Source organism: Candidatus Uhrbacteria bacterium (assembly GCA_016187485.1).
In the GTDB taxonomy this organism is placed as follows: Bacteria; Patescibacteriota; Patescibacteriia; order UBA9934; family UBA10169; genus JACPJO01.
Genome location: JACPJO010000005.1, coordinates 225,427 through 283,097, shown reverse-complemented (window position 1 = coordinate 283,097; position 57,671 = coordinate 225,427). Strand labels below are relative to the sequence as shown.

Here is a 57,671-nt window from a genome sequence, read left to right as displayed (position 1 = left end):
GGCTCAAGCGTGCGCGGGAGATCGGCTTCAACGCGCCAACGGTTCTTGGCCCGGTCGTATACCGTGCCCTCTCCGTCGCGCGCCGCGAAGAAAGGGGAACGAGCCTCGAGAATATACACGATATTCTCGAGCGTCTCCTCGCCGATATTTTTGAAGGTCACGTGTGCGGAGAAGTCCGTTCCCGGATTCAAAAAGGTATGATCTGCCTCGAGGTTAGCAGAGAGCGGAGAGGGGATCAGACGGAAATCGTGCACGGTTTTTCCTTGCGCATACGTGGAGTTCTCAAACGTGAAGGCGGCTTCGAATCCCCATTGCTCCACGGACTCCTCTGTACGATTTGGGGCGCGACCCAGGACACGAAGAGTGCGTGTCGACGCCGCTTTGAGGGAGGGAATGATCCATGTAACGGTACCGTCTTCTTGTCGTGTGCGCACATCCCCATCGTGCGCCACAAATCCAAAATCTGTCCGGCGTGAACGAATAGCGATGGCGCCGAAATCTATCGTGCTCGTGTTTGCTACCATGATGACACCCTCCACGTCTTGTCCGGATACAAGGGTATCGGGGAGTGTGTCAGAAATAGCAAGAGCCGATGCGCCGGGAACAAAATCGTGCGTCACGGACTTTTGCACTCGCCGGTTCCATTTCCCGTAACGGCCAGAAAGTGTAGTCGTGAACGATTGCTGTCCGCCAACATCTCCAAACATCACGCCGCGGATTTTCACGGCCCCCGAACCGCCCGGCGGGATGGTTCCCACACGGATGGTTTGTTGGTCTGTCTCGATACCCCCGAAGTACAAGTTCTGTACCAGGAAGTGATCAGGATAGAGAAAGGTAATGTTGGCATCGCGTAATTCCTCTTTGGACGTGTTCTGCCATTCCATGAGGAGGGTAGAGGGAGAACCTGAGCGGATCTCTGTTGGGGCTACGCTCGCGGTAAAATCTACTTGGTCAATAATGCGCGCCGGACCAAAAAAAATAACAAAAGCGGCAGAGGCAAGAGTACCGATCACGATGCCAAACAGGGTGAGGTCTATGCCAAAGACGATCTTTGGGTACGTGTGCTTTCCGTGATAGTGGCGGTGATAGCGGCGATGCAGAGGCGCGGTGATCCATGAGCCCGGGTGACGCGCAAGTCCAAGAGTTTTTTGTTTTATGTTCTGTTCTGGCATAGGTCTAGGGGGCAAAAGGCTCGTCACTGAATCCAAGAATTTCTGCGGTGCCGTCATGATCAAGATCCGTGGCGGAGACCTCTACGCCCGCACGTGAATTTTTGTCGAAGGCAAAGAAGGCGGCCGAACGTTTTCCGTTTCGATCAAACACGCGCACCTCTGGCCCGCCACCTTTCCCCGGCCCTGTAATAATATCATCTATCCCATCTCCCGTAACATCGGCAGACGCAACGTTGACGCCGCCGCGAAAGGCGGGATCGTAGGCGAAAAATCCGGGGTTGATAACCTTGCCGTCCTTGTTAAAGACGCGCACATGCGGGCCGCCGCCGACGCCTGCCCCCGCAATCACTTCCGAAATCGCATCCCCGTTTAAATCACCGATAGCCACGTTCACTCCGCCGCGGAATGCTTTGTCGTAGGCGAAAAATCCGGGGTGGATCAAGTTCCCATCTTTATTAAAGATGCGGATCTGTGGGCCGCCGCCCCGCTCAGTGCCCGTGACAATTTCCATGCTCCCATCGTTTTCCAAATCTCCCACAGCAATATTCACGCCGAGTTTGTAGGCCTCGGTATAGGGGAAGAAGCTTTTATATTTGCTGCCGTTTTCGTCGTACAGATCTACGCGCGAATTTCCTGCGACAATCCACTCGCGGCCGGTATCGCTGTCAAGATTCACACGCATGACGCGCTCCCCGCCGCTTGCGCGATCATCGAACGGGAAGAACCCGTTGCGCTTCACACTTCCGTCTGCGCGAAAAACGCGGGCAAAGGATCCATTTTGATATACGGCGTCCATGATTTCTTCGATAGTGCGCAGCAGAATCACCCCGTCTTTCGCATTCACGTCTACGCTTGAGACGATGCGTCCGCTGTTGACCGTGGAATCCTGGGTTCCGCGCAAGTGTTCATACTCACCATTCAGCCGAACGCGTTTGCGCTCGGTCGTGGAGTTCACAATTACGGTACCGCGCTCGAACCGACGTTCCCACACGCTCGGCTTAATAGTGGTGTTGCCCGGCGTCATGCGATCGCGTCGCCCCTCGCTTGGCGCGCCCAGCCACGCGTCGTATTCGTCGTAATACCACAAATCATTGTGGCGTGTCGTGCCGAAGTCATAGCCAAAATATCCGCCGCCGAGCAAGGTGGTCGTAAGCCCGTAACGCATGTCTGCATAATCATTCTGCCGTCCCGTGTTATCTGTGCCGCCATTGACAATATTTGTAACCGGCGACTTCACACGACTCTCCTCGGCAACATATTTGCGCGTCACCGTCGCCCAATCGCCTTCCCACGGTGTCGGGAACGATTCGAACATGCGCCCATTCACATACGGAGCGAGTTCCGTTCGTGAAGAACCGTTGGTAAGGATGAGTTTGCCTGGTCCTGCCAATTCGCGCGTTCGTGCGGCAAGGCGCACATACCCCGCGCGCCACAGAGCATCGGCGCTCCCTGCCTCGTCGGCACGTCCGTCCATATTCACATCAGCTGACCCAATCGAGCTGATGCCCTCCCCCACATCGTCATACATCACACCGTCCCACAACCCTGTAGCAAGAATCTGCGTGGCGGTAAAATTTGCCAAGTAGTCCGTCCACCCACTGTGGAGATTAAGGAGCGTGAGCCCAGGCCAGTTTGATGTGCGGTTTCCGTTTCCGTCTGTGAGCCACCATGCATCTGCAATCCCTTGCCGCATGCGCGTGTGCAGTGTGTCATTCCAGTACAAGTTATTCCAGCTTGTCGAGACGACGTATGCCAAAATAATGATGTCGGGATTCATTTGCCGAGCGTGCGCAAAAAATGCCGCATTGTAGACCTGCGCTTCTACCGGTAAAATGAGAAGGTCGAACTTGGGAAGGGTAGCCTTCGCTTCGGGGGTTTCGAGCGCGCGGCCCGAGAGTAGAAAGTAATTTGCCGTGCGTACGTATTTGTCCGGGTCGGTTTGTACCGCGGCGTGGACAAAAAGGGTTGGGAGCGCGAGGAAGAGGGTGGCGAGGATGAGCCGTTTCACATGTTCGTTGTTTTCTCCTCGTTTTCTAAGGCCTTGGGGTTTGGCGAAAACAGTTTGTTCTTGATCTTCCATTGCCCGACGTATTGGCCAATACCCTTCTGTTCCAGCTTATTTTTCGCCGTTGTGGTCGTCTGGCTCCACTTCAAAAGCGACTCGAAATTAATTTTGTACCGTCCCTGAACGACTACATAGGTAATCTCGCCTGCAGCCAGAGCCCGTCGGATGGTTCGTTGGCTTACCCCAAATAGGCGAGCAGCCTCGGAAACAGACAGGCGAATGATGGCATTGATTGGCATAGGGTAATCTCACTTAGTTGTCTCTTAGTGACAACTAAGTGATCACTAAGAGACGGTGATTTGTGTACGCTAGTGTAGCCAAAAAAGGATGTAAATGTCAAGGTCCGGGTTTGAAATATTGATTTTTTAAAGCTTTTCTGCTATTTTTAGCCACCATGTAACACATGGGCCGAAAAGCGCGTCATCCTACATGCAGACTTTGCGCGAAAAATTCCTGCTCTTCCGCATATTGCGGTTCCGCGATAAGCAAGCCTATGGCGAGCTTTACATGGAGTTTGCGCCTCGTCTGCGCAGATACCTTACCTTCCGCCTGCCGGCTCCGTCCGATGCGGATGATGTCCTCTCGGACGTCTTTCTCAAGGTTTGGGACTATCTGACGGCTACGCCGGTGGATAGTATCAGCGGACTCCTGTTCTCGGTGGCGCGAAACCGCATTTCAGACTTTTATCGCTCACGCGGTCGAAAGGAGACGGTGAGTGCAGATCTTGAGGGGGAGTTATTTTCAAGCGATGCCGGTGTAGAGGCAAAACACATTGAGAACCTTGCCGATGCGGAAGTGGTCCGGCGGGCGTTGAAAGACCTGCCAGAAGATCAGCAAGCCGTTGTTCTTCTCCGCTACTTCGACGGGTTGTCCGTAAGCGAGGTTGCCGATCATCTACAGAAGACAGAAAACAACGTGCGCGTGCTCACACACCGCGCGCTCCGGACGCTGGAGGAGCGTCTGTCAAACCCATGAACTCTCAATTTTTCAAAATAAATCTCCGCTCTCTTCGCTCGCGCGAGGAGTTTGGTGCGACGACTGACGCCAAGCTTGAGGGGGGCCGCTTGGCGCTTTTGCGTTCTCTTGGTGCTGAAGATGTGGCGCGCCCTGTTTATGGCGGGCAACATGTGTGGCAGTTTGTATTGAGCTTTGTTGCTGAGTCTGTCGCACGCCCTCTGGCGGTGGGTGTTTCTTCCATTGTTCTCACACTTGGCGGCTGGGTCGTGGCGGTTAATGCCTCGTCCGAATCTGTTCCCGGCGACACGCTTTATCCTATTAAGATGGCTGCCGAAAAAGTTCACCTTACCCTCACAACGTCAGTCGAACAACGCACAAAGCTTCAGCTCGAATTTGCCGGCCGTCGTTTGGCGGAAATCAAGAATGTCCAGTCGTCCACACGCTCGGGCAAACAGGTGCGCGTGCAAAGCGCGGTAGATCAATTCCGCAAAGAAATGGCCTCCGTAAATTCCCACTTGGCATCGGTGAAAGAGAGCAATCCGTCTGAAGCGGCGGCTCTTGTTGAACTTGTGGGCGAGAAGACGAATGCGTATGCGGCGACCATCCGCAAAGATGTGGCACCGGCAAGCGACGTGCGTGCCGATGAACAAGTATTGGAAAACGTCCGTGGTGCCCAGCAAGATGTCGTTTCTGTGGGACAACGGGCAGTCGAGACGCTGGTGGAGAAACAAGAAACGGTTCCCGGGGGGGAGAGTAAAGACGACCTGCAGAATGTCTTCCGCAACAACCTGAACGATTTGCAGGCGCGCGTGGCGATAGTGAAAGCACGGTTGAGCACAATTCAAGCGGTGTTGGATCGTGGGCAAATGGATGGCGAACTGGCGGCCTCCGCGCGTGCACTCGTGTCGAAAATCCGTGCACAGCTTGTTTCCGTACAGCCGGATTTGGATAAAGCAACGAATCAATTGGTCGCGGGTGGATTCCGGTCGGCATTCGAGACTCTTTCTCGTCTGCAGACCACGATGCTCGTCGTGGACGACCTGTTGGTTCAGCTGGAAATTCAGATCAGTCTACAACCGAAAGAAGAACCCCTCCCGCTTCCCCCAGCCGAGTAATTTCGACGTCCCTTCCCGCTTGTGTGCGCCAAGCGTTCACGAGCGAGAAGGTCTGTTGAACCAACGGTTCAAACGGCCAAGGGCCTCTTGTTAACTCTGTGTCTCTGCATAAAAGGTCGACCCGTAAAAGGCGGGCGCAGGACACTCCGACCTAAAAGTCTCTAATACACAAATGTTACGTATGGATAATTCCCTTCGTTTTGGGAAGAAGGCGCTCACGATGATTGTCGTGGCGGCCACGATCCTTTGGACGGTGGGCATCGCTGCCTTTGCGGTTCCGCAAACGGCCAGCGCGGCTGCTCCCGGCTCATTGGTAAAGGGTTCTCTTTCCACGGTCTACTATTATGCAGCCGATGGACAGCGCTACACCTTCCCGAACGTGAAGACATTCAACTCTTGGTACACGAGCTTTGCTGGAGTTGTAATGCTCTCTGACAGCGAACTGGCAGCGATCCCGCTTGCCGGCAATGTTGTCTATCGCCCGGGCTCACGCTGGGTGAAAATTCAAAGCGACCCCAAGACCTACGCCGTTACGCCAAACGGAGCAATCCGCTGGATTGAAACCGAGGCCGTGGCTATGGGTCTTGCCGGTGCTGCATGGAACACGTTTATTGACGACGTTCCAGAAGTCTTCTTTGTTGATTACTCTGTCGGCTCCTCGTTGATGAGCGCCGCAGCGTATGACGGTATGTATGTGTCCTCTGGTGCCAGCAAGTATGTGGTTTGGGGTGGCCAGAAGCGCTTGGTGTCAGCGGCGGGTCAATCTGCCAATGGCATTCAGGATCGCTTCTTCCTCACGCCGAGCTCCGATGTGCTTGCCTCCGTTCCCGCAGGAGCTGAAGTGACGGGTGCAGAGAATGCTCTCTCGAATCCGGCACAAATCGCGAGTTCTTCGACACCAGCCGCTGGTGGTCTCTCGGTAAGCTTGTCGTCTGACACGCCTGCCGCCGCTACCATCGCGGACGGTGCTTCGCAGGTTCGCTTCATGAGCTTCAATCTTTCCGCAGCCAGCGGCGATGCGACGGTTACGTCTCTCACCGTGACGATGGCGGGACTTGGAGTGACATCGGACTTGAGCTCCCTCTACCTCTTTGAGGGCAACAACCGTCTGACCAACGCTCGCTCGATTAACTCGACGACGCGTACGGCCATCTTCGGTGGTATGTCGCTCAAAGTCTCTGCCGGTCAGACCCGTACCATTACGGTGGTGGGTGACATGACCAACGGTATCAATGGTGGTAATACCATCCAATTCCAGATCGCTTCGGCGGCCGCAGTTGCGTCCAATGCCACGGTGTCTGGTTCGTTCCCGGTTGCAAGCAACGTCATGACAACGTCTGCAACAGACGTCGGTCTTGTGACGGTTGATGACACAGGAACAATCTCCAACCCCAAGGTTGGTGAGATCGCCAAAATTGCGAACTTCCGCCTGACAGCCAACTCCACAGAAGGGTTCAAGCTTTACCGCTTGCGCTTGGAAGTAGACGAGGCTAAGGATCACTCGCAATACGAACTCCGCCAGAACAACTCCGTGCTTGCCACGGGTGCCCAGTCTGGGAACTACGTTCTCTTTGAACTCACGACGCCTTACGAAGTTGCGCAAGGCAATAACCGTGAATTCGAAGTGTACGCAAAGGTTGGTGGGGAAAACAGCGACGGACTTCGCGTCCGCGTTGAGGAAACAACGGACGTCTATGCCATCGGTCTTAAGTACGGGTTCGGTGTGCGCGTGACGAACAACTTCGGCACGGCGTTTACAACCTGTACAACTGATGCTGCTGGCTACGACTGTTCGCAAATCCAGGCTGGTCAACTCACTTTTGCTTTCAACGGTCCTTCGACCGGTGACATTGGGGAGAACCAGAATGGCGTCGTGATCTGGGAAGGAACGTTCACGGCACAGAACCTTGTGGAAATCCGCAACCTCCAGTTCGACCTTGATGGTGGCTCTGGAACGGCAGACTTCTGCACGGGTGCTTGCGGCACGGCTTCTACCACGCACAACTATCAGAACGCCCGCTTGGTCAGTAAGACCACAGGCGCCACGATCAGCGGTCCGTATGACATGACGGTTACGTCTGACACTGTTGCTGCGGTTAACCTGACGGATGACTTTACGATGAATGCCGGTGAGTCCCTGGTGGTCCAGCTCAAAGTGGATGTCCAGGACAACGCCACGTTCACGGATATCTCTGCCAATGACGCCATCCGCGCCACGCTCGATGTCTCTGAAACAACCGCCCGCGATACCAACAATGACTCGCTTACGGTTGGAACGGACATCATTCCTGGCTCGGACCTTACAGGCAACATGCTTACGGTTCGTCTTGCCAGCCTCACCGTAACGGTGGCCAGCACGCCTGCGTCCTCCACGTACGTGAAGGGCACAAGCAACGTTGATGTGGTCGGCTTCAGCTTCTCGGCTGGAACAGCTTCCTCTATCACCGTTAGCTCCACGACATTCAAGATGTATGGAGATGACGATGCGGAACACACAACGAACGACAACAAGGACGTCAACGTGCGCAATACCGTAAACAGCTGCTCTGTTTACGATGCAGCCACAGGCGCCTTGATTGACGGCCCAGAGTCTCCAGCGGCCTTCACGAGCGGCACAGGTTCCGACATCACCTTCAGCGGATTCAGCTGGACGGTGCCGGCGAGCCAGTCGCTTAAGATGGTGCTCCGCTGTAACTTGGCAAACGTGACGCCGACAAGTTCAACGAACGACTCGCTCACGGCCGAGGTTGATGCGGCAGGAGACATCACGGCGGTGGACAAGGATGGTAATGCGGTCAATGGCTCTACGGCCAACACGACGCAGACCATCTTCCAGACGGTTGCCAATGCTGGTTCGCTCACGATCGCTCGCGACGGCGGAAGTCCGAACTCGACGATCCTTCTTAGCAACAGCACGGGTCTCAGCGCTTCGAAGTTCCGCTTTACCTCAAGTAACGAAGCCTTCGTTGTTGATCGCTTGACGATTGACAATACGAGCGGTTCCGATACGGCAGTGGCGAGCGTGGAACTCCATTACGCCAACCAGGCTGGTGAAGCTAAGGTGGCCTCTGGGTTCCTTACGTCGAGCACGTACACGTTCAACGGCCTTGACTTCTATGTGCCGAAGGATGACAACGCCGTGCTCACAGTGAAGATCAACACAGGCGAGGTCAGTTCCTCGAACAGCGCGTCTGGCGACTTGGTCAACCTTGACATGTCCAACCAAGACACGACGGAAGGCGAATTCCGTGCCGTCGGTTCTGGATCTGGCACAACGATTGATGACAGCGATGTAGATGCCTCGTTTACAGGCTCTGGCGCTGGAATCATCGCGGCTTACGATCATGAAATCCGCAAGACCAAACCGACGATCAGCCTCGCAAGCGGCTCTCCGTCCGGCGCGGCCATTGCCGGTATCATCGAAGTGCTCCGCTTCAACATTGCGGCCGACTCTCGTGGCGACGTCAACGTGGAAGAACTCACCTTCAAGATGAGCTCCACGGCGGCAAGCAGCGGAGTGTGGAACGAGTGTACAAGCGGCGGGGCCAGCATGGAGGCGGGCGACGTCTACCTCTATGATTCCGAAGATCTGGCGACAGACCTTGCGGAAGACTCCGACGTAAGTCTCTTGGATAGCGCAGGTGCGTCTTGCGGCAACGGGGAAGACTTGACTTACATCAACATCAACTTCGACGGTTCTACAACGGTCGGAGAAGAGAACATTGCGGCGGGAACAACCGCAACGTACATCTTGAAACTTGATGTACAGGACACGAACTCTCCGAGCGCCGTAAACGACGACTCGCTGCGCATTGACATCCCAGATGAGGTTGCGCTCGATGCGGCCCTCACGACAGATTTCGATGCGATTGTGTGGAACGATTCCAATGCCACTTCTGGCGATATGGACGCTGGCTCTATCGGAGCAGGCGCCAACGACCAGGGCGGCACGAACGGTATCGATGGCGACATGGTGAAGAACCTGCCCATCACCGGTGGATCGCTCATCTTCTAAGCACTCGCTTAGTAAGAACCATAACTCCCCGGGAGACCGGGGAGTTTGGTTTTGCTATCCGTTACTTTCTTGCGTATACTATCGGCATTATGGCCACCAGGCATTATCATGGCGTTGTAGCGGCGGTTGCCGCTGTAGGGGTTGCTCTTCTCCTTATCTTCATTGTCCGGCCTGAGCTTGCGAACCGTTCTGATGAGAAGTTTAAAACCTACATTGACAAAGGACTTACGCCAGAGATGCGGGCGGAATACGATGTGCGCATCGCGACTCTTAAAGCCTCCATCGCGGCCGATGAAAAACCGGATATAGTGAAACTTTTGCGGCTTGGGAACCTCTACTACCAGACGGGGGAACTTGGATTGGCGAAGCAGGAATACAATGCCATTCTTGCGATTAATCCTAAGGACGCGGCGGCACTGGAAAACTTGGGACAGACGCTTGCGGACATGGGTGACGTTTCAGGCGCCGAGGCGCGGTGGTTGCAGGCGCTTGAGGAGAGCGCGCAGATTGTTACCGTTACCCGTCTTGTGGACTTGATCAACGAATCCATTCCAGAACACAAAGACCGCGTAGGAAAAATTCTTGAACTGGCAGTCGAGCAATTTGGGCAGGACCTCTCGCTTGTGGTTCGTCTCGGACACTGGTATCGCGAGGGGGGGGATTATGTGCGGGCGCAGTCGCATTATGAAGTAGCCAAGCAGATAAGTAGTACGACGGACTACGATGAGTTAATTGAGGAAATGCGCCAACTTTCTATTGAAAAGCGCCAAGAGGCGACGCCGTAGAGTATGTGGAGGATGAAACGTGCACTGGTCGTAGGTCTTGCCGTCTTTTTTGTTCCGTTCTCTGTTTTGGCGCGCACGCCCAACGATTTCTTTTTTGGCAACCAATGGTTTCTCCCGAAAGTGCAAGCGCTAGCGGCGTGGGACACGACAACGGGCAGCCGTGAAGTGGTGGTGGCGGTGATTGATACAGGCGTAGATCTAAACCATCCTGATTTTGCAGAGAATCTTTGGAAGAACACGCGCGAGATCCCCGGAGACCGTATAGACAACGATCTGAACGGCTACGTAGACGATGTGGACGGATGGGATTTTGTGGAAAACGACAACAACCCGTCGCCAACAGATCAGATACCGTTCGATCCGGCAGCGATCAATCACGGAACGCTTGTGGCCGGCATTATCGGAGCAGTGGGCGACAATTCCGAGGGGGTGACGGGGATAAGCTGGCAGGTGAAGATTATGCCGCTTCGTATCTTGAATGCGCTCGGTTCCGGAACTGAAGACGCGGCGATTGCCGCAGTAAATTATGCGGTGGCCAACGGTGCCGAGGTAATCAATTTAAGTTTCACTGGTGACCGGATTGACAATACGTTTTCACAGACGATCAAGCGCGCGTACGATCATGGCGTGGTGGTGGTGGCAGCAGTGGGGAACGATGGGCGCAACGGCAAAGCCGATCTCGATGTCCATCCTATTTACCCTGCGTGTCTTTTTGGCTCCACCGGCGAGGATTGGGTCATCGGGGTGGCGGCGTCCACGCGCACTGACGAGAAAGCGGATTTCTCGAATTACGGCAAACGCTGTACGGACATTGCCGCCCCGGGGCTTGAGATGTTCGGCCCTATTTATCAAAACGATCTTAACCAATTTTTCCGTGACTATTATCGAGGCAACTGGCAAGGCACGTCTACAGCGGCGCCGGTTGTAACGGGAGCCGTTGCGCTTCTCCTCTCCCGTTTTCCTTCGCTCACGCCGGAAGAAGTGAAAATTGTACTGCAACTTTCTGTGGATCCCCTGCGCACGGCCGGAACTCCTCACGCGGCAAAAGTGGGGGCAGGACGTCTGAACATTGCTCGCGCATTTGAGATCGCTCCGCACTTTGCGCCGCCTGTCGTGCGAGGTCTCACGCGTTCGCCAGTAGTTTTTGCCGCAGGCCCCGGCGCGCGACCCGAAGTGAATGTTTTCAATGCGGAACGCGAGCATCTTGGGAGCTACCTTGTGTATGATGAGTCATTTACGGGCGGCGTGACGGTGACTGTTGCTGATATTGACCAAGATGGAGAAGCGGAAATCGTGGTCGTTCCGGCAAGCGAGGGAACGGCGCATGTACGATGGTTTGAGATGAATGGAGCGCTCCGCGGGCAGTTTCAAGCGTTTGCCGGTTTCCGCTCCGGGTTTGACGTTGCGGTTGGCGATATCGGCGGTGACGGGCAGATGGAATTCGTCGTGAGCGCTTTTGAGCCTACGGCAAGCCAAGTGGAAATTTATTCGCTTACGGGTGAGCTGGTGAAACGCCTGCCGATGGACCCCGCGCTTCGCGGTGCGCATGTGGCGGTAGGGGATGTGGACGGGAAACTCGGTGACGAAATCGTGCTTACGTCGGCCAATGGGCTTAACCAGGCGATTATCTTGCGTGGAGACGGCACGGAACTCAATCGCATCGAAGTCTTTAATGCTACGGATGCAAAAGGCGTCACGCTGGCGCTTGGCGACGTGGACGGGAACGGGCGGAAAGATATTGTTGTCGGAAGCCGTGACGGCGTGATGGAGGCACGGGCCTTTACCTATCAAGGCACGCTTTTGTGGACGCGCAAACCGCGCTTTGTGGATGTGGCTAAACTTGTACAAGTTGGGGTGGGAGATATTGACGGGAACGGCACGGACGACCTTTTAATGACGGACGATCAGGCGCGTGAGCTTGTGATGTATAAGGGGGACAGCGAAGAAAGATGGAAGACCAACGAGGTGAGCGGGACGGGGGTTACCGTAGGTGCGTGGACATTCTGATATACTAGGGCCTATATGAGTCAAATGCATACAGCGGTAGTGACGGGCGGGGCGGGATTTATCGGCTCCTTTTTGTGCGAGGAGCTTTTGCGGCAGGGGATGCGAGTGGTATGCGTGGATAATTTTGCCACGAGCCATGTGCGCAACATTGAGCCTCTCCTTCAGCATCCGAACTTTCAGTTCTTGCGGTTGGACGTAAACGAACCGTTTGATCTGGAGCGTTTCCGCGAACTTTCCGCGTTTCGGATCCCCTACGACGGCATTCAGGAAATTTACCACTTGGCGTGCCCCACTTCCATTAAACAGTTTGACCAATTTAAGATCCAAACACTTCTCTCAAGCTCGCTTGGAAATTACTATGCGCTGGAAATGGCCGTGAAGTATCGCGCAAAAATCTTACTTGCCTCAAGTTCCGTCGTCTACGGCAAAAGGGAAGACAACACGGCAGAGTTTTTGCCTGAAGAGGCGAAAGGCATTGTGGACCACCTTTCCCCCCGCGCGTGCTACGACGAAGGACGGCGATTTTCCGAAACGATGTTTGAAACGTATCGGCAGGTGCACGGCATTGATGCGCGCATTGCACGTATCTTCCGCACGTATGGTCCGCGCATGCCGCTCTTTGACGGGCATTTGATTCCCGACTTCATTCTGAACGCCATCGAGAGCAAGCCGCTGGAGATTTTCGGCGGCCGACAGTTCCGTACGTCGCTTGTGTATGTGGAGGATGTGGTGGACGGTCTTATCCGACTTATGCGGGCGGCAAAAGTGGAAGGCCCCATTAACATTGGGTCCGACCAAGATCTTCTTCTGTCGGATGTTGCTCAAAAAATTAAGGACATGTTAGGATCGGCTTCGGAGATTGTCGAGCAGCCACCCCTACCGTTTTTGAGCGAGCTTGTGCTGCCGGACATCCACAAAGCGAAAGAGCTCGGCTGGATCCCGCTCATGCGGCTTGAAGATGGTTTGCGTAAAACGGTTGAGTACATCCAAGCCAACAAAATTGTTCTTGCTGCCATGTGAAAATTATTGCGGTTATTCCCGCGTACAATGAGGCGTCGATGGTAGGATCGGTGGTGAGAGCCGCTCTTCCTTTTGTTTCCGAAGTTGTGGTGATTGACGATGGATCGAAAGATGAAACGGCCAAACGGGCAAAAGAAGCAGGGGCTTGCGTGTACGCGCACATAATGAACCGCGGACTTGGGGCGACCCTTGCCACAGGGATTTCTGCAGCGCTCAAGCGCGGTGCAGACATACTTATCACGCTTGACGCCGATGGCCAGCACGATCCCTCCGAGATCCCGCATTTTATCCGCGCAATCGAAGAGAAGCATGTAGATGCGGTTATCGGCTCGCGGCTGCTCCAGAAATCTGGTATGCCGGCGTATCGCCGTTTGTATAATTGGATTGGCAATGCCGTGACGTGGGCACTCTTCGGTCTGTGGGTCACGGATTCGCAAAGCGGTTTCCGCGCGTTCACACGGGCGGGCGCCTCGCGTCTGACGCTTCGGAGCAATCGCATGGAAGTCTCGTCTGAGTTCATTAAGGAAATCCGCGATAAAAATATTTCTTTCTGTGAAATTCCTTGTTCGGTGAAGTACACAGACTACTCTCTGTCAAAGGGCCAGAGCTTTTTTGTGGGACTCTCTACGGCAGGGAAACTTCTCTTGCGTAAACTGATGTAGTTATGCTCGGTATTCAAGTTGCTATTCTCTTGTTCTGTCTGTTTGCCATCGTGCGCGCGCTCGGCCAAGTGCGGCGAGGCCAGCTTTCCCTTGTGCGGGCCGCGGGGTGGGTGTTGTTTTGGCTTGCGGTCGGACTTGTGGCGCTTTTGCCGCAGACAACCCAGTGGTTTGCCAATCGGCTTGGAGTAGGCCGCGGTGCAGATCTCGTCATTTATGTCTCGCTTGCCGCGCTCTTTTATCTGGTCTTTCGTCTCTTTGTGAAACTGGAGCGCGTGGAACAGGACATGAGCCAGCTTGTGCGCTCCATTGCTCTTAAGGAAGATCCTCATGACTAAGCGTGTCGCCGTCATCTCGCTTACCTATTACGACGAGCCTCGTTACCTCAACGAGGCGGCTTTGTCTTTGACGGAGACGGTATACCCGCGTGACCACGTGGCGTGGGTGATTGTAGACAATTCGTGTCACGGCCCTTCCGCGCGATATGTGCGTGAGCATATCGTGCCGCGTTCCGGTCGTAATCTTCCCGAAGTCATCTTTGTGGAGAATGACGAAAACGTTGGCTTTGCAAAAGGGAATAATCAAGGCATCCGCTGGGCGCTTGATCACGGCTATGACTATGTGTTTCTCCTCAACAACGACGCGAAACTCGCTCCTACAACAATCAGCGAAGCTGTTCGTGTGGCAGAGGTGCATCCACAAGCCGGTGCCGTGCAGCCAATGATTCTTCTGTGGAATGATCCGACACGTATCAACACAAGCGGCAACGATATACACTATCTTGGGTTTGGCATCACACGTAATCTTGGAGAGTTCCGCACGTCATATGCCTACAGAGAGGGAGAGAGGATCGGGTACGCAAGCGGTGCGGGAGTGCTCTATCGCGCAAAAGCCCTTCGTGATGTTGGACTACTGGAAGAGTTTTTTTGGATGTACCACGAAGATTTGGAAATGGGGTGGCGACTGCGACTTGCAGGGTGGGAGAGTATCCTTGCCCCTTCGGCGGAAGTTTTTCATGATTACGAATTTCGCCGCAGTACGAAAAAAATGTACTGGATGGAGCGCAACCGCCTGCTCACGCATATTTCCCATTTGTCGTGGCGGAGCCTCCTTCTTCTTGCTCCGGCCCTTCTTTTTATGGAGGCAGTTGTGTTCGCAGGCGCGCTCTCTGGCGGCTGGGGAGGGCAAAAAGTGCGCAGTTGGTTGTGGATGGTAGACCCGTGCTGCTGGCGCTATATACGGAAAACGCGCAAAATGATAGGGCAACTGCGTATGCAAAGTGACCGCGAAGTTTGTGCGCTGTTTGTTGGGCGCATCAAGCATCAAGAGGTTGATCGGTTTTTTGTACGCGCGCTTTTAAATCCCTCCCTCGCTCTCTATTGGATTATTGCAAAGAGATGTCTATGAAAATAGTACAGGTGACCCCCGTGTATCCTCCGTATGCGGGAGGAATCGGAGCCATTGCGCAAGAATACACGAGTCGGCTCCGCGATGCGGGGATGGATGTGCATGTGACCACGCCTGCATACAGGACGAATCACTATACGGAGGATCCTCCGTATGTGCACCGCATGGCACCGCTGGTGGAGTGGGGAAATGCCGCATTTATTCCACGTCTGCGCAGTGTCTTGTCGCAGTATGATCTGATCCACTTGCATTACCCGTTTTTTGGAGGAGCGGAGGTCGTGGCGTTTGAGGAGCTGACCAACAAAAAAATTCCGCTTGTCGTGACATACCACATGGACGTTGTGGCGCATGGCGCGAAGCGGCTTGTATTTGCGGCGCACCGCCGCGCGCTCATGCCGTCCATCATGCGTCGTGCGGACAGGATTCTGGTGAGCTCGATGGACTACGCCGAGTCATCCGACATCCGGCTTATTTTGGACGATATGCGCGTGGAGGAGATTCCCTTTGGCGTAGACCTTGAACGGTTTTCGCCCGGACGCGCCCCCTCTATTCGTGCGCGCCATAATATCCCCGACACGGAGCCGGTGATTTTGTTTGTGGGTGGCCTTGACGATGCGCATTACTTCAAAGGTGTCGCCGTTCTTCTGGATGCGCTTGAGAAGATGGCCGATGTGGGCTGGCACGCGCTCATTGTGGGCGAGGGAAATGCGCGCGCAAGTTATGAAGCCATGACGCAAATAAGCGCCGTGGCCAAGCGCGTGCATTTTGCCGGCAAAGTGGCGCACAAAGATCTTCCCGATTATTACCGCGCCGCAACGGTGCATGTTCTGCCTTCGACCGACCGTTCGGAGGCGTTTGGCATGGTGACGCTTGAGGCGGCGGCAAGCGGCATCCCCTCCGTCGTGAGCGATCTGCCCGGTGTGCGCACGGTCGTGCTTGATGGACAGACGGGACTGCGAGCCGCGCCGCGCGATGCAACATCGTTGGCCGGTGCGCTCCGCACCTTTGTGACAAACCCGACGATTGCGGAGCGCATGGGGGAACAGGCGCGCCGCCGTGCCGAGATTGAGTATGCCTGGCCGCCTATCATTGAACGGCTTGCAAGTGTGTACCGCGGCCTTGTGAAATCCGTGTGAAGATTCTTCTTCTCTCCAATCTTTTTCCGCCCTTCGTGCGCGGCGGCGCGGAGCGTATCGCCGAGCTGCAGGCCAAGCTTTTAGCACGTGCCGGCCACGAAGTCGTGGTTCTTTCCACCACTCCGTCCGGCGCGATGCCCGAGACACGTATGGAGTCGGGGCTCACGGTTCGGCGTTTCCGGCCGCGCAATCTGTATCACACGCTACACGATGCCGGGCAGCCGTTTTGGAAACGCATGCTGTGGCACGCGCGCGACACGTTTGGAAGGTTTCCCGCGGCCCTTGTCGTTTCTGCTATCAAGACGGAGCAGCCGGATCTCATTGTGACGCATAACATGAAGGGATTTGGTCTTCAAGCGTTCCGCGCAATTCAGTCAAGCGGCATCCCGCACGTGCACGTCCTCCACGATCTTCAACTTCTTGTGCCAAGCGGGCTCAAGATATGGGGGGCGGAACATCATTGGCAGACCGAGAGTTTTTTTCAGGGCCGCTATATGGCGACGACGCGTTCCTTGATTGGCAATCCCGCCCTTGTCGTGTCACCCTCGCGCTATCTTTTGGATGAGCACCGCGCGGCAGGATTTTTCCCGGATAGCCAGACAGCCGTTGTGCAAAATCCCGTGTCGTGGGATCCGACGCTTGTGGCCGATGAATCTGGAGGGGAGACAAAAGAACCGGTCGTGTTGTGTGTAAGCCAGCTTGAGCCTCACAAGGGACTCCGTACACTGCTTGAGGCATGGCCACATGTGCAAGGCGCGCGATTGGCCGTTGCCGGAGACGGATCGCTCGTCAAGGAAGTTGCGGCGTTTGTGGGAAGCTGCGCGTCGGTGGAAGTGTTGGGCCGGCTCTCGCCTGCAAAAGTACACGCGCGCATGCAGCACGCGCGCGTGGTTGTCGTCCCGTCTTTGTGTTATGAAAATACCCCCAACGTAATTTTGGAATCCTTATCGGTGGGCACGCCGGTGGTTGCTTCGCGCATTGGGGGTATCCCGGAGTTGTTAGAAGTGGGAGATGGTGAACTGGTGACGCCGGGAAACGCGGAAGAACTCGCGCAGAAGATCAACGTGGTTCTTACGCGACCCAACGCGAGAGAAGAAATCAAAACGCGCGCGGAACGATTCAGCGCGGATCTTTATCGAGAACGTTTTCTTCATCTTCTTTCAACGATCTAGCCGATTGTAACGAAACACGTGCACTGCCCCCTCACGAAGGGCGATCCATTCGTCCGCGTTAGTTTTTGCGGTCTCAATAATCCGCGGCGCCTCCCACCAATAATTGTCTACGACATAATACGCCGTGTACACGCTGGCTTTCTGCATGGCTTCGAGCATAATCTCGCGTGTCGGCCGTTCGTTCATAGCAAGAAACTTCTGGTACATTTCGCCGCCGGTGGGAATAGGGTAGTAAAAGGCGTCATCGTAATATCGCAGGAACCCGTAGCGCTCCACAGCGGCTGCGGCTACCTGCTGGTTGGAGAGCACAAGGTAGTCCGTCGGCGCGTTCTCGTGAATGTATTCCACAGCGGCAACATCTGCCACACTTGTGTTGAACCCGTGGCTCGTCTCGTAGTTATCACGGCGTGGGTAGGTGAGGTAGAACTGGCTCGTGAGGAGGGATGCAACGATGATGCAGAGGAAGGCACGACTCACCACAGGGCCATTCGCTACACGTTCCCACGTGCGCGACAAAAATAAAAGGAGGTAGGGCGCCAAGAAAAAGAACACAAGAACCAGAAGGCGGTTGGCGTAGTTGGACCGTTCGTAATCAATCAAGAAACTGAACTCGACGGCACTCGATAAGAATAGATAGTTGATGAGCATGACGCCGGCCATGATGGCGGGGAGACGAAGAGAAGCCGGCATCGCATGTCGCAAGCTCCAGAGCATCCAGCCACCGATGAGAAGGAAAAGAAGGAGGTGGTTAGCAGAAAAGAGATAGACAACGTCAAGCAAAATGTCGTAGCCGCTTTGGAAGACTAAATTGAGACGCATGGAGTCGAGCCAGGAGAGAGGAGAGACAGCGGAGAGGTCAAACCGCATGGGAAGGCCGGAGATGGCCGAGTTGATAGCAAAGATGATGGGCAAACTCACGCTTCCTCCGAGCGCGACAAGCCAAAGGACTTTTTTAGAGCTGTGCACATGCGCGATGACGAGGGCAAGGTAGAGAAGGGCGGGAATGCCGGCGAGCGGATGGATGGCGAGTGCGGCGGCTGTGAGGAGGGCAAGAGGGCGGAGGCCCAGCCCTTCGCGGGTGGAGAGATAGGGAAGAGAGAGAAGGATGAGGAGGAGCGTCCAAAGATTTGCTAGTCCCTGCGGGGTCGTGACAATCCATCCAGAGAGCGGGAGAAGAAAAACACCAATGAGGGAAAAGAAGCTCCCCCGTTTATTTTTTCCGAGCGTACCGCTTGCGAAATACCACGCGGCGGGGATGAGCAGAGCGGCAAGGACGGGAACGAGAAGCCGATCAACAAGGGGAAGGGAAAGAGAAAAAGCCGAACTGGTGAATAAGACGAGCACATATTGCCCGATGTAGTACAGAGGTTTTGGATCAATAGAACCGAACTGTGCGATGTGGGATTCCGTGGCACGGTGAAGGAAGCTGTCGAATCCAAATCCGAGGGGATAAACGAGAATGGCGACCGCGAGGACCAAAAAAAGAGACGTGACAACGAGGGGGAAGGTGAGCGCGCGGCTCCGTCCGTAGAAACAAAGAGTAGAGAGGATGAGTGCAAGGAGACCGAAAAGCCAAAAAACAACGAGGGGGACACGCTCCCATGGGGACCGCACGGCGTCGAGAATTTCAACATTTCCCACAAGCAGAAAGAGTCCGACGAGAAACGCGATTCCCGCGGCGACGGAGAGAAGAAGGGGGCGGGCAACGGCATGCGGGCGGCTCTTCCAAAATTCACTCAAAGAGGCGGGGTAATGTGGATGAAGAAGCCAGACCGCCACAGGTGTAAGAAGGACGAGCACAACCCACAGTTCTTCTGGAAGAAAGGCGACGTAGTAGAGCGTTGTACCGGCAACCATGAGTGCGCTCAGAAGCAACACGCTCCCGATCGCGGTTTGCCACCACACGGAGAGATTCCGCACACACCACGCGCCAAGCTGTCGGCCAAAGAGAGCAAAGAAGAGGCCGAGGAGAATGACACCGATGAGGGGAGATGCGAAAACAAATCGGTTTGCCACGAATACCGCTAGATAGAAGAAGCTGGCGATGGTATAGTTGATCGGCGCTCGTGCGAGCATATGCAGGCTATTGTATCCCAAAACTGTGCTTCTTATGAAGGACCGCGATCCGCTTAAGCTCTATCCGTTCGACCACCTCTTACGCGTGCTCACAGACCTTTTTCCCTTGTGGCTCCGGCCGAACCACCTTACCGTTCTACGCATGACCTTGACGCCGCTTGTGCTGTGGCTCTTAGCGGAAGAAAGTTATCGTGTCGGCGTGCCGCTCTTTTTGTTTGCGGCCTTCACGGATGCTCTTGACGGCACACTGGCCCGCACCCGAAGGCAGATAACGGCGTGGGGCACATTTTATGACCCCGTGGCCGACAAACTTCTTATCAGCTCGGTCGTGCTGCTCATTGTCATGCAACATATTAACATATTGTTTGGCCTCCTCATCATTTTTGTGGAGCTTACCATTGTCATGGGCGGTCTTATCCGCAAGCGACAGGGGATTGCGGTGACGGCAAACGTGTGGGGGAAGATTAAGATGTTTCTACAAGTGGTCGGCGTAATGTCGCTTTTGGTAGCCGTGTGGCTTGGGGTGGATTTGTTTATTCCGGTTTCGGTGGGGACGTTATCGCTCGCGATTGTTTTTGGGATCATCAGTTTGTTTACCTATGGTCTGTAAAGAGCGATGGGTATGGCGTGTGGCTCTCGTTCTCTTCTTTTTTGCAAGCCTTATTTTGTCGGTGGGCGTGCCGGACATGTACAACTCGCCGGATGAACGCGCCTTTGCCACCGTGATCGAGCGATTTCGCGACGAGGGTGTCTTTTGGGAGCGAGAGTTCCTAAATCCGTCGGTCGGTGGAGTTTTGGGGCCGCGAAGCATGCGCTCTTTGGGCGACCGCCTTTTGCCGGTAGGATTTATGGGGCTTCCCGTGTGGTATGGCATTCTTGGCGCTCTTTTGCCGTTTGCTATGGTAGGCTGGATCACGCCCGCTCTTGCTGTGCTTGCGCTCTGTGCGTGGCGTCGCATTGTTGCCCGTGTGTTTGTGTCGGAACGCGTGGGGACGCTTGCAGGGTGGATCGCTCTTCTTTTACCAGGCTTCTTGTTTTATAGCGCACGCCTATTCATGCCAAGCGTGCCGTTCGTCTCGCTCCTTATCATCGGACTTTATTTTCTCTTGGAGCGTCCATTAACGCGCCGCTCTGTGAGGGTTGTTTCTTCGTGGCCCTCTCCATGCTGGCGAGACCTCTTTTTTGCTGGGGCTGCTCTTGGCACAGCCCTTTTTTTCCGCACTTCCGAGGGGATATGGATTGCCGGTGTTGGTGCCGTCCTCCTTTTCTTTTTCCCCCGAGCCCTCTCTTGGAAACAGATTAGTCTGCTTTTTGTGAGCGTGCTTCTTTTCGCCGCCCCGTTTTTTCTCTGGAACACGATTGCCTTTGGCTCGCCCCTCCGAACGGGATACGCAACGAACGTTGCCAGTTCCTCGTTATCAGTTTCTCGTAGCCTGTTGTCTGTTCAGAGCGAGGATACACGCGTTCTTTTTCCCTTTGGGATCGCTCCGAAGGCGGCTCTCGGGAAGGTTGCGACGTATCAATTTGAACGGATGTGGTGGATTGCCCTTCTCGCTCTGCTCGGTCTTCCCGCTCTTTTTGCTACCCGCTCTGGGCGTGCCATAGGGCTTGCCTCTCTTCTTGCCGGGACCTATCTTGTGCTCTTCTACGGCTCGTGGAATATTTCCGATACGCCGGACCCCACAGCAGAGACGCTGGCAAATTCCTATGTACGGTACTGGCTCCCGCTCTCGTTTGCTATGACGATCCCCGCCGCGCTTGCCCTGGATAGTTTTCTGGCGCGTGTTCGCCATGCTACCGGCCGCGGGATGCTGGCATCCGCACTTATTCTCCTTGTTGTTTTTTTCTCCATTCGTATCGTCTACTTTCACCCCGACGATGGACTATTAGCTACGCGCCGCATACTTTTGGAGAACGTAGAGGTGCGCGCAGAAATTATCTCGCGTACGGAAGCGGACAGTGTGATTGTGGTTGACCGCGCGGACAAAGTTCTTTTTCCACGTCGCCGCGTCGTGACGCCGTTGCGCAGAGAGGCGACTCTGGATGTCCTCCCTCTTCTTGTTACGCGCGACGTACCTCTGTATTACTTCGGTCTCACTCTTCCCGCAGACGACCTCTTGTACTTGAACGGCACACTGCTTTCTCCTCGTGGTCTGCGAGCAGAGGAACGTTGGACAATGGGAGATCAAACGCTGTATCAATTTGCGTCGCTATGAAGACGGTTGTCTATCGTCTCTATCAAGGCGTTCTTCTTGCGGCCGCTGTGGGGCTTGTCGGTTTTCTTCTTTCTCGTGAACTTGTTCCCACGGGCACGCTTACTATCCAAAGAGAAACGGGGAAGTCGTCACCATTCTGGAGTCGCCCGTTGCCTGACGAACGTACCGAAGAGGTATATGTGGACGAGGACGGCCGGTCGTTCCAGTCAGTTGTTGGGGATCCCGTGTATATCACGCTTGCTCCGCCAACCGATTTTGAGACGGTGAAGGTGCAAGTGGCCTATAAACCCACGGAACTTCCCGTGGTGGAAATCGGCGGGTTGGTAAATCCAGAAAGCGACGCGTACACCCTGAAGCCTCTGGAAAACAAACTGCTTGACGCACTTGATTGGACGGAGCGCCGTGAGGGAGATGTCGTCCTCTACGATCGAACGGGGGTTTACGCTTCCCTTGCGGACTTTTTAGTGAATCCGCCGCCGCTTTCAGAGATTGCGACGTATCATTATCGGTTCGATCGCCCGTTCCGATTATCGGGATACCGTCCCATGTCTGTACCACAGACATTTTCTGTCTCGCTTCGCGGAGCGCACGAGGCGCTCACCTACATCTCTGGCGAGGAGCTTCGGTTTACTGTTGCTTATACCGACATGAACCGAACGCAGGGGGAAGACCCGATTGAACTTCTTGTGTTCAACCAATCAAACGAGCTTGTGGCCGCTAAGGCTATCGGGGATGATGGGAATGTGGGAAGCGGAGGAGAGGGGAGTGCACTTCGCGAGGTATCCGTGCGCGCACAGGTGCCCGATGGCGTGTACAAAATTATCTGGAAAGCCAATCGAGACATCTTTATCCGTCGTATCACGACGCCGCAACAAAAGCTTGTGTTTTTGCATCAGATTTTTCTTGGTGATGAAGTGGGGTATCGTGAGGGTGTGCGCGCAACACGCGTGTGGACAGACGCAAAAAATGTGAGTCTGGAAACGCAACATGCGGAGGGCGTGCAGGAAGTGACCTTTGGGCGCATGCTTGTGGCGGTGGAGGAACCGTTTGTGCAGGCGCGCGTGCGCGTGCGCGAGGCAAACGTGGTGGTGGCAGACATTCCAAAGGGGGACATCCTTCTTCGCGGCGCCGGGCATTTCGCTCTCTCCGCAGAATCTTTCTTCAATCCGGAACCTCTCCGTCTGGAATGGGATACACATCTTGATGCACGCGGGATTAATTACGTCGTGGCGACCTACACACCGCCGGAAGAAAGGGACGGGCTTGTGTTGGCACAAGCGACATTTGATGCGCAGATGCTGGCGAAGATGCGCGGAGCGTGGAAATTTGCGCTTTCGCTTCCTGGGATTTACGATACACAGGGGTCGCTTGACGTGCATAGTTACAAGGCGACCTTATCGCGCACCCCCCTCACTCTTGCGACGGCTTTGCGCCGCATATGGCAGGCTGTGCGCCCTTGATATGTATATCCGCTTTGCGTTTCTGCTCTCCATCGCCATGTATTTCTTGCTTGTTTTTTTAGACGTGACATTTCCGGGCCTTGTATCCAACTATCTCTCGGCGCACTGGCTTTTGTTGATCGGCCTCGCCCTCTACATTGTCCTCGCGGCAAAGGGTATTCCTATCGAGCGGCATGCAGGAGTCGAGCGTGGCATCGTCGTTCTTTTCGGATTTGGGGCCACGATCGTCACATGGAACCTCGGCCGTCCGCTTGAGGAGTATCGGATTCTCTTCACCTTCCTAAGCGCCCTCATCCCCTACATTGCTTATCGGGTTCTCCTCGTTTCAAACTCCTAAATATATGCCTTGTATTTTTTGCCAAATTATTGCGGGCGAGTTGCCCTCGCACAAACTCTACGAGGACGATCATGTCGTTGTATTCCTCGATATTTTTCCAAGCGTTCTCGGACACACGCTTGTCGTTCCCAAAAAGCACTCCGAAAACATGCTTGGTCTTGAACCGCACGAAGCGGAAGCTGCGGTTGCGGCGGTACAAAAGATTACTCCGGGAATTTTGAAGGCCGTTGGGGCGGAAGGATTTAATCTCACGTGCAATACAGGCAAAGTATCGGGTCAAATGGTGATGCACACGCATTTCCATATCCTTCCGCGCAAGGCAGGTGACGGAAAGGCGCTGTGGGGACAGATGGATCCCAAACCTGACTTGCCAACTCTTGCCGAGAACATCCGTGCCGCGTTATGAAAAAATGGAAAACACTTTCGACGAAGGTCGTGAAGAAAAATCCATGGTGGGAATATCGGCTCGATCGATTTGAGTTGCCGAGCGGGAAGAAGGGTCGGTTTCATTACATGCATACGCCCGGGGTTGCTTTTATTGTTGCGGTAGATGCAGAGGGAAGGGTCGCATGGATTAACAATTATCGTTATCTCTTTCAAAAGGTCGGTCTGGAGCTTCCGGGAGGTGGAGTGAAGCCAGCGGATACGTTTCGTCAGACAGCGGCGGCGGAGCTTAAGGAGGAGACGGGTCTTACCGCGCGACATCTCAAAAAAATCAGAGATTTTTACTCCAACAACGGTCTTTCGGATGAGAAAGCGCAGGTTTTTCTTGCGACAGGATTGACACAAGAAGAAGCTACCTTTACCGAAACGGAGCAGATCAGCTTATGCTGGCTCACGGTTCTGGAGGCGGATCGTGCGATCACAACGAATCGCGTGAAAGACAGTCTGACTATCGCTGCGTGGGCTCTCGCACGTCCGCATGTTCTCAAATTGATTAAAAAGAGGTAGGGTGCGGGAGTCATCCATATTTTGTACCTGGTACCGATTTATGAAGGTTCTCATTACTGGCGGAGCAGGGTTTATGGGCTCCAACATGGTGCATTACCTGTTGGGTCGCCAGGAAAACGTCGAAGTGGTTGTACTTGATAAACTTACCTATTGCGGTAACCTGGAAAATCTTCGAGATCTTGATGGGAATACGCGCTATCATTTTGTAAAAGGAGACATTGCCGACCAAAAGATTGTGGATGAGGTTGTTGGAGGGGGTGTGGATGTCATTTTGAACTACGCGGCCGAGACCCATGTGGACCGATCGATTCTCGATCCAACCGCTTTTTTGTACACAGAGATTATTGGGACGTACAATTTGCTTGAATCCACAAAAAAGTTCGGCATTAAAAAGATGGTGCAAGTCTCTACAGACGAAGTGTACGGCTCGACGGTGGACGGATTGTTTACGGAAGAAACGCGCTTTGATCCAAGCTCGCCATACTCGGCGGCAAAAGCGGGAGCGGATCATTTGTGCAGCGCCTATTTCAAAACGTATGGCACGCCAGTGGTTGTCACACACTCCTGTAATTTCTATGGTCCCAACCAGTATCCCGAAAAGGTGATTCCACTTTTTATCACCAATCTTATTGAGGGCAAAAAAGTGCCACTCTACGGCGACGGCAGTAATGTACGCGAATGGATTTTCACAGAAGATCACTGTTCGGCGATTGAAATGATTATAGAAAAAGCGGCGTCTGGCTCGGTGTACAACATCGGAACGGATTACCGCATTTCAAATATCGAGCTCACACAGAAGATCCTCGCGCTCATGGGAGTCGGCGAGGAGATGATTGAACGAGTGAAAGACCGTCCGGGACACGATTGGCGTTACGCCGTGGATCACACAAGGCTTACGCAAGAGCTTGGTTGGAGGCCACGGGTGGATTTCGAAGAGGGGTTGAAGAAAACCATTGCGTGGTATCGGGAGCATGAGGCGTGGTGGAAGCCGCTCAAATCGGGTGCTTACCTGGAATATTATAAACAGAACTACGCCTCGAAAGGGCACATGGTATGAGCGTACCAACTACCCAAGTCACGGGCCATACGACCGAGATTTCTGGACTCATTGTGTTTGACGTAACGTCCGTCGGAGACGAGCGTGGATGGTTTCAGGAAAAGTATCAAAAAGAAAAGCTCGTGGCGGCGGGAATGCCGGAGAGTTTCCATGTCGTGCAGAACTCGCTTGCGTACAACAAGAAGGGCGTCACGCGAGGGATTCATGCGGAACCGTGGGACAAATACGTTTCTGTGGTGACGGGTCGTGTGTTCGTGGCGTATGTGGACTTGCGCAAAGGCGAGGCTTTCGGTCGTGTCGTAACGCTTGAACTCGACAACAACAAAGCCGTCTTTGTGCCACAAGGTGTGGGAAACTCGTACCAATGTCTCACCGACGAGGTGTATTATCTCTACAGTGTCAACAAACACTGGAGCGAGGAGGCGTACAAAACAGCAACCGCCGTCAACCTCGCCGATCCAACACTTGCTATCCCCTGGCCGGTCCCACTTTCTGAAGCGATCATCTCTGACCGCGACCGCAAGCATCTATTTCTGAACAATCTTTCTTAAACAGCAACCCCGCGTCATGAGGACGCGGGGCGCTCTAGTCCAAGGTTGTACGTTTGGTGGAACGGACGGGGATCGAACCCGTGCCCTCGAGTGTCAAATTCGATGAGGCTACCACTACCTCCACCGTCCCGTACGTCCTTGGATAACAAATACAAACTCCCTTTGAGGGGGAGTTTGTATGACACTCGAGGTAGGCTTTCGCCTCATCGACGGAAGTATTTCATCACACTTTTCTCAAAAAGTCAATGGTGGTTTGTGGAAAAGTAGTCAGTTCGTTATGATACGCGCGTTATGAAAACACTTATTCTCGGCGCGAAGGGGATGCTGGGGCAGGAACTGGTGAAGGCGTTTGCCGATCACGAGCTTACGGCTTGGGATCGGGAGGAGTGCGATGTTTTAACTCCGGTTAGTGAAGAAAAAATCAGGAGCTTAGCTCCTGATTTGATCGTGAATGCCGTGGCTTACAACGATGTCGATCGTGCCGAGGAGGAAGGAAAGGAACTCGCGTATAAACTCAACGCCGAAGCGCCGGGGAACCTTGCACGGATTGCGCGAGAGCTTAATACAACGTTTGTGCACTACGGGACGGATTTTGTCTTCGATGGAGAGAAGGGATCCTACTCGGAAGAGGACGAGCCGCATCCGATCTCCGTCTACGGTGCGAGCAAGCTCAAGGGTGAACAGGCCGTGCTTGCGTCAGGCGCACGCGCCTATGTCATTCGGCTTGCGCGACTCTTTGGCAAGCCTGCCGTGAGCGAAGGCGGCAAGAAAAGTTTTGTGGATTTGATGCTCGATCTCGCTTCAAAAAAAGATCACCTTAACCTCGTGGATGACGAAATTGCGAGTCCGACGTACGCGCTAGACCTTGCACGTGCCACGCGAGAGATCGTCGAAAAATATCCTCCCGGCCTCTACCATGCCGCCAACAGCGGCAAGTGCAGTTGGTACGAGTTTGCCAAAGAGATCTTTCGTCTTAAGGATATGGTGATTGACATTTCGCCCGTCTCTGGCAAGATGTTTCCTCGAGCCGCTTCTCGTCCACACGACGCATCTCTTGTGAGCATCAAACTTCCACTCCAACGTTTGTGGCAAGAGGCATTGAATGAATATCTCTTATGAAAGCTCTCATTGCCGCTGGCGGGCACGCCACGCGATTTCGCCCGATCACGTGGACCATGAACAAACATTTGATTCCGTTGGCCAACCGCCCGCTAATTTTTAATGCTATCGAGAAAATTTCTGAAGCGGGTATTAAAGAGATCGCTATCAACATTAATCCGGGCGATGCGGAAATGGAGCGCGCGGTTGGCGACGGTTCGCGCTGGGGTGTTTCGATCACGTACCTTGAACAGCAAGGTGGACCGAAGGGCATCGCGCATGCCGTCAATAACGCACAACATTGGATCGGCGAGGAGCCGTTCGTGTTCTACTTGGGCGACAATATTATTCTGGGTAGCCTCAAACGATTTGTGGAACGATTTGAGCGCGAAGCGCTTCACTGTCTCTTAGCTCTCTCACACGTCCCGAATCCCACGCACCTCGGCGTAGCGGAGTTCGATGCGGAAGGCAATCTCGTGCGCGTTCACGAAAAACCCAAAGTGCCGCCGAGCGAGATGGCGGTTACGGGCATTTACCTCTACGACAAAAGTTTTTTTGAGGCGTTCAAAAATATCCAACCGAGTGATCGCGGCGAGTACGAGATCAGCGATATCCACACGTGGTTTTTACAAAATGGCTACAAGGTCGGTGCGGAAGAAATCACGGGGTGGTGGAAGGACACGGGCATGCCGCGTGACTTTCTTGAGGGGAACCAGCTCATCATGAACGACAAACCAAGCGCGTTTTGGACGATCGATGCGGGAGCGACGGTTGAGGTTGGTGCGACGATTCAGGGCCCCGTGCGTATCGAGGCCGCCGCTCATATCAGCTCCGACGTCGTGATTCGAGGTCCGGTGACGATTGGCGAACGCGTTGCCGTTCAGAACGCGTATCTCGGTCCCTACACCGCCATCGGAAATGACGTCGTCATCGACGGGGGCGAAATTGAACACTCGATTGTGCTTGAAGGCGCGAAGATCACTTCGCCAGAGCGTATTGTGGATTCGATTCTCGGACGCAACACCGAAGTGACGGCAAAGGGGGACTCTCTCCCGCATTCGGGACATCGCATGGTTATTGGCGAAAATTCAAAAGTGGAACTTTAGCGCACGCGTATTTGGTAAAGCCCGTTGGCCTCATTCACGTTCCCCAAAAACCAAAACGCTTCCCCGTCTTTTTCAAAGATAATTGTTGATACACCGCGTGCAGCCGTGAGAGGCGTTACTGCACGACCCACGGAGAGGTCATACGCGACAAGTTCTTTTGCTTCTGCTATCACGAGCGCTGTGCCTTTCGGGTGCCACGCGAGTGCGGTTGAGGGGTCGCTTGTGTGCGAAAGGATTGTTGTCTTTCCAGACGGCAGATGCAGAAGGGCGGTTGTGTACCCATTACTATACGCAATACTTTTCTTGTCTGGACTCCATGCAAACATGGTGGCGTCGGTTTTAAGAACGAGCGAGTTTTCCTTTGATGCAAGAGAGAGAACCACAAGCGATGTTTTATCAGAGAGCGTCAGATATGTTTCTGGACTTTCCGCAAAACGATAAGAAGAGGGCGGAAGGCTTGCGAGGGGCATCCCTTCCAGTCCGTATCCTTCCATGACAACTGTTCTATTTTTGTCCGTGGCCAGCGTGTAGATGCGCTCACCCCGTTTTGCGAGCACGGCTTCAACGGGAATATTTTCCGCTGCTCTTCCTGGTTCCCACAGAAGGCTTCCATTTTTTGTCGTGGCCAGAAGTCGGTGGGGATCTCCTTCTATCCAGGTGATGGAAGAAAGCGGGGAGGTTAGAGCTTTTGAAATGGTTTCTGCTGTGCGTGCGGGCTGTGTCCCGTCGAATCGCACAAAGAGAGAATCTGCGGGCCTGTCCTTCGGCACAAGCAGAATCCACTCGTCGTCTGGCGACCATTCAATGATAAGGCGACCTGTTGCGAGTGAGGGCAGACGGGTGATCAAGAGACGTTTCTTGGGATCGCGAAAATCTACCATCCATACTTCGGTCCAGTTTCCGCTTGTGACGGCGAGGGCATATGTTGTTCCTCGGTGATTGGGGGTAAGAAGAGTGGGGTCTTGCTCAAGCGGCGTCGGCACGCTTCTGCGCCATAGGACAATGTCTTCAAGCAGTGCGGTCTGTCTGCGCACAACGGGGAAGCGCATATCGAGAGGCAAAAATTCCTCTTTGGAAATCCGCAGAGTTGCGGCTCCTGGGGGGACGAATCGTAGAAGCGCTGGAGAGAGATACTTTGTGCGTTTGCCGTTCAGTGTAAGCGCGGCTCCGCGCGGGATGGAAGTGACAGAGATTCCCCCGGTTTGCGCCAAGCGTTTCGTGGCAGGGTTATAGCGGTAACCTGATGTATAAAGAATCACCAGCGGAGCGATGAGGAGAAAAACAAAGAAGAAGCTCCAGAAAAGAATACTGCGTGCGTGCTTCTCCATAATGGGCGGCATTGTTGCAGAAAAACGGCAATTTGAAAAGCCCGGAAACCCGGGCTTGGGAGAAGCGCTGGTCTATGATTCCCAGCGCAGGAAAAAGTACGTGCGACTTCCCGAACCCCGTCGGGTCAAGTCGCCTTGTGCTACCAGATCTTCCAACGCCACGCGGATGTCCTCGCGGGATGGAGAGGGAGGAGGACTTTGGCCCATGAGCCAGCTTACGACTGACGCTGGCTGGCGCGTCCGGTCGCCAGGACGTGCTTGGGCGAGGCGTTCCTTGAGCTGATCGAGCGCCCATGTGGCGAGCGCGCCGTTGTGGAGAGGCACCGGACTTGGAAGGCGGAGCGGGATCACTTCTTGTGGAAGTCCCAGCTCTGCCTCTGTGGTGTCGGGTGCCGTCTCTGCGGTTTCCGACATTGTCGTATCGGTCGCCGGCTCTGTGGAATCCGCTCCGGATGTCTCGGCGCCCATGACAGGCCCTTCTGCATCTGCCGGATCCTCTGTTCCAGGCGTCTCACCGGTTTCTTCCACAGGGGAAGGGCTTTCCTGCAGAATTGCCTCCTCGATTGGCCGCCACTTTTCCAGGATGAACTGGACGAGAGGGTGTTCCACTCTAAGAAGGGCGATGTGGTCTGGAGTTTTCCTTGTCCAGATTCTGTTTATGAACCCGATGTTTGAGACTGTCAGGTCGAAGAAGGGTATCTCGATGGTCTCGAGGTACGCCGTCCTCGAAATCCGATGCAGAGCTACCGCCAGATCCGTGTCCGTGAGTGCCGAAGGCTGCGACACGTGGTAGTTGATGGCGATGATGAGTGCGCGCAGCAGGCGATACTCCGCGGGGGTAAGGTGACGTGTCTTTCCAAACCCCTGTATGCGCAGGCGCAGGTCCTCGAGGTGCTCTTGCACAAAACGGTGCAAGGCAGCGTGCCGCGCGGCCGCGCCTGCTTGTGCGGGGTGACGCAGCGAGTAGGAAGCATCTGCCGCCTCGAGGAGAACTCGCGCGGCGTGCCCCACATGGAAAACCATCACGAAGTGGCCATTGTTGCGAAGGTACGTGGCGGCATCGGCAAAGTCGCCGTCTCCCGAACCCAGAATCACCTGGTGCGGACGAATGCCCTCTCCCAGAAGCATCTGGAGTTCACAGAGGATGTGCCGATCCACACTCTCTTTGCGTGTCCTGCCCACGAAGGGTGGGCAGTGCTGGATGATGAATCCGAGCCGCGCAGCTTCTTCGGCAACCGGCTCCAAGATTGGCTCGAATGCCACGACGTCCATAAAGAGCACCATGCGCCGGATACGTCCGTGCCGCCGTGCCACCATGTGAACGAATCGCATGCGCTGGGTGAGGAGGCTCGGGTCGAGACCCTGCCCATGGCGCATGTTTGCCAAGTCGAGGTATACGAGAATCGGTTTTTCAGAGGTCCAAGATTCCGGGAGGCTCATCGTGCGCTCCTTTCTGCAGAAAGACTCCTGCAGACCAGCGACTCTACCAATTCCTTTGACCAGGGTCAAGGCCTCCGGTACACTGGGGGAGATTATGAAGCGAACATTTTCCCGATCAGTCTTGGGCCTCTTTTTTGCCGTGCTGATTATTGTCGGATTTGCCACGGGGTTTTTTGTGGGGCGTGAGACAAGCGGCCGCGCGCGTGTGCCAGAGGGGGAAGGGCGTGTTCTTGGGATCGGCAACTTTGCCAGCCCCTCCTTTTCCGAGGATGTCGATTTCGGTCTCTTCTGGGATGTGTGGAACTACATCAAGGACAATTACTATCGCCAGCCGGTGTCCGACAAGGAATTATTTTATGGCGCCCTTCGTGGACTTGTGGCGGGGGCCGGAGATCCGTACTCCACATTCTTTAACCCCGAAGATACAGAAGCATTTCAAGAAGAGCTGAATGGAAGTTTCGAGGGAGTGGGGATGGAAATTGGCATTCGCGATGAGCAGCTTCAAGTGATCGCACCGCTTCCTGAAACTCCCGCATCCCGAGCCGGTGTGCTGGCAGGCGACAAGATTTTTGCTATCGATGGAGAGGATACGTCTGGTATGACGGTGGAAGACGCTGTGCGAAAAATCCGCGGTCCGGGAGGGACAGCTGTGACAATTCTTTTTGCGCGCGATGGGCGTGGCGAAGCATTTGAGAGCACGATTACGCGCGGCACCATTCGCATAAAAAGTGTGAAGTGGGAAGTGGGAGAAGATAACGTGGCGCGCATCACTATCGTATTCTTTAACGAAGAGGTGTTCTCTCTCTTTGAGGAGGCGGTGCAAGACATTCTCACGAAGGATGTAAGGGGGATCGTGGTGGATGTCCGCAACAACCCCGGCGGTCTGCTTGATGAAGTCGTGCGTATTACCGGCGAGTGGGTTGCCGGTCGACCGGCGGTGATCGAGCGCGTACGGGGTGTGGACACGCCTATCCGCGCGTCGGGGCAGGCGCGTCTTGCCGAGATGAAGACCGTGGTGCTGGTCAATGGCGGCTCGGCGAGTGCGTCGGAAATTTTTGCCGGGGCTCTTCAGGATTATGGTCTGGCAACGATTGTGGGAGAACAGACCTTTGGCAAAGGCTCTGTGCAGGACTACCAAACACTGCCGGATGATTCATCTGTGAAGCTAACCGTGGCGGAATGGCTTACGCCAAATGGCCATTCCATTCACGAAGTGGGGATTACACCGGATATTTCTGTAGCGTTTACGGCAGAAGATGCGGCAGCAGGGGAAGACCCGCAGATGGAAGCGGCGGGGGAAATCATTTTAGGAACGTATGCAAACCTTGCCGGTAGAAACTGAACTCCACGAACAGGAACCCGCGGCGAAACCTGCGCCCAAGATGCGCCGTGAAGTTGCGGCGGGCGGTATCGTGTTTAAGCGCACGCAACGTGGCGTGGTGTTTGCGATGATCGTGGATTCTTATGGCAAGCTCGCGTTCCCGAAGGGACATGTGCGTCGAGGAGAACGGTTGGTGGAATGCGCCGCGCGCGAAATTTATGAAGAGATGGGCGTGCGCAATCTGCGGTTGCTTCGGCGTCTTGGAACGAACGACATCTGGTTCCGTGATCGATTCGTTTACAAGGGGTATCTGATTCACAAGTTCATCCATTACTATTTGTTCGAGACGGATCGCCATGCCAACATTCGCATTGAACGGCGTCTCGGCGGACACGGTGAGCAGATCAAACGCGGGCTGTGGGTGCCTATGTACGACGTCCTGAAACGGTCGAGCTACGAAAATATGGAAGACATTGTCCGGCAGGCGATTCGCACCATTGAACGCCGCTATCATCTTCGTCCCTATGAAGGAGGTGCAGAAAAGTCTTAGGGCGTTTGCCTGGAGCTGGCGGTTCGTGATGGATTCGGCGGATCGCCGTCGTCTGTTGTGGGTACCGGCGCTTATAAACGCGGTTCTCCTTATTCTCTTTGTTGGTCTGGGGGTATGGGGAGGGATGGCGTTGTTTGCCTTTCTTATTCCTGCCGGGACGCTCACGAGTGCTCTTGCGATTGGCGCAGGGATTCTGTTAGGACTCGTTATCCTTATAATGGGTATTCTTTTCTTTAGCGCCACAACGCTTATTATCGGTGCTCCGTGGTATGGGGACATTGCCCGTGCTGTTTTGCACGAGGCAGGGATGATAACAAAGGAAGTGTCCGCTTGGCAGGAGATACAACGCGGTATCGTCTACACCATCCAGCTTATTCTTCTGTTTCTCTTGGGCCACACGCTTCTTCTCCTCATCAATGTTTTGCCCGGGATCGGTTCTCTCATCTATGCCATTGGAGTGATTCTGCTCGGCGCCCTCTTGCTTGCTTTTGAGTTTTTCGGCGAGGCGTTCACCTTGCAAGGAGAGCGATTTCCCGCGCGTGTTCGTCTGCTTCTTACTCACCCGGTATCCGTGGCCGCTTTCGCACTTCCTCTCGTGCTCCTCCTCCTTATTCCGGGCGTACATATTCTCGTGCCTCCATTTGCCGTTGCGGCTGCGGGCAAACTATATGCAGAATGGAAAGGAAGTGAGGCTGTGCTATAATCCCATCGTTTATGAAGGTGATTCTGCAAAAAGAACATAAGGGGTTAGGCCATGTGGGTGACGTGGTGAACGTTGCGCCCGGCTACGCGCTTAACTTTTTGTTCCCGGAGCATATCGCGGTAGAAGCATCTCCGGCGGCGCTTGCTAAAATGAAAGCACAGGCAGCCGCGCGCGTGCGGGAAAAAAAGAATACAGAAAAAGGATCCCGTGCATTGGCGGCGAAACTGGATGGACTCGAGATGACGTTGGCGTTTAAAGCTACCCCAGAGGGCGCTCTCTACGGAGCAGTGCATGAAAAAGATGTCGCAAAGGCTCTTCGCAAAGAGGGATATGCCGTGTCGCCCGAGCAAGTGGAGATGCGGCCGATCAAGAGTACGGGAGAGTATCCGGTTCTCATCAATTTTGATGGCGGCTTTGAAGCCAACATCCGTCTTACTATCGAATCAGCCCCGACCGGCTGATTTGTCTTTATGAAGCACCATAAATTTATTTTCGTTATTGGCGGGGTCATGTCTGGCGTGGGCAAGGGAGTGACGACGGCGTCTATCGGACGCATTATGCAAGCGCGGGGGTATCGCGTCACCGCCATCAAGATTGATCCGTATGTGAATGTGGATGCCGGCACCATGAATCCTGTCGAACATGGAGAAGTATTTGTGACGAACGATGGGGATGAGACGGATCAGGATATGGGGAACTATGAACGGTTTTTAGACACCGACCTTCTTTCGACGAATTACATGACAACGGGGCGCGTGTATCTGTCGGTGATCGAGCGCGAGCGCAACCTTGGGTATCACGGGAAGTGTGTGGAAGTCGTTCCGCATATCCCTCTTGAGGTGATTGACCGCATCAAACGTGCGGCAAAAATGAACCAAGCGGACGTGACGATTGTAGAAGTTGGTGGCACGGTGGGGGAGTACCAGAACATTCTTTTTTTGGAGGCTGCACGCATGCTGCACCTGGAGCAACCAGATGATGTACTCTTTGTTCTGGTGAGTTATCTGCCTGTACCTCGACATCTGGGCGAAATGAAAACGAAGCCGACCCAATACGCTACACGCTCACTCAACTCGGCAGGAATTCACCCGGATTTTATTGTGTGCCGTGGAGAGCAGGACATGGATCGGCCGCGCCGCGAGAAGCTCTCCATCTTATGCAACGTGAAACCCGATGATGTGATTTCTGCTCCTGACGTGCCGAGCATTTATGAGATCCCTCTGCGTCTTGAGGAGCAGGGGATGGGCGCGCATATACTGCGTAAGCTTGGTCTTCCTCCGCGGCGCGCAAACATGAATGCCTGGAAAAAAATGGTACATGTTTCTCTGCACGCAAAACGCGCTGTGCGGATTGCCGTGGTGGGAAAATATTTCAACACGGGGGATTACACACTTTCGGATTCGTATATTTCTGTGATCCAGGCACTGAAGCATGCCGCGTGGGCAAATGGTATCCGTGCGGAGCTCACATGGATTAATTCGGAGGAGTTCGAAGACGGAACGCGCAAAGTGGCCGAATTGAGGAATTTTGGCGGAGTATTGGTGCCGGGAGGATTTGGCACGCGGGGGATTGAGGGGGTTATCGCGGCGATTCGTTATGCGCGTGAGCAGAAGATTCCCTATTTTGGTTTGTGTTACGGCATGCAGTTGGCGTGCGTGGAGTTTGCGCGGCACGTACTCGGAAAGAAAAGGGCGCATACGGTTGAGGTGGATCCGAAAACACCAGACCCTATTATTCACATCAATCCCAAACAGGAAGAAAATGTCCGCAAGAATCGTTATGGCGGGACCATGCGACTTGGGGCTTATGCGTGTGATGTCGCGCGCGGATCGAAAACGTTCCGGGCGTATAAAAAGTCGCATATCTCCGAGCGTCATCGCCACCGTTACGAATTCAACAACGACTATCGCGCAGACATGGAGCGTAAAGGACTGGTGATATCGGGGGTGAATCCGGAGTCAGGACTTGTAGAGATCATTGAGCTTAAAAAACACCCGTGGTTTGTGGGCGTGCAGTTTCATCCCGAATTTCTCTCCCGCCCTCTGCATCCGCATCCGTTATTTCGAGAGTTTATCAAAGCGGCGTTGAAGAAGTAAATTTAGGAGAGTAGACTGTGGATATATGACGGATCGCGATATTACAACAAATGAGCTTCTGGAGTTTCTTCAGGAGAATATGGTTACAAAGGAAGATGCGAAGTCTTTTGTTACGAAAGATGATGCGAAGTCCTTCGCGACAAAGGAAGATCTTCGTGTTATGGAGCATCGCATTCTAGATCACATGGATGATAAGTTGGCTGATCTTGAGGGTTCCATTGTGGCTCGTCAGCGTAAGGAAGATAATCGCTTTAGGCGCCTCTTGGAAGGTCTTGAAAAATTCAAGGTTCTCCCAAAGGACGAGATTGATGCTGTGCGCGCCATTCAAGTGTTTCCGCAGATTACGCCGTAAGCGCTTTGTGGCCCAACCATGTTCTCTATGAATAGAACTTTTTGGATCCTTGTCCCACTCCTTTTGTTGGGGGCAGGATGCGCACAAAAAACGCAGGTGCCGATAAACTCCGGCGTCTCTTCGTCATCGAGCGCCTCTGTTTTGACCGGGGAAACCTTTGGCGATGGAAACGTGCTGCTTACTCTTCCTACTGGGTGGAAGGTCGAGTCTTTTGAACGAAAACCAGGGAAGACGATATCAACAACAAAGATTCTTGTCGCGGAGAAACCATATCAGACGAAACTTGTTATGCAGATTGCCCCAGAAGACATATCGATCTATAGAGGGCAGACACCTATTGCAACAACACAAAACGCCACGTTTTATACTGGCGCATGTGGGGGATGTTGGTTTGGTGTGGCGATGGATGTGAAAGACGATGCGGAGAGCGCGCACGATTATTTTGTCTTTCTTGGTGTTGAAAGCACAGAGCCGCCCCCAGAGAATTATGATGCTCCATGGATGTCAAATCCCGTTGTATCCAAAGAAGAAGTCATGGAGATGTTGAAAACCGTAAGACCGGTTCCGCGATAAAGGTGCTCAAGGCAGCCAGTTGGCTTTGACAAAAATTCCCTTATCCGGTACCTTTCTCACCATCCTTTTTACCCTCTCAAATTTGTATGGCCCATAAAAAAGCGGCTGGTTCTACACAAAACGGCCGGGAGTCCCAATCTAAACGGCTTGGCGTAAAACTTTCTGACGGTGCAAAAGCACACGCCGGCGCTATTTTGGTCCGTCAACGCGGTACGACGGTTCACCCGGGACGTTTTGTACGTCGCGGGGGAGACGACACGCTCTACGCAGCAATCACGGGCATCGTCCGTTTCAATCAAAAGCGATCGGCCACACATTCGGGAGCTCTGAAACGCCGCACCTACGTCCACATTGAGCCCTTTCAACCCGTGGCCGCTTAAGACAAATGAAAGAACGAGGTTCGACGGAGAGCCTCGTTTTTGCTACCATAGCTCTCGCATGGAAGCGGAAATCCAAGCTCTTCTTGAGGAAGCAAAACCCGCCCTTGCGCGGCATGGCGGGAGTCTTGAGTTTGTGTCTTTCGATGCAAAGTCTGGCACGGTGTTTATCCGATTTCACGGCGCCTGCAAGGGGTGTCCGCTCTCCTCTTTAACGCTTAAGATGGGAATTGAATCTCTGCTCTGTGACTCTCTTCCCGCTGTACGCAGTGTAGAGGCCGTGGACGATACCTATGAGACAACGGCGTGAACAGTTTTTTCTTTTTTGGCGCGCTCGCGGTGCGTTCTTCTCGCACGCGAAATGGCCGACACGCTCGCCCTTTCTTCTTGGCATCGTTCTTCCACTTGTGAGTGCAATGCTGCTTCTGTGGCGCCTGTATCCAAGAGGCGAGAGCGAGGTTTTTATCCCTCTCCATTATAATGTGTTCACCGGTATTGATCGTTACGGGCCGTGGTGGCTTGGATTGAGTATCCCGATTATTGGACTTGCGGCCACGGCTCTTCATGGCGCGCTTTTGCCGCGTTTTGAAGCATACGGTTCACGTGTTATGATCGGCGCCTTTTTGTGGGGGCTCGGGCTTGTGCACGTGGGCCTTGCGGTCGCGGTCGTCTTTCTTCTTCTCCTCAACAGTTAATATGGTCCAAGCATTTGCTATGGTGCGGGTGCTCTTTGTGAGTGTTTTGACCTTCGGCGTTTCGATGGCAATCACACCCGTGGTCACGCACATCCTTTACCGTTATCGTATGGGGAAGACCATTCGGGACGCCAAAGAGGCGCCGATCATGCACGCACTTCATGCCAAGAAAGCGGGGACTCCCACAATGGGAGGCGTTGTCGTCTGGATTCCGGTGCTGATACTTTCTCTTGGCATTGCGTTTCTTTCTGGCGCCGACGTGTTTCCCAATGCCCTTTGGGACCGCTTGAATTTTTTTGTGCGATCGCAGACGTGGCTCCCGCTGGGGGCCCTTGTTGCTTCGGCGGTTGTAGGACTTCTGGACGATTATTTGAATGCGCGGGGTATCGGGAAACACGGCGGCGGCCTCCGCGCGCGCCATCGTCTGCTTATTTTCACTGCCATTGCTCTGGTCGGCGCCTGGTGGTTCTATGCAAAGTTGGATTGGGACACTTTGCACATTCCCTTTGTAGGAGATTGGGCGCTTGGGCCGTGGTATATACCCGTGTTCGCGTTTATTCTTGTAGCCACGGCGTTTTCTGTGAACCAAACCGACGGGCTTGATGGACTGGCCGGCGGCGCCCTTCTCACCTCGTTTGGTGCCTATGGGGCGATTGCCTTGCTGCAAGGCCGAGAATTTTTGGCCGCGCTCTGTGCGGCCGTGGTCGGCGGGCTCTTGGCGTTTCTGTGGTTCAATATTCATCCCGCACGTTTTTTCATGGGGGACACCGGGTCTATGTCGCTTGGCATTACGCTTGGCGTTATCGCCATGCTCACAAACCAGCCACTTCTCCTGCCGCTTATCGGTATTATTTTTGTGATCGAATCGCTTTCGAGTATCCTTCAGATGTTCTCCAAAAGGATCCGTAAGAAAAAACTTTTTCTTTCTTCGCCGCTTCATCATCACTTAGAGGCGGTTGGGTGGCCCGAGCCAAAGATTGTCATGCGCGCATGGGTAATTTCGATGGTGGCGGCGGGGATGGGTGTGGCGTTGGCGGTGCTCGATGTTCTCTTGCGGCCATAATATGCGGGGGAGCGCACATGGCATGGACGTTCCGTTTCTCCTTGTTGCCGTCGCGTTATTGGTGCTTGGTCTTCTCATGTTGGCCTCCGCGGGCGGGCCGACAGGATACGCGCAGTTTGGAGATACGTATTACTTTTTGAAACATCAGCTGATCTTCGGATTTCTCCCGGGACTTGCCATCATGATTGTCCTTTCACGCCTTCCGTATCAGTGGTGGCGCACATGGGCGTGGGAGCTTCTTCTCGTGAGCATCGTTCTGCTGGTGCTCGTTTTTATTCCCGGATTGCGCGCGGAGTTTGGCACCTCGCAATCATGGATTCAATTTGGCGGGTTGTTTTCTCTTCAACCGGCAGAGATTGTGAAGTTGACGTTCTTGTTTTATTTGGCAGCGTGGCTTGAGCGGCGTGACACATCAAATGTACAAGACCTTTCATCGGGGCTTTTGCCGTTTGCGACAGTGCTCGGCATCATCTTGTTTCTCATGGCCCTCCAGCCAGACGTGGGGACGATGGTCATTCTCGCCGCGATGGCGCTTGCGGTATTCTTTGCGGCGGGCGCGCGCCTCTCGCACGTGGGGATTCTGGCGTGTGCCGGTGCTTTCATTGTAGGGATTCTTGTGCTGGTTGCGCCGTATCGTCTGGCCCGCTTTGTTGCTTTTCTAGACCCACTCCGTGATCCACTTGGGATCGGGTATCATGTGAATCAGGCACTTCTTGCTATTGGAACGGGCGGGTGGATCGGGCGAGGGTTTGGTCACTCCATTCAAAAATTCCAATATCTGCCGGAAGTGGTTGGGGATTCGATCTTTGCGGTTATTGCCGAAGAGCTTGGGTTTCTTTTCACCGTTCCTCTCATCCTTCTTTTTGTCGCACTGTTTCTGCGAGGCTTACGTATTGCTGCCGGCGCGCCAGACCGCTTCGGCCGCTACGTTGTGGTAGGGATTGTCTCGTGGCTTGTTCTCCAGGCGTTCGTGAACATTGGCGCGATGATGAGCCTTCTGCCTATCACGGGTGTGACGCTCCCCCTTGTGAGTTACGGTGGCACATCACTTGCCATTACGATGGGCGCAATCGGCGTTGTCCTTAATGTTTCACGCTATGCAAGAAGGTAAAATTATTCTTTTAACAGGCGGAGGGACGCTCGGTTCCGTGACACCGCTTCTTGCCATTGCGGAAGCGTGGCGCGCTCTTGATGCATCCGTGGAATTTGTCTGGGCGGGGACGCATGAGGGGCCGGAGGAGCGGTTTGTGCGCGCGGCCGGCATACCGTTTTACGCGCTTTCTGCGCCGAAGCTCACACGCTACCCGAGTCTTTCGTGGCTTCTTATCCTTCCCCGCACGGTGAGGTCTTTGTGGTTATCGTGGCGACTTGTCCAGCGTCTTCGCCCCGCGTGGATTCTCTCGGCTGGCAGCTACGTAAGCGTGCCGCTCGTCTGGGCGGGAAAAGGGTGTCGCGCGCGGGTTATGGCCTACCAGCTTGATGTAAAACCCGGGCTTGCCAATCGTTTGATTGCTCCGATTGCCGATAGATTCTATGGTGTGTGGGAAGGGACACGACGGCAGTTTGGTGCAGATGTACGAGTAGTGGGGATGGCGATAAGCGCGGACCGCACACATCTGCCATCGCGCGAAACAGCGCGTGCGGCGTTCCCTTCTCTTACGGAACATCGTCCAACGATTCTGGTTCTTGGTGGAGGGTTAGGGTCATCCTCTTTGAATCATTGTTTTGAAGCTGCGGCGATGACGTTAACGCAGGCGTACAATGTCATCCACCTGACGGGAAAGGGGAAGCATATTTTTATCGGGCGTGTGCAACCGGACGGCTACGTAGTTCATGAGGAACTGCAAGAAACGTATAGTCACGCGATGGCGCTGGCCGATGTGGTGGTGACGCGTGCGGGCATGGGTGCGCTTGCTGATGTGGTGGCCGGCGGGAAAGCGGCGGTGCTTGTCCCTCTCCGTGGCGCGCAAGAAAAAAATGCGCACATTGCAGAAAAAGCCGGGGCGGCTCTTGTTCTGCGGGATCCGTCCCCGACATCATTGCTCCCAAAGATTCACGAGGCTCTGAATCGACGGCAAGAATTTGAAAAAAATATCCGTTCGCTTTTTCCTGTTATCGGTGTCGCGCGCCGTATTGCCCAGGACCTTCAATCATGGTGCGCCGGGAGGGGATCGGACCCTCGACCTTGAGCTTAAAAGGCTCCTGCTCTACCACTGAGCTACCGGCGCATACGGGTCAGAGCGTACCAATTTTTCTATCTCTTGACAAGATACTTGCCTTCCGTTCTATGCTTAGTATAATACGCTCCATCTAATTCATAAGGTTGGCCGCCCCTATGGACGACGACATCATGCCAAACGACGACATGGAGTCCACCGAAAGCGACGAGAAGGAAGTGGATCTCGACGCCGATGAGGGTGAAGACTCCGCGGATGATACGGCAGACGATGCAGACGAAGAGTAAAAGAACCCCCGCGTGTGCGGGGTGTTCTTTTTTTTTAACCCACGCTACAATGCCGTATTATGCGCATTGCGATGATTGGACAAAAAGGGATCCAGACTGGCGCGCGCGGCGGAGGCATTGAAACGCATGTGGAGGCGGTGGCGACGCGGCTTGCGCGTGGAGGGAAACATGACGTATTTGTCTATGCGCGTCGGCGATACATGGAGCAGAAGGGGACACGCGTGGAGGGTGTGTATATGGTGTATCTTCCCACGCTTTATCGAAAAAATCTTGAAGCTATTGTTCATTCCTTTTTGGCGACCGCGCACGCACTCTTTGGATCCTACGACATTATCCACTACCACGGCGTAGGTCCGGCGACGCTTGCCTGGATTCCACGGATTTTTTTACATCACACAAAAATTATCGTGACGTTTCACTCCCAAGATCGTTTTCATGCCAAATGGAGTTTTTTCGCACGTTGGTATTTGTATTTTGGCGAGTGGGCTGCGGTAAGATTTCCCCATGCGTGTATTGCCGTGAGTCATACGATTCAAGTCTTTTGCCGGGAACGTTTTGGGCGCGAAGTCATTTATATTCCAAACGGAGCTGTTGAACGTACGGTGACGAGTGACGCGTGGGTCACGCGCTTCGGCCTTCGTCCGCGCCATTATCTTCTGCAAGTGGGTCGGATGGTGCCGCACAAGGGCATACACGTTCTTATTGATGCTTATCGCGCACTGAAACAGGAGGGACATGCGCTCCCAGACCTCGTATTTGTGGGGGCTCCGAGTTTTACCGACGCGTACATGCACGATCTTAAATTTCGCGCCGGCGGAGATAGTCAAATTCATTTTTTAGGCTTTCAAGAAGGGGAATCGCTTGCAGAACTTTTTGCGCACGCAGCTCTTTACGTGCACCCTTCCTCCGCAGAGGGGCTCCCGCTTGTGGTGCTTGAGGCCATGAGTTACGGGCTTCCTGTTCTTGTGAGTGATATTCCGGAGAATCTTGAAGCTATGCACCATGCGGGATTTTCTTTTGCGAATAAAAACGTGGATGATTTGAAAGACAAGCTTCTCCATCTGTTGCGCCACCCGCACGAACTTGAGTCAGCGCGTGCGCGTTCTCGTGCGACGGTCCGCGCGTATTTTCACTGGGAAAATATTGTGAAAGAGACAGAGGAGGTGTACCGCACGGTGCGTCACTGAGGTGTATGTTGTTTCATACGACATCCGAAATGCATGTGCTCGAACGTCTTCGTGGGCGCGCAACTGGCCTTTCCGCAGACGAAGCCACCGAGCGTCTGCATACACACGGACTCAACACTTTGCCCCGCAAGAAACCTGCAGGGTCGGTCACTATTCTTCTCCGCCAGACGAAGAGCCCTCTCATGGGAATCCTCCTTCTTGCGGCGGTGGCAAGCGTGTTTGTGGGAGATCTGGTCGATGCCTTTTTTATCGTTGGCGCTGCTCTGGTTAATGTCACTGTTGGATTCTTGCAGGAGTACAAAGCCAACCATGCGCTTGAAGAGTTACAGAACTTTTTCGTGCAAACGTGTCGCGTGCGGCGTGCTGGTGAAGCACAGGAAATCGAGACGATGCAGGTTGTTCCCGGTGATGTTGTATTGCTCGGGCTTGGAGATCGCGTACCGGCGGATGCGCGGCTGTTGCGCGCGGAGCATTTGGAAGCGGACGAAGCGCCGCTTACCGGAGAGTCCCTTCCGGTAGCAAAGGCGACAGGGGCGCTTTCTCTTGAGACGCCGCTTGCTGAACGGACAAATATGCTCTACGCGGGCACTCTGATTGTGGCGGGTCGCGCCGAAGTGGTGGTGACGGCGACGGGCAAGGATACCGAGATCGGCCGGATTGCAAAAATGGTGGGAGAAGCTCGGGAACCAGAGACGCCGCTTCAAAGAGAACTGCGTCAGCTCGGGCGGTTTCTGTCTGTGCTTTTCTTATCCCTTTCTGTTCTCATCTTTTTTGTGGGATGGGCGAGTGGCACGACAGTGTCGGACATGTTTTTTCTCGCCGTAGCGCTCGCGGTCGCCGCAATTCCCGAGGGGCTTCTTGTGGCCGTGACCGTTGTTCTGGCCGTGGGCATGCGTCGCATGCTGGGGCGCAAGGCTCTTGTCCGACGGCTTATTGCCACCGAGACTCTCGGGAGCGTGAGCGTGATTTGTGCCGACAAGACAGGAACGATCACCGAGGCAAAGATGCGCGCATCCGTACTCATGACACAGGAAGGTCCCGCGGAAGTCTCGGCGCTTTCCCAGGCCGGCATGTCTCATGCGCGCCGCAAGATGATCGAAGTCGGCATGATCTGCAATGACGCGACGTCTCCCGAACTTGGATCGCCTACCGAGACGGCGCTGTTACTTCTAGGAAAAGATCTTGGATACAAAGTGGATGATCTTCGGCAACGGCATCATCGGGCAGATGAGATCCCCTTCGATTCTGCGCGCAAGTACATGGTGGTACTTACAGAAAATATGGAAGGTTCTCACGAAGTGCTGGTGAAAGGGGCGGTAGAGCATGTGCTTGGTATGTGTTCGCGTACATTGGGAGTAGGGGGAGTGGAGATGCTTTCGCCCGAGCAGCGTGAGCAATTTCTCCACAAAGCCGGGGAACAAACACGGCGTGGGCTGCGCGTGCTTGGCATTGCTTTTATGCCCGCCGACGGGGAAAAAAGTTTGGATTCTCTCACGCTTGATCAATGTGTGTTTGTCGGTTGGATAGCGCTTCACGACCCGGTGCGGGCAACCGCGGCGGACACTATTGCACGGGCGCGTGCCGCCGGTGTACGCACGGTAATGATTACGGGCGACCATCCTGAAACTGCCGAGACAATAGCGAAAGAAATTCGCCTTGCCGCTGTTCCGCGCGTGCTTGTTGGCACAGAGGTTGACCGCATGACGGATCGTGAGCTGGCGGAACACATCATTTCTGTGGATGTGTTTGCGCGTGTTCTGCCGGAACATAAGGTGCGTATTGTGCGGGCGTGGCAGACCAACGGCGGCGTCGTAGCCATGACGGGCGATGGCGTCAATGATGCGCCGGCACTTGCGGCTGCGGATGTGGGGGTGGCGCTCGGCACGGGTTCGCAGGTGGCAAAGGAAGCGGCAGACATGGTGTTGCTCGACAACAACTTGGAGACGATTGTTGCCGCGATCGAGGAGGGAAGGACGATGTTTGAAAATATCCGCAAGATTGTAAGCTTCCTCCTGCTTACAAGTTGGACGGAAATGATCCTTGTGATCCTTTCTATTTTTACAAAGCTACCTGCTCCGTTGCTGGCAGCCCCCATTCTCTATATCAACCTTCTCACGGATTCTGCGCCTGCGTTGGCGCTCACGATTGATCCGGCAGAAGCAAGGGTAATGGAGGAGTCCCCGCGCCCCCGTCGCACGCCTATTGTCGATGTGCAGATGCGTGGGCTTGTCTTTGGTCTCGGTCTTGTTCTCTCTGCGATCCCTTTTATCCTTTACGCTATTCTTCTCTCGTTTGGAACAGAAGTTTCGTCTGCACGTTCCGTCATTTTTGTGCTCGTCTCACTTCAAACGCTCGCTTTAGCATTTCCTTTGCGGCGTTCGCGCACAACGTTATGGCAAGATGGTTTCTTCACGAATCGCTTGCTCAATCTCTCTTTTCTTATCGGTGTTGCACTGACGGCCGTTGCTTTTCTGCCGGTGTTTTTCCCCGTGTTTGGTTTTGTTCTGCCAGTGCCCGTACACCTTGCGTGGATCGGCGGGATTATTATTGCGGAGCTTGCTCTTGTGGAGTGCTATAAGTGGGGTATGCGGGTTTTTCGTCGCCCGCTTACCAAACCGCTCGCTGTATGAAATCTCTCACCATCGTCATTCCTGCCTACAATGAAGAAGCTACCGTTGGGGATGTTGCGGCGGCAGTAAAGAATGCTCCGCTTGTGGAGGAAGTTTTAGTTGTCTCGGATGGTTCAACGGACAGGACAGTGCAAAGGGCTCATATGGCTGGCGCCCGCGTGATTGAGCTTTTGGCCCGCGGAGGAAAGGGACACGCCATGTGTGTGGGGGTCGAGGCAGCGCACACGGCATTTGTCATGTTTTTGGATGCGGATATCTACGGTATCACCCATGAACACGTGCAAAAACTTTTTGAGCCCGTGGAGCGAGGGCAAGCCGTGATGAGTGTGGGGCTCCGGGATCGCGGAGCCTTGCTGGTTGCGCTTATGCGTCTTCTCCCCCTTGTGAGCGGGGAACGATGTCTGTCGCGCACCCTTTTCCTCTCGTGCCCGTCTGGACAGCTCTCGGGGTATCGTGTGGAGATTGCTCTCAACGCATTATGTCGGGAAAAAGGAGGGAGAATACAAGCGATTCTCCTTACGGGTGTGCGTATCCGGACAAAAGTGGCGAAGGTCGGGTGGCGGCGCGGACTATGGCAGTATGTGCGCATGTGGGGCCAAGTGGCCGGAGCGTTGGTGGCATCTTCTTGGCACAAGAGGTAAAATGCTTCTGTTTTATGGAGGTCTCCAATATTCAAGATGCTGTTGTGACGGTCATGGGGCTTGGTCGCTTAAAACGCGGAAGCGGCGTAGGCGCAACAAAGTGGCTCATCCGTCATGGCGCGCAAGTGGTGATTACCGATCATCGAACGAACGAGGAGCTTCGTGAATCGGTGGATGAAGTTACACGGTGGTTTGAAGAATATCGCCAAACACTTCCCGACCGGGAGTTGTACCACCCGATTTTTGTGCTGGGCGAACATCGTGAAGAGGATTTCACGGATGTGGCGCTTGTCATCACGAATCCCGATGTGCCGCATGATTCGCCGTGGGTGAAGATGGCGTATGCGCATAGGGTGCCGGTGGAATCAGATGTGAGTTTATTTTTTCAGTTTTGTCCGTATCCGGTGATCGGTGTTACCGGGGCGCGTGGCAAGACGACCACGACGGCATTGATCGGCGAACTTCTAAAAAAGAAGAATCCTCAAACGATTGTGGCGGGAAACATGCGCGTGTCGCCACTTGAATATTTGGACGAGATTCTTGCATGGAAAGAACCCGCGCCGATTGTGCTTGAGTTGTCGTCCTGGTTGCTTGAGAGTCTCGATCATCTTGATCGTGGGCCAGAGGTCGGGGTGTTGACCAACATGTATGCCGATCACTTACATCGCTATGCGTCGATGGAGGCGTATGCGGCATCAAAGGTTGGGGTGTTTGCAAAAGGGGGAAAGGATGGCATTGCCGTGTTGAATGCTGATCAAGATCAAGTAAGAGGATTAGCAGAGAAAGCACCAGGACGCGTCGTTTGGTTTTCGCTCTTACTGCTGGAAGGGAAGGAGGGGGTGTGTGTGAAGGATGGGAACGTCACCTCTTTGAATGACATCATCATGCCTGTCTCTAACATTCATCTCGAAGGCGACGATAATGTGCGTAATGTGCTTGCGGCGATTGCGGTTGCAAAACTTTACAGCGTGGAGAATGCATCTTGCGCGGAAGTTGTGAAAGCGTTTTCTTCTGAAGATGATCGCCAAGAGATTGTCACTGATGTGTCGGGGGTGATCTATGTGAACGATGCGCTTGGGTCCTCGGCCGAAGCGACGACAAATGTTCTGCGCCGATTTGGCGAACGCGGGCGTTCGATTCATTTGATTTCCGGTGGAGACGTAAAGGAAGGGAACCTCGACGAGCTCGCAAAGGTGTGCAAGCTGGTGTGTAAGAGTGTTGTCTTGTTGCCGGGAGCGGGGAGCGATGCGTTTGAGCATGTGATGGGAAAAACTGAGGAGGTCAAAATACTGCGTGCAGAAAATATGCCAGATGCCGTTGTGACGGCGAGTCAGGCGGCCACAAGTGCCGATGCTGTCATTTTCTCTCCGGCGTTGGGCTACAGCGATACGTCAGCTGCTAAACAACTCGGCGAGGCATTTGCCAAAGCGGCGAGGGAACTAAAATGAGAGACTTTTCTCCAGAAATTGATGCGTAAGCCAAGATAGGCGTATTCTGTTTCATACTTTCTATCTCGCGTATCTCGAACAGAACGGCTAACCGTCTTCTCTAATTCGCGCGAATAGGCGAATAGTTACTTTGTGAGCAAAACTCCCAACTACGATGCCAAAGTAAAAGCGATTCTCGATACTGTACAACCAGGCGAGCGAGTTTGTGCGTTGACGGGGGAGAAATGGGAGATGACGGAGGAGGAAATTGGGTGGTACAAGAAGTTCAATGTGCCACCGCATCCGTGGTCGCCGGAAACGAGGATGAAAGAAGTCGTAGGGTATTTTGAGATGTATCAATTTTGGTATCGCACGCACCCAAAGACAGGGAAGCGGTTTGTCTCGACGGTCCATCCGTCCACCGGTTTGCAGACGCTTCCTGACGAGGAATGGTTTGGGGAAGACTTTTCACACATTGTTCAGGACGTTATCCATCTCGAGCGTTCCTTCTTTGAACAGATGCGCGAGCTTCAGCTGAAAATCCCTTATCCTGCCTCGCGCAACATCGAACAGCCGCACAACTCCATTACGATCTCCTCCATCGGTGACGTGAACAGTTACTTCGTCTGCGCGTGCAAGTCGAAGAACAGTTTTTACAGTACCGATACCTACATGCTCGAAGATTCAGCCGAGTCATCGGCCGGGAGTAATATAAGTTCCTCGTTTCGTATCTTGCAGTCTCACCGCATGCACAACTGTAAGTTTGCGCACATCTGTTTTGATTGCATCGATTCACTCTTTCTTTTTGACTGCCGCAACTGCCAAAAATGTTTTGGAGCAACGAACAAGCGCAATAAACAGTACCTCTGGTTCAATGAGCAACTCTCAAAAAGCGAGTACGAAAAACGCCTTGCGGAAGTTGATCTCTCTCGACGGTCGGAACTCGAGAAATACAAGGCGCGATTCCTTGATCTCATGGAAAGGAATACAGTATGGCCAGAGAACTTTAATGAAAAATGTACCGATGTCATCGGTGAGTACATGGTTAACGCCGTGGACTGCAAGTTCGTCTTTGCTGGCATGAACGGTCCGTATCGAGACCTCTATCACGTCTCCTATCCGTACGGGGAGTGTTCTGCCTGTGCGTTCTCTGGCGCACCGATGAGTGCGAGTGAGATCTATCTTTGCAATATCGCCCCACGCTGCGCGAAGTGTGCGTTTTCGTACTCTATTCAGGATTGCCAGAGCGTCGAGTATTGTTACTACTGTTACAACTGTGAAGATTGTTTTGGATGCTTCGGACTTCAGCGAAAACGATTTTGCCTTTTCAACAAGCAGTACACGGAAGAGGAGTACTACGCCAAACTTGACGAAGTGAAAGTGGCGATGCTTGAGCGAGGGGAGTATGGGATGTTTTTTCCCGCGAGCTTTTTCGTCGGTTACTGGCCGGACGGTGGTGTTGTGCAGTATCCGGAAACGGCAGCAAGGAACGAGGACTTTCATCCTTTGGATTTTGAGCCGGAGTCAGGTGGTGCTGTTGGAGAGATTGACGAGAGCAAGTTACGTAGCACAAACGACGTTCCGGATTGCATTGACGACATGAAGGATGAGGACTGGCTTGGTGTTCCGATCTACGACGCGAACATCAAACGACGTTTTTCCTACCTCAAACCCGAGCTTGATTTCTACCGCAAGCACCGTCTTGCGCCTCCCACGAGTCATTTCATTGACCGCGTCTACTCTTTCTGGAGGGAAGCAAACTCCGAGGTATGGAAAGAAACGACGTGTGGCAAGTGCGCGAAGGCCCTGCTTGTAACAATTAACCAGACGTACCGGAAGAGAACGATCTATTGCAGGCCGTGCTATCTGGAGTATCTCGAAAAGAACAGCTAACTCGGCTAATTCGTGAGAATAAGAGAATAGTTACATTATGAGTAAAACTCCCAACTACGATTTGAAGGTAAAAGCCGTCCTCGACGCCGCAAAACTCGGTGAGCGGGTGTGTGCTTTGACGGGCGAGAAATGGATGATGACCGAGGAGGAAATCGGGTGGTACAAGAAGTTTAATGTCCCGCCGTCGGAGTTGTCGCCGAATACGCGATGGAAATGGGCAGGGTATTTTGATATCGGTTTTCAATTTTGGTGGAACAAACATGCGCGAACGGGGGAACCTATCCTCTCCTTTCATCACCCAGCCTCCGGCATCCGCGTGCTGCCCGATGCCGAATGGTATGAGCAGGATTTTTCGAATACCCATGAAACGCTTGACCTCTCGAAACCATTTTTCGAACAACTGCGTGCGCTCGAACTCCGCGTACCGTTTTTTGCAACCGCAAACATCGTACCGCCAGAAAACTCACTGGCACTCCTCTCCTTTGGAGATCAGAACAGTTATTTTGTTTTTGCATGTCAGAGCAAACGCACGTTTTTCGGTGTCGGTGCCATGGACACGGAAGATTCCTCGGTCGTGTACCTTTCCTCTGGCGTGAAAGAATCACACCACATTTCACATTCTCATCGCATGTATCGTTGTCGGTACGCGCGCGAATCACAGGACTGTCTCGAGTCAGCCTTTCTCTTTGACTGCCGAAATTGCGAACACTGTTTTGGCGCCACGAACAAACGGAATCGAAAGTTTTTATTCATGAATGAACAGCTTTCCGAAGGAGAGTATCGAGCTCGTATAGCGGCGATCGATCTTGGAAAGCGCTCGATTGTTGATGAATGGTCAAAGCGATTCGACGAACTGCTGCTTACACACGCCTTTTGGCCCGAAAACTTTAACGTCGGCGGGACAGATGCAACGGGAGACTATCTCCACAACGCGACACGATGTCATTTCTGCTTTGATTCGGAAGACACGGCCGTGGATAATTTTCGCTCTGCATGGTTATACGGCGCTTCGCAAGGCAACGCGTATGCGTGGGGAGCTGTGAATACGAATGAGAGTTACAGCGTGGAAACGTGTCCAGATTCGAATCGTCTCAAGTTTTGTTATCGTTCCGTGCGTTGCGAGGACAGCGAATACTGCATGGTCTGCCGCGATTGTCGAAACTGTTTTGGATGCGTCGGTCTGGCGCACAAGGAGTTTCACATTCTGAACAAACCGTACACGGAAGAGGAGTACTGGAAGACGGTGGACGCAATGGAGTGCGCGATGATGGACGAGGGTACATACGGATCTATTTTCCCAACGACATTTTCCTCCTCGTACATTCCCGAGTCTGGCTCGGTGTTGTATGCAGGCTCCACAGAAGAAGATCTACGCATCCTTGGAGGTAACCAATTTCTTCCGACAGACGCGGGTGCAACGGGTGTCGATCGATACGATATGTCTAAGACGCGCCAATTAGCGGACATTCCCGACAATATTGATGATCTCACGGACGCATGGATTGGCGTTCCGATCTATGACGAGCAGGCAAAGCGTGCGTTCTCCTTCTTGAAGCCGGAAGTTGAGCACTACCGAAAATGGAGGATTGCTCCACCCGGCGAGCACTTTATTCCACGTATGCAGCAGATGTCGTGGTCAGCGCAAATCGCGCAGTTTGAGAATCGCGTGTGTACAAAATGTAGCAAGCCGCTTCTTGTAACTGTTTGCCGTAGGTACCCAAACCGACGTATTCTGTGTCGTGATTGTTATCTGGCGTATCTCGAGAAAAACGGATGACTTTTCCCCAGAATCGGTTGACAGAAGAGAAAAAGTATGGTGAAATAGGGATACCGTAGCGAGGTCTTTGGGTGAAGCCCAAAGGGCTCAACTAGGTGGCAAGATACAACTCTCCCTCTTCATGAGTAGAGTTGTATTTATTTTTACCTCGGGTACGGGCCTGTAGAGGTAATCGGTAACCTCGCTATGGTTGCCACCTAGAGTTGCCGGTTCGACCCCGGTCAGGTCCACCAGAGATCGAAAGATTTCGCCCGAGACCGCCAACCCCGCCCTTCGCGAAGGGCGGGGTTTGGTTTGTGCACGAATGGGTGTATCCTAGAGCGGCTATGAAACCATGGGAACTCGTATCGAAGAAACTTGTTTATGATGGGTATCGGAAAATCGAACGGCGGACGTATCGGTGTGATGATGATCGTGAGATAGACATTGATGTAAAACTGGAGGGCAATACGGTCTGTAGTCTTCCTATTACGGAAGATGGACACGCTGTTCTCGCCGCGCAATTTCGTCCAGGACCCGGGAGTATTTTACGCGAACTTCCTGGCGGTGGTATGAATGTGGGGGAAGAGCCTCTCCAAGCCATGCGTCGTGAGCTTTTAGAAGAGACAGGTTACGAAGGAGATCTCGTCCTCGTGGGTTCAACATGGGATTGTGCATACTCAACTTGTCGACGATATCATTTTCTTGCGACCCATTGCCGGAAAGTAACAGAACCTCATACAGATGAAGACGAAAAGATCGATGTGATTCTCATGCCGGTCGACGAATTTCGCAATCACCTTGCTACGGGGGATCTTACTGATACGACAACAGGGCTTCTGGCGCTAGCGGCTCTCGAAAAAACGTCCATCCTTCTCTAATTCGTGCGAATAAGCGAATAGTTAACTTTGTTTTACTCCATTTTAACCTCTCCCCAAACATTCAATTGAATGTTTGTTAGGAAGCTCACTTGGCTACTTAGAAAGTTTTTGTCCTTGCATATCTGATAAGAGCGGTGAATGGAAGTATTTGTTCTTCTTAATGGTTTCCGTGTGTTTACGAATCGCAACATCGAGTAAATCTAAAATAAGTTCTTTCGGTTCGACACCACTCTTCTTCCACAGATGCTCGTAGAGTGTTCCTGGCATCGGGTTGATCTCGTTTGCATAGAGCTGGGACGTCTCTGGGTTATACAAGAAGTCAACTCGCGAAATTCCCGAGAGGCCGAGCTCTTTAAATATCGCAACGGAAGTCTCCTGGATATTTTTAGAGGTTGCCACAGGTATCTCTGCGGGAATAGTGAAACTTTCTCCTGCTCCGTCCAGATGAGTGCCGTCGCTTTGCAAGTATTTCTCTTTGTACGTAAAAAACTCACTTTTTCCAAAACTGGAGTCTTGAACGAGCGACGCTTTGGGAGAGCTACTCGCACACTCTCTTACACAACATGTCAAGTCGCGAACCGGAGAAATACCGCTTTCAATAACGCAATGAGTATCAAATTCAAAGGATGCCTCTATTGCCTCCTCTATAGCCTCAAGTTTTTTTACTCGTGAAATGCCAATAGACGAGCCCGCATGCGATGGCTTCACAAAAACCGGGAAAGTCAGTGTCTCATTGATCCTTCGTTTGATGGAGTTTGCGTCTGACTTCCAGTCCGCTTCGGAGAAACCGACGAAGGGCGTGGTTTGTACCCCGTGCTGCTGAAAAAACTGTTTTGTAAGAATCTTATTCATTGCGATGGCGCTTCCCTCAACGCCGCAACCCACGTAGGGCACGCCTAGAGTTTCGCAAAGTCCCTGGAAGCAACCATCCTCACCGTATGCCCCGTGGAACACGGGGAAGGCAATGTCAATGATCTTTTGCTCTCGGCGTGAGAGAAAAGATGGCCTTCGTGTCAAAATAAGCCGTGGTGTGCGGTGGCGGGTATCCAACGACCACCTTTGAAGAGGGTATAAATCGTGAGAATGGATACCTTGGAGAAAGCTTCTTTCTCGTAACAGCTGACCCATACACCACGCGCCATCTGTTCCTATGTAAATCGGCTCACTTAAGATTCCAAGTTTTGCCAATTCATCTAAAACCAAAAGCCCAGTGATAATAGAAACGTCATGTTCCGGACTTTTTCCTCCAAAAAAAACGCCGACCGTTTTTCCTATAAATGGAGAAGGAGTATTCATAGATTTTATATGAAATCAACAGAAATACTGTGAAACCCTTTTTTGTCTTCTACAAAAACCATAAAATGAAGATGATCTCCTTGTTCGCCATAGTCTACCCAACCAGTCTTACCGACAATACCGATTACTTGGCCTCGCATAACCTGTTTTCCTGCACGTATCCCGTACATGCTCGGGGAACCTTTTTGGAGGTGTCCATACTGACTAAGGCAATCACCGTGGTCGATCGTAATGTAGTTGAGCTTATCCGCGAATGCTGGTCCGGGGCCGTACGTGCTGTGTGCTTCTACCATATCGACAACTCGTCCGCTTCTTGAGGCGTATACGATGGACCCGTCTTTCACGATGAAATCGATAGCTCGTTGGTATGGCCCGTTGTGTGAACTAGGACTGAGATCACAGTAAAAAGGACCAGTCTTGTACAGTTGATCCTTCGGCACGCATCCCTTAAGCATTTCCCCTGTTTGTGCGTCAGAGATGTCGAGCGGGTAGGAGAACTTTTTGTGTCTTCTGAAGAATTCCAAGAACATAGCGGATGGATTATATCAAAAAAATGTCTAGGTAACGCTAGTGGTCTTTTTACGAGAATTGCCGGGCGGTTTGGGCAAGTGTCTCTGCGAATGGATCAAAGAAGCAGGCGCTTGAGGAGCTTAGCAAAAGACGCTAGAATACCTCCATGATAAAGGGTTTTTTGCGCAAGCTGGCGCCGGCATTTGCGATCGGTGCGTATCATTATGTCCTCGCGATTCTTTCGGCGATTCTTTATGGCCGCCCGTCGGAGCGCATGGTCGTGATCGGCGTAACTGGCACGAGTGGGAAGTCGACGACGTGCTACCTTTTGGCGCGTGCACTTGAAGCGTGCGGCGCACGTGTGGGTATGGCTTCGACGATTCTTTTCAAGGTGGGTGAGCAGGAACGGCTCAATGACAAAAAAATGACTATGGTTGGCCGGTTCCAGCTCCAAAAACTTCTTCGCGGGATGGCGAGTGCCGATTGCACACACGCGATTATCGAGACGACATCGGAAGGTATCAAGCAATACCGACATGCGGGCGTGCACTACGATGTCTGCGTTTTTACGAACTTGTATCCAGAGCATATTGAATCTCACGGAAGTTTCGAAAACTATCGTGCGGAAAAAATGAAGCTATTCAAAAAACTTGGTGCGTGCCCGCACAAGATCATTACGGGGAAGCGTATCGAAAAAGCGATTGTGGTGAATGGGGAAGACAATGGAGCAAAGCAAGCCGCGATTTTTCCTGTGGATCGTCTCGTTGTCGTGCGGCCAAGTGCGGAGACCGATCTTGCCCTCCGTATTCCCGGCGCTCACATGCAGATAAATGCAAAACTTGCCCGCGCGGTGGCCGAGGTTCTCGGGTTTGATCGCGCGAAGGTCACACGTGCGATTGAGTCGGTCACGTGTATTCCGGGGCGGCTTGAGCAGATTGATGAAGGTCAGTCGTTCATGGTTATTGTGGATTACGCCTTCGAGCCGCGCGCGCTCGCCAAACTCTACGAAGCTGTTACGACGATTCCACACAATCGCATCATTCACGTTACCGGCGCGGCGGGCGGCGGACGTGATCGCGATAAGCGTCCCGTGGTGGGTGCTTTCATTGCGCAACGTGCGCAAGTGATGATTGTGACAAATGAAGATCCATACGATGAAGACCCGGAACAGATCATTAACGACGTTGCTGCCGGAGCTGACTCTGCGCCAGAGGGGAAACGGGCGGAGGTGCTCAAAATTTTGGACCGCGGTGAGGCTATCGCGCGCGCTCTCTCACTTGCACAACCGCGCGATCTCGTCTTGGTGACGGGAAAAGCAAGCGAACAGGCTATCGTTGTTGCCGGCGGGAAAAGGATCCCGTGGGACGACCGTGTCGTTATCCGTGAGGCTCTTCGCAAAATGCTATGAAAACTTTCCTCCTTCTCACGCCCGGAGAGACCCTGGAATTGGATGTCCGTGCGCCTCTCCTTTTGTGGATTCCGCGATTTGTTATCGGCGGCGCATGGACGCTTGCCCCATTGTTTTTCATCGCTCTGCTTCTGCGTGAAGGAACCGTTGGGGTGTTTCTCTTCGTCGTCCTGCTCGTCTCGGGGTTGATGTTTCTCTTTTCTTCCTGGCGCCGTTTTTCCCGCACACGGTTTGTTGTAACGTCTCTGCGTGTTGTGTGGATGCACCAACGAGGAGTATTCTCCAAAGATGTAGAAGAGATGCCGCTTGCGCGTTTGAAAAGCGTACAGGCGCGACAGCGAGGCCTCTCCGCTTTGTTTGGGTATGGTAAAATACGCGTAGAAACGGAAGGCGGTGCTCGCACTGTTTCGGGAATGCTGCCGCGCGTACGGGCCATTCAAGAAAAAATTCTTTTTCTTCTTGCTGAACGTCCGTCCGTTTCCCGTCTATGAGTCGGCCGATGTTAGTTTCCGCGCGCCATCTTTTGCGACAACGGGTGGTCTTGGCGATCAACCTTGCGCTTTTTTTATTTCTTGCTCTCTCGTTTGGGCGAGAAGTGTGGCGCAACAATCAAGTGCAAAAAACGATTGCGGAGCTGGAAGAACAGAGCCGTGCATTGGAAGCCCGCAATGTGGAGATTGCACGCATAAATGCGCAACTGGAATCGGAGACGTTTTTGGAGCGCGAAGCGCGTTTGCGGCTTGGTCTTGTGAAACCCGGCGAGCGTGTATTTATCCTTAACGAAGAGGGATCGCAGGAAGCCACGGCCGAGACTATCGGTGCGGTGGACGCGCGCGAGATACCAGAGGCGGCTTTACCGGAATCAAACTTCTCGCGCTGGTACTGGTACTTTTTTAATACAGAGTCGTTCGATCGTCTTAAACGCTTAGAGCGTGCCGGGCTATGAATACGCCGATTCGTCTACGCACGGCCGCGCTAGTCGCGGGACTTCTCTGGCTTGCTGTCCTTTTTGTGTTGCCGCTTGGATCGTCTGTCACGCAGCCATTTGTGCAGATTCTTCCTCTTCCCGCCGGAAGAGTTGGTGGGTCTTTTTTCTCCATGAAGGAAGTTCTTGCGCTTGCAGGCGGTCTGCAGGCGCAGGCGCTCTGGCGCGGAAGCGAACTCGACCCTCACGAAGCGAATGTCCAAGCGTTTCAGTCCATTGTGCGTACGCGAGTCGTGCGTCGTTGGCTTAGACGCGAGGGGGTCGTAGTTTCCGACGCAGAGGTGGAAAGCACGTATCTGCGCCTACAATCTACGTCAGAAGGTGTCGCTCTCCCCGAAGAGATACGAGAGGTTTTTCATTGGGAGCCAGAGACGTTTAAGCGGCTCGTTGTGCGGCCTTATGTGGAAGCGCGAATGCTCGAGACACGGGTGGCGTCGAGCCGAGCATTTCAGTCCGCGCGCCGTGAACGGATAGAAGAAGCTGCGCGTGCCCTGTCCGAAGGAGTCCCATTTGATCAAGTTGTGCTTCAATACAGCGAAGATTCCTCCAGTGTCCTCAATGGGTATCTTGGTACGTGGGATATGGAGGACGTTGCTGAAGAGTGGCGATCTGCGGCGCAGTCGCTTGAGATCGAGCGCGTGAGTCCGATGATCGAAGACCGTCGGCGCTTTACGCTGCTTCGCGTGGATACACGAGATGTTGTTGAAGAAACGACACGCGTGCGTCTTTCGGGCATTATCATTTTCAAACGTACGTTCCAGGAGGCTTTGGACGAGGCTCTTCTTGAGGAGACGGTGCGTCTGTACGCGCGGCCATAGGGCTTGATAGAGAGGAGGGGGTTTGCTACACTTTTGCCGCTATCGTAAACGCCGATGTAGCTCAGTTGGTAGAGCAATGCTTTCGTAAAGCAGAGGTCGGCGGTTCGAATCCGCCCATCGGCTCCAGATTTCCATCAAGGCGGGCGGGATTAGTACAATGGTAGTATGCAAGCTTCCCAAGCTTGAGACGCGAGTTCGATTCTCGTATCCCGCTCCAGAAAGACACCCTCGTGTCTTTCTGATGAGAATCGAACGCCGGAGCCATATGCAGCTAGCAAGCTGCATGGCGAGGCGGTGCCCAGCCCGAGCGAGACGACGGTCGAGCGAGAGGCGAGGGCGATTCTCGTATCCCGCTCCAAAAGCAAAAAAAGCCAGCTCCCAGAGCTGTTTTTGTTATGCTATAATATGTCACGTTGTGATTAAGCTCCAAAACGTTTCCAAAATTTACGACCCCAACATTGTCGGCGTTCGTCACATCAATTTGCATATCAAACCGGGGGAGTTTGTTTCGATCGTTGGTCGGTCGGGCACGGGGAAGTCCACGCTGGCGAAACTTCTCTTTGCGGAGGAGCGTCCTACCCAGGGCAAAGTAGAAGTCGGGGGGTGGGACATTACGGGCATTCGCGCGCCGGAGGTCCCGCTTCTTCGTCGGCAGATCGGTGTGGTCTTTCAGGACTTCAAACTTCTCCCGAAGAAGACAGTTTTTGAGAATGTTGGGTTTGCTCTGGAAGTCGCCGGCACACGCACAAGTCGCGTGTACGAGATTGTTCCCTATGTGCTCCGCATCGTAGGACTTGAGCAGATGGCTCATCGGTACCCTGAACAGCTTTCCGGCGGCGAGCGCCAGCGGGCGGCGATCGCGCGTGCGCTTGTCCATCGCCCGAAAATTCTCGTGGCGGATGAACCGACGGGCAA

At 53.6% G+C, this 57,671-nt stretch carries 54 protein-coding genes and 5 tRNA genes (2 of these 59 only partly in view); 49 read left to right on the top strand and 10 right to left on the bottom strand.

Translation table 11 applies throughout. The features are described 5' to 3' along the window. The 3 genes in view from HYW18_04175 to HYW18_04165 are tightly spaced (at most 4 nt apart) and all read right to left on the bottom strand, a layout consistent with a single transcriptional unit that may run on beyond the window. Positions 1–1,172, bottom strand: the 5' portion of a protein-coding gene (locus HYW18_04175) for a hypothetical protein (protein ID MBI2485312.1). Its footprint begins 682 nt before the window's first position; the window shows 1,172 of its 1,854 coding nt (coding positions 1–1,172); it begins with the start codon at positions 1,170–1,172; the stop codon falls past the left edge of the window. Between the two features lie 4 nt (positions 1,173–1,176). After that, positions 1,177–3,180, bottom strand: a complete 2,004-nt coding sequence (locus HYW18_04170; protein MBI2485311.1) for a hypothetical protein — start codon at positions 3,178–3,180, stop codon at positions 1,177–1,179. Next, on the bottom strand, positions 3,177–3,476 hold the full coding sequence (locus HYW18_04165; GenBank protein MBI2485310.1) for a helix-turn-helix domain-containing protein: 300 nt from the start codon (positions 3,474–3,476) through the stop codon (positions 3,177–3,179). The genes HYW18_04170 and HYW18_04165 overlap by 4 nt, the downstream gene beginning before the upstream one ends. Positions 3,477–3,666: 190 nt before the next feature. Between HYW18_04165 and HYW18_04160 the strand changes: the two genes are divergently transcribed. From HYW18_04160 to HYW18_04110, 11 genes are all read left to right on the top strand, one after another. Then, positions 3,667–4,212, top strand: coding sequence for a sigma-70 family RNA polymerase sigma factor (locus tag HYW18_04160; protein MBI2485309.1), 546 nt, complete (start codon positions 3,667–3,669; stop codon positions 4,210–4,212). Beyond that, positions 4,209–5,309 (top strand): hypothetical protein, encoded by a 1,101-nt coding sequence (locus tag HYW18_04155; GenBank protein MBI2485308.1) that lies wholly within the window; start codon positions 4,209–4,211, stop codon positions 5,307–5,309. The genes HYW18_04160 and HYW18_04155 overlap by 4 nt, the downstream gene beginning before the upstream one ends. A 181-nt stretch (positions 5,310–5,490) precedes the next feature. Then, a complete protein-coding gene (locus HYW18_04150; GenBank protein ID MBI2485307.1) occupies positions 5,491–9,324 on the top strand; it encodes a hypothetical protein in 3,834 nt (1,277 codons plus the stop codon). Between the two features lie 89 nt (positions 9,325–9,413). Next, positions 9,414–10,109 (top strand): tetratricopeptide repeat protein, encoded by a 696-nt coding sequence (locus HYW18_04145; protein MBI2485306.1) that lies wholly within the window; start codon positions 9,414–9,416, stop codon positions 10,107–10,109. Between the two features lie 12 nt (positions 10,110–10,121). After that, entirely contained in the window at positions 10,122–12,116 is a 1,995-nt protein-coding gene (locus HYW18_04140) for a S8 family serine peptidase (GenBank protein MBI2485305.1), read from the top strand. 15 nt (positions 12,117–12,131) lie between these two features. Beyond that, positions 12,132–13,136 (top strand): NAD-dependent epimerase/dehydratase family protein, encoded by a 1,005-nt coding sequence (locus HYW18_04135; protein MBI2485304.1) that lies wholly within the window; start codon positions 12,132–12,134, stop codon positions 13,134–13,136. Next, on the top strand, positions 13,133–13,798 hold the full coding sequence (locus tag HYW18_04130) for a glycosyltransferase family 2 protein (GenBank protein MBI2485303.1): 666 nt from the start codon (positions 13,133–13,135) through the stop codon (positions 13,796–13,798). The genes HYW18_04135 and HYW18_04130 overlap by 4 nt, the downstream gene beginning before the upstream one ends. A gap of 2 nt (positions 13,799–13,800) precedes the next feature. Beyond that, entirely contained in the window at positions 13,801–14,133 is a 333-nt protein-coding gene (locus tag HYW18_04125) for a DUF2304 domain-containing protein (GenBank protein ID MBI2485302.1), read from the top strand. Next, positions 14,126–15,202 (top strand): glycosyltransferase family 2 protein, encoded by a 1,077-nt coding sequence (locus HYW18_04120; GenBank protein MBI2485301.1) that lies wholly within the window; start codon positions 14,126–14,128, stop codon positions 15,200–15,202. The genes HYW18_04125 and HYW18_04120 overlap by 8 nt, the downstream gene beginning before the upstream one ends. Continuing rightward, a complete protein-coding gene (locus tag HYW18_04115) occupies positions 15,193–16,338 on the top strand; it encodes a glycosyltransferase family 4 protein (protein MBI2485300.1) in 1,146 nt (381 codons plus the stop codon). The genes HYW18_04120 and HYW18_04115 overlap by 10 nt, the downstream gene beginning before the upstream one ends. Further along, positions 16,335–17,510 carry a glycosyltransferase gene (locus HYW18_04110; protein MBI2485299.1) on the top strand — a complete coding sequence of 392 codons (1,176 nt, stop codon included), beginning with the start codon at positions 16,335–16,337 and terminating at the stop codon, positions 17,508–17,510. The genes HYW18_04115 and HYW18_04110 overlap by 4 nt, the downstream gene beginning before the upstream one ends. Here the strand turns inward: HYW18_04110 and HYW18_04105 are convergent. Further along, positions 17,499–19,586 carry a hypothetical protein gene (locus HYW18_04105; GenBank protein MBI2485298.1) on the bottom strand — a complete coding sequence of 696 codons (2,088 nt, stop codon included), beginning with the start codon at positions 19,584–19,586 and terminating at the stop codon, positions 17,499–17,501. The genes HYW18_04110 and HYW18_04105 overlap by 12 nt on opposite strands. 34 nt (positions 19,587–19,620) lie before the next feature. Between HYW18_04105 and HYW18_04100 the strand changes: the two genes are divergently transcribed. Genes HYW18_04100 through HYW18_04065 form a run of 8 tightly spaced genes read left to right on the top strand, consistent with a single transcriptional unit; the run spans position 19,621 to position 26,158 of the window. Continuing rightward, complete coding sequence (locus tag HYW18_04100; GenBank protein ID MBI2485297.1) at positions 19,621–20,196, top strand: CDP-alcohol phosphatidyltransferase family protein; 576 nt, start codon at positions 19,621–19,623, stop codon at positions 20,194–20,196. After that, positions 20,186–21,802, top strand: a complete 1,617-nt coding sequence (locus tag HYW18_04095; protein MBI2485296.1) for a hypothetical protein — start codon at positions 20,186–20,188, stop codon at positions 21,800–21,802. Before HYW18_04100 ends, HYW18_04095 begins: the two co-directional genes overlap by 11 nt. Beyond that, positions 21,799–23,262, top strand: a complete 1,464-nt coding sequence (locus tag HYW18_04090) for a hypothetical protein (protein ID MBI2485295.1) — start codon at positions 21,799–21,801, stop codon at positions 23,260–23,262. The genes HYW18_04095 and HYW18_04090 overlap by 4 nt, the downstream gene beginning before the upstream one ends. 1 nt (position 23,263) lies before the next feature. Next, positions 23,264–23,599, top strand: a complete 336-nt coding sequence (locus HYW18_04085; protein ID MBI2485294.1) for a hypothetical protein — start codon at positions 23,264–23,266, stop codon at positions 23,597–23,599. A 4-nt stretch (positions 23,600–23,603) separates the two neighbouring features. Then, positions 23,604–24,005 (top strand): HIT family protein, encoded by a 402-nt coding sequence (locus HYW18_04080; GenBank protein ID MBI2485293.1) that lies wholly within the window; start codon positions 23,604–23,606, stop codon positions 24,003–24,005. Next, positions 24,002–24,550 (top strand): NUDIX hydrolase, encoded by a 549-nt coding sequence (locus HYW18_04075; GenBank protein MBI2485292.1) that lies wholly within the window; start codon positions 24,002–24,004, stop codon positions 24,548–24,550. The genes HYW18_04080 and HYW18_04075 overlap by 4 nt, the downstream gene beginning before the upstream one ends. Positions 24,551–24,590: 40 nt before the next feature. Continuing rightward, complete coding sequence (rfbB, locus tag HYW18_04070) at positions 24,591–25,607, top strand: dTDP-glucose 4,6-dehydratase (GenBank protein ID MBI2485291.1); 1,017 nt, start codon at positions 24,591–24,593, stop codon at positions 25,605–25,607. Further along, positions 25,604–26,158, top strand: a complete 555-nt coding sequence (locus HYW18_04065) for a dTDP-4-dehydrorhamnose 3,5-epimerase family protein (GenBank protein ID MBI2485290.1) — start codon at positions 25,604–25,606, stop codon at positions 26,156–26,158. The genes rfbB and HYW18_04065 overlap by 4 nt, the downstream gene beginning before the upstream one ends. 54 nt (positions 26,159–26,212) lie before the next feature. On the opposite strand, the gene HYW18_04060 is transcribed toward HYW18_04065, so the two are convergent. Then, a tRNA-Ser gene (locus HYW18_04060) sits at positions 26,213–26,288 on the bottom strand. Between the two features lie 161 nt (positions 26,289–26,449). Between HYW18_04060 and rfbD the strand changes: the two genes are divergently transcribed. Both rfbD and HYW18_04050 read left to right on the top strand, forming a co-directional pair. After that, positions 26,450–27,277: a dTDP-4-dehydrorhamnose reductase gene (rfbD, locus tag HYW18_04055; GenBank protein MBI2485289.1), complete on the top strand. Its 828-nt coding sequence runs from the start codon at positions 26,450–26,452 to the stop codon at positions 27,275–27,277. After that, positions 27,274–28,362, top strand: a complete 1,089-nt coding sequence (locus HYW18_04050) for a glucose-1-phosphate thymidylyltransferase (GenBank protein ID MBI2485288.1) — start codon at positions 27,274–27,276, stop codon at positions 28,360–28,362. Before rfbD ends, HYW18_04050 begins: the two co-directional genes overlap by 4 nt. On the opposite strand, the gene HYW18_04045 is transcribed toward HYW18_04050, so the two are convergent. After that, complete coding sequence (locus tag HYW18_04045) at positions 28,359–29,690, bottom strand: PEGA domain-containing protein (protein ID MBI2485287.1); 1,332 nt, start codon at positions 29,688–29,690, stop codon at positions 28,359–28,361. The two genes, HYW18_04050 and HYW18_04045, sit on opposite strands and share 4 nt — an antisense overlap. Before the next feature lie 72 nt (positions 29,691–29,762). Beyond that, positions 29,763–31,130, bottom strand: a complete 1,368-nt coding sequence (locus HYW18_04040; protein MBI2485286.1) for an NYN domain-containing protein — start codon at positions 31,128–31,130, stop codon at positions 29,763–29,765. A 94-nt stretch (positions 31,131–31,224) separates the two neighbouring features. Between HYW18_04040 and HYW18_04035 the strand changes: the two genes are divergently transcribed. The 13 genes from HYW18_04035 (at position 31,225) to HYW18_03975 (ending at position 41,049) form a co-directional block, all read left to right on the top strand. Further along, positions 31,225–32,472: a S41 family peptidase gene (locus HYW18_04035; GenBank protein MBI2485285.1), complete on the top strand. Its 1,248-nt coding sequence runs from the start codon at positions 31,225–31,227 to the stop codon at positions 32,470–32,472. Then, on the top strand, positions 32,447–33,001 hold the full coding sequence (locus HYW18_04030) for an NUDIX domain-containing protein (GenBank protein ID MBI2485284.1): 555 nt from the start codon (positions 32,447–32,449) through the stop codon (positions 32,999–33,001). Before HYW18_04035 ends, HYW18_04030 begins: the two co-directional genes overlap by 26 nt. Then, positions 32,976–33,704, top strand: coding sequence for an EI24 domain-containing protein (locus HYW18_04025; GenBank protein MBI2485283.1), 729 nt, complete (start codon positions 32,976–32,978; stop codon positions 33,702–33,704). The genes HYW18_04030 and HYW18_04025 overlap by 26 nt, the downstream gene beginning before the upstream one ends. A gap of 11 nt (positions 33,705–33,715) precedes the next feature. Beyond that, positions 33,716–34,165, top strand: a complete 450-nt coding sequence (gene rplI, locus HYW18_04020; protein MBI2485282.1) for a 50S ribosomal protein L9 — start codon at positions 33,716–33,718, stop codon at positions 34,163–34,165. A gap of 9 nt (positions 34,166–34,174) precedes the next feature. Continuing rightward, on the top strand, positions 34,175–35,800 hold the full coding sequence (locus HYW18_04015) for a CTP synthase (GenBank protein MBI2485281.1): 1,626 nt from the start codon (positions 34,175–34,177) through the stop codon (positions 35,798–35,800). 25 nt (positions 35,801–35,825) lie between these two features. Next, complete coding sequence (locus HYW18_04010; GenBank protein MBI2485280.1) at positions 35,826–36,152, top strand: hypothetical protein; 327 nt, start codon at positions 35,826–35,828, stop codon at positions 36,150–36,152. Positions 36,153–36,179: 27 nt separating this feature from the next. Further along, complete coding sequence (locus tag HYW18_04005) at positions 36,180–36,725, top strand: hypothetical protein (GenBank protein MBI2485279.1); 546 nt, start codon at positions 36,180–36,182, stop codon at positions 36,723–36,725. 86 nt (positions 36,726–36,811) lie between these two features. Beyond that, a complete protein-coding gene (gene rpmA / locus HYW18_04000) occupies positions 36,812–37,105 on the top strand; it encodes a 50S ribosomal protein L27 (protein ID MBI2485278.1) in 294 nt (97 codons plus the stop codon). A gap of 58 nt (positions 37,106–37,163) precedes the next feature. Then, positions 37,164–37,412 carry a NifU family protein gene (locus HYW18_03995; GenBank protein MBI2485277.1) on the top strand — a complete coding sequence of 83 codons (249 nt, stop codon included), beginning with the start codon at positions 37,164–37,166 and terminating at the stop codon, positions 37,410–37,412. Beyond that, the gene (locus HYW18_03990) at positions 37,396–37,797 is read left to right on the top strand and encodes a hypothetical protein (protein MBI2485276.1); all 402 of its coding nucleotides are present in this window, start codon (positions 37,396–37,398) and stop codon (positions 37,795–37,797) included. The genes HYW18_03995 and HYW18_03990 overlap by 17 nt, the downstream gene beginning before the upstream one ends. A 1-nt stretch (position 37,798) precedes the next feature. After that, positions 37,799–38,860, top strand: coding sequence for a phospho-N-acetylmuramoyl-pentapeptide-transferase (gene mraY / locus HYW18_03985; GenBank protein MBI2485275.1), 1,062 nt, complete (start codon positions 37,799–37,801; stop codon positions 38,858–38,860). 22 nt (positions 38,861–38,882) lie between these two features. Continuing rightward, positions 38,883–39,971 carry a putative lipid II flippase FtsW gene (gene ftsW / locus HYW18_03980; GenBank protein MBI2485274.1) on the top strand — a complete coding sequence of 363 codons (1,089 nt, stop codon included), beginning with the start codon at positions 38,883–38,885 and terminating at the stop codon, positions 39,969–39,971. Then, on the top strand, positions 39,958–41,049 hold the full coding sequence (locus HYW18_03975) for a glycosyltransferase (protein ID MBI2485273.1): 1,092 nt from the start codon (positions 39,958–39,960) through the stop codon (positions 41,047–41,049). Before ftsW ends, HYW18_03975 begins: the two co-directional genes overlap by 14 nt. On the opposite strand, the gene HYW18_03970 is transcribed toward HYW18_03975, so the two are convergent. Continuing rightward, positions 41,014–41,088, bottom strand: a tRNA-Lys gene (locus HYW18_03970). The genes HYW18_03975 and HYW18_03970 overlap by 36 nt on opposite strands. Before the next feature lie 295 nt (positions 41,089–41,383). On the opposite strand from HYW18_03970, the gene HYW18_03965 reads away from it, so the two are divergent. The 8 genes from HYW18_03965 (at position 41,384) to HYW18_03930 (ending at position 51,739) form a co-directional block, all read left to right on the top strand. Beyond that, positions 41,384–42,511, top strand: a complete 1,128-nt coding sequence (locus HYW18_03965; GenBank protein ID MBI2485272.1) for a glycosyltransferase family 4 protein — start codon at positions 41,384–41,386, stop codon at positions 42,509–42,511. A 5-nt stretch (positions 42,512–42,516) separates the two neighbouring features. Beyond that, complete coding sequence (locus HYW18_03960) at positions 42,517–45,141, top strand: HAD-IC family P-type ATPase (GenBank protein MBI2485271.1); 2,625 nt, start codon at positions 42,517–42,519, stop codon at positions 45,139–45,141. Then, positions 45,138–45,782 (top strand): glycosyltransferase, encoded by a 645-nt coding sequence (locus HYW18_03955; GenBank protein ID MBI2485270.1) that lies wholly within the window; start codon positions 45,138–45,140, stop codon positions 45,780–45,782. The genes HYW18_03960 and HYW18_03955 overlap by 4 nt, the downstream gene beginning before the upstream one ends. 14 nt (positions 45,783–45,796) lie before the next feature. Then, on the top strand, positions 45,797–47,230 hold the full coding sequence (murD, locus tag HYW18_03950; protein ID MBI2485269.1) for a UDP-N-acetylmuramoyl-L-alanine--D-glutamate ligase: 1,434 nt from the start codon (positions 45,797–45,799) through the stop codon (positions 47,228–47,230). A 132-nt stretch (positions 47,231–47,362) separates the two neighbouring features. Beyond that, positions 47,363–49,102, top strand: a complete 1,740-nt coding sequence (locus HYW18_03945; GenBank protein ID MBI2485268.1) for a hypothetical protein — start codon at positions 47,363–47,365, stop codon at positions 49,100–49,102. A 37-nt stretch (positions 49,103–49,139) separates the two neighbouring features. Continuing rightward, the gene (locus HYW18_03940; GenBank protein MBI2485267.1) at positions 49,140–50,879 is read left to right on the top strand and encodes a hypothetical protein; all 1,740 of its coding nucleotides are present in this window, start codon (positions 49,140–49,142) and stop codon (positions 50,877–50,879) included. A gap of 156 nt (positions 50,880–51,035) precedes the next feature. Further along, positions 51,036–51,112, top strand: a tRNA-Gly gene (locus tag HYW18_03935). 93 nt (positions 51,113–51,205) lie between these two features. Next, on the top strand, positions 51,206–51,739 hold the full coding sequence (locus tag HYW18_03930) for an NUDIX hydrolase (GenBank protein ID MBI2485266.1): 534 nt from the start codon (positions 51,206–51,208) through the stop codon (positions 51,737–51,739). A 93-nt stretch (positions 51,740–51,832) separates the two neighbouring features. Here HYW18_03930 and HYW18_03925 read toward each other — a convergent pair whose 3' ends face one another. Beyond that, positions 51,833–53,035 carry a D-alanine--D-alanine ligase gene (locus HYW18_03925; protein MBI2485265.1) on the bottom strand — a complete coding sequence of 401 codons (1,203 nt, stop codon included), beginning with the start codon at positions 53,033–53,035 and terminating at the stop codon, positions 51,833–51,835. 5 nt (positions 53,036–53,040) lie between these two features. Further along, positions 53,041–53,565, bottom strand: a complete 525-nt coding sequence (locus HYW18_03920) for a M23 family metallopeptidase (protein MBI2485264.1) — start codon at positions 53,563–53,565, stop codon at positions 53,041–53,043. A gap of 146 nt (positions 53,566–53,711) precedes the next feature. Here HYW18_03920 and murE point away from each other — a divergent pair, with 146 nt between their 5' ends. The 7 genes from murE to HYW18_03885 all read left to right on the top strand — a co-directional run. Next, positions 53,712–54,953: a UDP-N-acetylmuramyl-tripeptide synthetase gene (murE, locus tag HYW18_03915; GenBank protein MBI2485263.1), complete on the top strand. Its 1,242-nt coding sequence runs from the start codon at positions 53,712–53,714 to the stop codon at positions 54,951–54,953. Next, entirely contained in the window at positions 54,950–55,444 is a 495-nt protein-coding gene (locus HYW18_03910; protein ID MBI2485262.1) for a PH domain-containing protein, read from the top strand. The genes murE and HYW18_03910 overlap by 4 nt, the downstream gene beginning before the upstream one ends. After that, a complete protein-coding gene (locus HYW18_03905; protein MBI2485261.1) occupies positions 55,441–55,899 on the top strand; it encodes a septum formation initiator family protein in 459 nt (152 codons plus the stop codon). Before HYW18_03910 ends, HYW18_03905 begins: the two co-directional genes overlap by 4 nt. Then, positions 55,896–56,756, top strand: coding sequence for a peptidylprolyl isomerase (locus HYW18_03900; protein MBI2485260.1), 861 nt, complete (start codon positions 55,896–55,898; stop codon positions 56,754–56,756). Before HYW18_03905 ends, HYW18_03900 begins: the two co-directional genes overlap by 4 nt. Before the next feature lie 50 nt (positions 56,757–56,806). Then, positions 56,807–56,882: transfer RNA gene (locus HYW18_03895), tRNA-Thr, on the top strand. Between the two features lie 17 nt (positions 56,883–56,899). Next, positions 56,900–56,973, top strand: a tRNA-Gly gene (locus HYW18_03890). 66 nt (positions 56,974–57,039) lie between these two features. Continuing rightward, a protein-coding gene (locus HYW18_03885; protein MBI2485259.1) for an ATP-binding cassette domain-containing protein crosses the window boundary here: on the top strand, positions 57,040–57,671 show its 5' portion. Its footprint extends 184 nt past the window's final position; the window shows 632 of its 816 coding nt (coding positions 1–632); the start codon lies at positions 57,040–57,042; the stop codon falls past the right edge of the window.

Coding starts and splice junctions, on each gene's coding strand:
- HYW18_03910 (MBI2485262.1), top strand. CDS start 54,950: ATGAAAACTTTCCTCCTTCTCACGCCCGGAGAGACCCTGGAATTGGAT.
- HYW18_04100 (MBI2485297.1), top strand. CDS start 19,621: ATGAAGGACCGCGATCCGCTTAAGCTCTATCCGTTCGACCACCTCTTA.
- rplI (MBI2485282.1), top strand. CDS start 33,716: ATGAAGGTGATTCTGCAAAAAGAACATAAGGGGTTAGGCCATGTGGGT.
- HYW18_04095 (MBI2485296.1), top strand. CDS start 20,186: ATGGTCTGTAAAGAGCGATGGGTATGGCGTGTGGCTCTCGTTCTCTTC.
- rfbD (MBI2485289.1), top strand. CDS start 26,450: ATGAAAACACTTATTCTCGGCGCGAAGGGGATGCTGGGGCAGGAACTG.
- HYW18_04145 (MBI2485306.1), top strand. CDS start 9,414: ATGGCCACCAGGCATTATCATGGCGTTGTAGCGGCGGTTGCCGCTGTA.
- HYW18_04135 (MBI2485304.1), top strand. CDS start 12,132: ATGAGTCAAATGCATACAGCGGTAGTGACGGGCGGGGCGGGATTTATC.
- ftsW (MBI2485274.1), top strand. CDS start 38,883: ATGGACGTTCCGTTTCTCCTTGTTGCCGTCGCGTTATTGGTGCTTGGT.
- HYW18_03995 (MBI2485277.1), top strand. CDS start 37,164: ATGGAAGCGGAAATCCAAGCTCTTCTTGAGGAAGCAAAACCCGCCCTT.
- HYW18_04105 (MBI2485298.1), bottom strand. CDS start 19,586: ATGCTCGCACGAGCGCCGATCAACTATACCATCGCCAGCTTCTTCTAT.
- HYW18_04065 (MBI2485290.1), top strand. CDS start 25,604: ATGAGCGTACCAACTACCCAAGTCACGGGCCATACGACCGAGATTTCT.
- HYW18_04075 (MBI2485292.1), top strand. CDS start 24,002: ATGAAAAAATGGAAAACACTTTCGACGAAGGTCGTGAAGAAAAATCCA.
- HYW18_03955 (MBI2485270.1), top strand. CDS start 45,138: ATGAAATCTCTCACCATCGTCATTCCTGCCTACAATGAAGAAGCTACC.
- HYW18_03960 (MBI2485271.1), top strand. CDS start 42,517: ATGTTGTTTCATACGACATCCGAAATGCATGTGCTCGAACGTCTTCGT.
- HYW18_04085 (MBI2485294.1), top strand. CDS start 23,264: ATGTATATCCGCTTTGCGTTTCTGCTCTCCATCGCCATGTATTTCTTG.
- HYW18_04010 (MBI2485280.1), top strand. CDS start 35,826: ATGACGGATCGCGATATTACAACAAATGAGCTTCTGGAGTTTCTTCAG.
- HYW18_04050 (MBI2485288.1), top strand. CDS start 27,274: ATGAAAGCTCTCATTGCCGCTGGCGGGCACGCCACGCGATTTCGCCCG.
- HYW18_04140 (MBI2485305.1), top strand. CDS start 10,122: ATGAAACGTGCACTGGTCGTAGGTCTTGCCGTCTTTTTTGTTCCGTTC.
- HYW18_04030 (MBI2485284.1), top strand. CDS start 32,447: ATGCAAACCTTGCCGGTAGAAACTGAACTCCACGAACAGGAACCCGCG.
- HYW18_04040 (MBI2485286.1), bottom strand. CDS start 31,130: ATGAGCCTCCCGGAATCTTGGACCTCTGAAAAACCGATTCTCGTATAC.
- HYW18_03925 (MBI2485265.1), bottom strand. CDS start 53,035: ATGAATACTCCTTCTCCATTTATAGGAAAAACGGTCGGCGTTTTTTTT.
- HYW18_04115 (MBI2485300.1), top strand. CDS start 15,193: ATGTCTATGAAAATAGTACAGGTGACCCCCGTGTATCCTCCGTATGCG.
- HYW18_04090 (MBI2485295.1), top strand. CDS start 21,799: ATGAAGACGGTTGTCTATCGTCTCTATCAAGGCGTTCTTCTTGCGGCC.
- mraY (MBI2485275.1), top strand. CDS start 37,799: ATGGTCCAAGCATTTGCTATGGTGCGGGTGCTCTTTGTGAGTGTTTTG.
- HYW18_04125 (MBI2485302.1), top strand. CDS start 13,801: ATGCTCGGTATTCAAGTTGCTATTCTCTTGTTCTGTCTGTTTGCCATC.
- HYW18_04025 (MBI2485283.1), top strand. CDS start 32,976: ATGAAGGAGGTGCAGAAAAGTCTTAGGGCGTTTGCCTGGAGCTGGCGG.
- HYW18_04080 (MBI2485293.1), top strand. CDS start 23,604: ATGCCTTGTATTTTTTGCCAAATTATTGCGGGCGAGTTGCCCTCGCAC.
- HYW18_03975 (MBI2485273.1), top strand. CDS start 39,958: ATGCAAGAAGGTAAAATTATTCTTTTAACAGGCGGAGGGACGCTCGGT.
- HYW18_04005 (MBI2485279.1), top strand. CDS start 36,180: ATGAATAGAACTTTTTGGATCCTTGTCCCACTCCTTTTGTTGGGGGCA.
- HYW18_04045 (MBI2485287.1), bottom strand. CDS start 29,690: ATGGAGAAGCACGCACGCAGTATTCTTTTCTGGAGCTTCTTCTTTGTT.
- HYW18_03905 (MBI2485261.1), top strand. CDS start 55,441: ATGAGTCGGCCGATGTTAGTTTCCGCGCGCCATCTTTTGCGACAACGG.
- HYW18_04120 (MBI2485301.1), top strand. CDS start 14,126: ATGACTAAGCGTGTCGCCGTCATCTCGCTTACCTATTACGACGAGCCT.
- HYW18_04150 (MBI2485307.1), top strand. CDS start 5,491: ATGGATAATTCCCTTCGTTTTGGGAAGAAGGCGCTCACGATGATTGTC.
- HYW18_03900 (MBI2485260.1), top strand. CDS start 55,896: ATGAATACGCCGATTCGTCTACGCACGGCCGCGCTAGTCGCGGGACTT.
- HYW18_03990 (MBI2485276.1), top strand. CDS start 37,396: ATGAGACAACGGCGTGAACAGTTTTTTCTTTTTTGGCGCGCTCGCGGT.
- HYW18_03930 (MBI2485266.1), top strand. CDS start 51,206: ATGAAACCATGGGAACTCGTATCGAAGAAACTTGTTTATGATGGGTAT.
- murD (MBI2485269.1), top strand. CDS start 45,797: ATGGAGGTCTCCAATATTCAAGATGCTGTTGTGACGGTCATGGGGCTT.
- rpmA (MBI2485278.1), top strand. CDS start 36,812: ATGGCCCATAAAAAAGCGGCTGGTTCTACACAAAACGGCCGGGAGTCC.
- HYW18_04035 (MBI2485285.1), top strand. CDS start 31,225: ATGAAGCGAACATTTTCCCGATCAGTCTTGGGCCTCTTTTTTGCCGTG.
- murE (MBI2485263.1), top strand. CDS start 53,712: ATGATAAAGGGTTTTTTGCGCAAGCTGGCGCCGGCATTTGCGATCGGT.
- HYW18_04160 (MBI2485309.1), top strand. CDS start 3,667: ATGCAGACTTTGCGCGAAAAATTCCTGCTCTTCCGCATATTGCGGTTC.
- rfbB (MBI2485291.1), top strand. CDS start 24,591: ATGAAGGTTCTCATTACTGGCGGAGCAGGGTTTATGGGCTCCAACATG.
- HYW18_04165 (MBI2485310.1), bottom strand. CDS start 3,476: ATGCCAATCAATGCCATCATTCGCCTGTCTGTTTCCGAGGCTGCTCGC.
- HYW18_04015 (MBI2485281.1), top strand. CDS start 34,175: ATGAAGCACCATAAATTTATTTTCGTTATTGGCGGGGTCATGTCTGGC.
- HYW18_03920 (MBI2485264.1), bottom strand. CDS start 53,565: ATGTTCTTGGAATTCTTCAGAAGACACAAAAAGTTCTCCTACCCGCTC.
- HYW18_03965 (MBI2485272.1), top strand. CDS start 41,384: ATGCGCATTGCGATGATTGGACAAAAAGGGATCCAGACTGGCGCGCGC.
- HYW18_04155 (MBI2485308.1), top strand. CDS start 4,209: ATGAACTCTCAATTTTTCAAAATAAATCTCCGCTCTCTTCGCTCGCGC.
- HYW18_03940 (MBI2485267.1), top strand. CDS start 49,140: ATGAGTAAAACTCCCAACTACGATTTGAAGGTAAAAGCCGTCCTCGAC.